The sequence below is a fragment of the Janthinobacterium sp. FT14W genome (assembly GCF_009208755.1).
GTDB classification, from domain to species: Bacteria; Pseudomonadota; Gammaproteobacteria; order Burkholderiales; family Burkholderiaceae_D; genus Janthinobacterium; species Janthinobacterium violaceinigrum.
Genome location: NZ_WFLL01000012.1, coordinates 1 through 56,138, shown reverse-complemented (window position 1 = coordinate 56,138; position 56,138 = coordinate 1). Strand labels below are relative to the sequence as shown.

General features: G+C 66.1%; 51 protein-coding genes (1 of these 51 running past the window's edge). 16 read left to right on the top strand and 35 right to left on the bottom strand.

Features of this window, described 5'->3' with window-relative positions:
• On the top strand, positions 1-938 hold the 3' portion of the coding sequence (locus GCN74_RS10735; protein ID WP_099666639.1) for a 3-deoxy-7-phosphoheptulonate synthase. It extends 124 nt beyond the left edge of the window; only the last 938 of its 1,062 coding nucleotides appear in the window; its start codon lies beyond the left edge, outside the window; its stop codon occupies positions 936-938.
• 46 nt (positions 939-984) lie between these two features.
• Here GCN74_RS10735 and GCN74_RS10730 read toward each other — a convergent pair whose 3' ends face one another.
• Positions 985-1,395 carry a nitrite reductase (NAD(P)H) small subunit gene (locus GCN74_RS10730; RefSeq protein WP_152256674.1) on the bottom strand — a complete coding sequence of 137 codons (411 nt, stop codon included), beginning with the start codon at positions 1,393-1,395 and terminating at the stop codon, positions 985-987.
• Positions 1,396-1,616: 221 nt separating this feature from the next.
• On the opposite strand from GCN74_RS10730, the gene tsaD reads away from it, so the two are divergent.
• A complete protein-coding gene (gene tsaD, locus GCN74_RS10725) occupies positions 1,617-2,657 on the top strand; it encodes a tRNA (adenosine(37)-N6)-threonylcarbamoyltransferase complex transferase subunit TsaD (RefSeq protein WP_152256673.1) in 1,041 nt (346 codons plus the stop codon).
• 10 nt (positions 2,658-2,667) lie between these two features.
• On the opposite strand, the gene eutC is transcribed toward tsaD, so the two are convergent.
• The 21 genes from eutC to ybaK form a co-directional block, all read right to left on the bottom strand.
• Positions 2,668-3,441, bottom strand: a complete 774-nt coding sequence (gene eutC, locus GCN74_RS10720) for an ethanolamine ammonia-lyase subunit EutC (protein WP_152256672.1) — start codon at positions 3,439-3,441, stop codon at positions 2,668-2,670.
• 9 nt (positions 3,442-3,450) lie between these two features.
• Positions 3,451-4,839 (bottom strand): ethanolamine ammonia-lyase subunit EutB, encoded by a 1,389-nt coding sequence (locus GCN74_RS10715; RefSeq protein ID WP_152256671.1) that lies wholly within the window; start codon positions 4,837-4,839, stop codon positions 3,451-3,453.
• A gap of 44 nt (positions 4,840-4,883) precedes the next feature.
• Positions 4,884-6,350: a TIGR01777 family oxidoreductase gene (locus GCN74_RS10710; protein WP_152256670.1), complete on the bottom strand. Its 1,467-nt coding sequence runs from the start codon at positions 6,348-6,350 to the stop codon at positions 4,884-4,886.
• Positions 6,347-6,991: a DUF4166 domain-containing protein gene (locus GCN74_RS10705; RefSeq protein WP_193317035.1), complete on the bottom strand. Its 645-nt coding sequence runs from the start codon at positions 6,989-6,991 to the stop codon at positions 6,347-6,349. The genes GCN74_RS10710 and GCN74_RS10705 overlap by 4 nt, the downstream gene beginning before the upstream one ends.
• A complete protein-coding gene (locus GCN74_RS10700) occupies positions 6,988-7,551 on the bottom strand; it encodes a GbsR/MarR family transcriptional regulator (protein ID WP_152256669.1) in 564 nt (187 codons plus the stop codon). Before GCN74_RS10700 ends, GCN74_RS10705 begins: the two co-directional genes overlap by 4 nt.
• A 67-nt stretch (positions 7,552-7,618) precedes the next feature.
• On the bottom strand, positions 7,619-8,737 hold the full coding sequence (locus tag GCN74_RS10695) for a fatty acid desaturase family protein (protein ID WP_226938983.1): 1,119 nt from the start codon (positions 8,735-8,737) through the stop codon (positions 7,619-7,621).
• Complete coding sequence (locus GCN74_RS10690) at positions 8,734-9,849, bottom strand: sterol desaturase family protein (protein ID WP_152256667.1); 1,116 nt, start codon at positions 9,847-9,849, stop codon at positions 8,734-8,736. The genes GCN74_RS10695 and GCN74_RS10690 overlap by 4 nt, the downstream gene beginning before the upstream one ends.
• Positions 9,846-10,484: a phosphatase PAP2 family protein gene (locus tag GCN74_RS10685; protein ID WP_152256666.1), complete on the bottom strand. Its 639-nt coding sequence runs from the start codon at positions 10,482-10,484 to the stop codon at positions 9,846-9,848. Before GCN74_RS10685 ends, GCN74_RS10690 begins: the two co-directional genes overlap by 4 nt.
• Entirely contained in the window at positions 10,481-11,785 is a 1,305-nt protein-coding gene (locus tag GCN74_RS10680) for a F390 synthetase-related protein (RefSeq protein ID WP_152256665.1), read from the bottom strand. Before GCN74_RS10680 ends, GCN74_RS10685 begins: the two co-directional genes overlap by 4 nt.
• Complete coding sequence (locus GCN74_RS10675; RefSeq protein ID WP_152256664.1) at positions 11,782-12,612, bottom strand: MBL fold metallo-hydrolase; 831 nt, start codon at positions 12,610-12,612, stop codon at positions 11,782-11,784. The genes GCN74_RS10680 and GCN74_RS10675 overlap by 4 nt, the downstream gene beginning before the upstream one ends.
• Positions 12,605-13,642, bottom strand: a complete 1,038-nt coding sequence (locus GCN74_RS10670) for an NAD-dependent epimerase/dehydratase family protein (protein WP_152256663.1) — start codon at positions 13,640-13,642, stop codon at positions 12,605-12,607. The genes GCN74_RS10675 and GCN74_RS10670 overlap by 8 nt, the downstream gene beginning before the upstream one ends.
• A 10-nt stretch (positions 13,643-13,652) precedes the next feature.
• A complete protein-coding gene (locus tag GCN74_RS10665) occupies positions 13,653-14,633 on the bottom strand; it encodes a 3-oxoacyl-[acyl-carrier-protein] synthase III C-terminal domain-containing protein (protein WP_152256662.1) in 981 nt (326 codons plus the stop codon).
• 49 nt (positions 14,634-14,682) lie between these two features.
• The gene (locus GCN74_RS10660; RefSeq protein WP_152256661.1) at positions 14,683-15,591 is read right to left on the bottom strand and encodes an ion transporter; all 909 of its coding nucleotides are present in this window, start codon (positions 15,589-15,591) and stop codon (positions 14,683-14,685) included.
• 81 nt (positions 15,592-15,672) lie between these two features.
• Positions 15,673-17,424, bottom strand: coding sequence for a cation:proton antiporter (locus GCN74_RS10655; RefSeq protein ID WP_152256660.1), 1,752 nt, complete (start codon positions 17,422-17,424; stop codon positions 15,673-15,675).
• 105 nt (positions 17,425-17,529) lie between these two features.
• On the bottom strand, positions 17,530-18,774 hold the full coding sequence (locus tag GCN74_RS10650; RefSeq protein ID WP_152256659.1) for a metal-dependent hydrolase: 1,245 nt from the start codon (positions 18,772-18,774) through the stop codon (positions 17,530-17,532).
• 50 nt (positions 18,775-18,824) lie between these two features.
• The gene (locus GCN74_RS10645; protein WP_152256658.1) at positions 18,825-20,486 is read right to left on the bottom strand and encodes a GDYXXLXY domain-containing protein; all 1,662 of its coding nucleotides are present in this window, start codon (positions 20,484-20,486) and stop codon (positions 18,825-18,827) included.
• The gene (locus tag GCN74_RS10640; protein WP_152256657.1) at positions 20,483-21,448 is read right to left on the bottom strand and encodes a DUF2157 domain-containing protein; all 966 of its coding nucleotides are present in this window, start codon (positions 21,446-21,448) and stop codon (positions 20,483-20,485) included. Before GCN74_RS10640 ends, GCN74_RS10645 begins: the two co-directional genes overlap by 4 nt.
• Before the next feature lie 47 nt (positions 21,449-21,495).
• Complete coding sequence (locus GCN74_RS10635) at positions 21,496-21,786, bottom strand: DUF427 domain-containing protein (protein ID WP_152256656.1); 291 nt, start codon at positions 21,784-21,786, stop codon at positions 21,496-21,498.
• Positions 21,787-21,856: 70 nt separating this feature from the next.
• Positions 21,857-22,522, bottom strand: coding sequence for a DsbA family oxidoreductase (locus GCN74_RS10630; protein ID WP_152256655.1), 666 nt, complete (start codon positions 22,520-22,522; stop codon positions 21,857-21,859).
• Between the two features lie 90 nt (positions 22,523-22,612).
• Complete coding sequence (gene plsY / locus GCN74_RS10625; protein WP_226938982.1) at positions 22,613-23,257, bottom strand: glycerol-3-phosphate 1-O-acyltransferase PlsY; 645 nt, start codon at positions 23,255-23,257, stop codon at positions 22,613-22,615.
• Between the two features lie 104 nt (positions 23,258-23,361).
• Entirely contained in the window at positions 23,362-23,853 is a 492-nt protein-coding gene (gene ybaK, locus GCN74_RS10620; protein WP_152256654.1) for a Cys-tRNA(Pro) deacylase, read from the bottom strand.
• 37 nt (positions 23,854-23,890) lie between these two features.
• Here ybaK and GCN74_RS10615 point away from each other — a divergent pair, with 37 nt between their 5' ends.
• Positions 23,891-24,868 carry an endonuclease/exonuclease/phosphatase family protein gene (locus GCN74_RS10615; RefSeq protein WP_152256653.1) on the top strand — a complete coding sequence of 326 codons (978 nt, stop codon included), beginning with the start codon at positions 23,891-23,893 and terminating at the stop codon, positions 24,866-24,868.
• Positions 24,869-24,873: 5 nt separating this feature from the next.
• Here the strand turns inward: GCN74_RS10615 and GCN74_RS10610 are convergent, their stop codons facing one another.
• On the bottom strand, positions 24,874-27,411 hold the full coding sequence (locus tag GCN74_RS10610) for an EAL domain-containing protein (protein ID WP_152256652.1): 2,538 nt from the start codon (positions 27,409-27,411) through the stop codon (positions 24,874-24,876).
• 391 nt (positions 27,412-27,802) lie between these two features.
• Here GCN74_RS10610 and GCN74_RS10605 point away from each other — a divergent pair, with 391 nt between their 5' ends.
• The 4 genes from GCN74_RS10605 (at position 27,803) to GCN74_RS10590 (ending at position 33,559) form a co-directional block, all read left to right on the top strand.
• Entirely contained in the window at positions 27,803-29,035 is a 1,233-nt protein-coding gene (locus tag GCN74_RS10605; protein WP_152256651.1) for an efflux RND transporter periplasmic adaptor subunit, read from the top strand.
• A 3-nt stretch (positions 29,036-29,038) separates the two neighbouring features.
• Positions 29,039-32,164, top strand: a complete 3,126-nt coding sequence (locus tag GCN74_RS10600; protein WP_152256650.1) for an efflux RND transporter permease subunit — start codon at positions 29,039-29,041, stop codon at positions 32,162-32,164.
• A gap of 361 nt (positions 32,165-32,525) precedes the next feature.
• Positions 32,526-33,248: an MgtC/SapB family protein gene (locus GCN74_RS10595; RefSeq protein ID WP_152256649.1), complete on the top strand. Its 723-nt coding sequence runs from the start codon at positions 32,526-32,528 to the stop codon at positions 33,246-33,248.
• Between the two features lie 2 nt (positions 33,249-33,250).
• On the top strand, positions 33,251-33,559 hold the full coding sequence (locus GCN74_RS10590; RefSeq protein ID WP_193317034.1) for a hypothetical protein: 309 nt from the start codon (positions 33,251-33,253) through the stop codon (positions 33,557-33,559).
• Here GCN74_RS10590 and GCN74_RS10585 read toward each other — a convergent pair.
• Positions 33,551-34,948 (bottom strand): sensor histidine kinase, encoded by a 1,398-nt coding sequence (locus GCN74_RS10585; RefSeq protein ID WP_193317043.1) that lies wholly within the window; start codon positions 34,946-34,948, stop codon positions 33,551-33,553. The genes GCN74_RS10590 and GCN74_RS10585 overlap by 9 nt on opposite strands.
• Positions 34,941-35,621, bottom strand: a complete 681-nt coding sequence (locus GCN74_RS10580; protein ID WP_152256646.1) for a response regulator transcription factor — start codon at positions 35,619-35,621, stop codon at positions 34,941-34,943. Before GCN74_RS10580 ends, GCN74_RS10585 begins: the two co-directional genes overlap by 8 nt.
• A 236-nt stretch (positions 35,622-35,857) precedes the next feature.
• On the opposite strand from GCN74_RS10580, the gene GCN74_RS10575 reads away from it, so the two are divergent.
• Genes GCN74_RS10575 through GCN74_RS10565 form a run of 3 tightly spaced genes read left to right on the top strand, consistent with a single transcriptional unit; the run spans position 35,858 to position 41,361 of the window.
• Positions 35,858-37,000 carry an efflux RND transporter periplasmic adaptor subunit gene (locus GCN74_RS10575; RefSeq protein WP_152256645.1) on the top strand — a complete coding sequence of 381 codons (1,143 nt, stop codon included), beginning with the start codon at positions 35,858-35,860 and terminating at the stop codon, positions 36,998-37,000.
• On the top strand, positions 36,993-40,097 hold the full coding sequence (locus GCN74_RS10570; protein WP_152256644.1) for an efflux RND transporter permease subunit: 3,105 nt from the start codon (positions 36,993-36,995) through the stop codon (positions 40,095-40,097). Before GCN74_RS10575 ends, GCN74_RS10570 begins: the two co-directional genes overlap by 8 nt.
• The gene (locus tag GCN74_RS10565) at positions 40,084-41,361 is read left to right on the top strand and encodes a TolC family protein (RefSeq protein ID WP_152256643.1); all 1,278 of its coding nucleotides are present in this window, start codon (positions 40,084-40,086) and stop codon (positions 41,359-41,361) included. Before GCN74_RS10570 ends, GCN74_RS10565 begins: the two co-directional genes overlap by 14 nt.
• A gap of 67 nt (positions 41,362-41,428) precedes the next feature.
• Here GCN74_RS10565 and GCN74_RS10560 read toward each other — a convergent pair whose 3' ends face one another.
• The 6 genes from GCN74_RS10560 to GCN74_RS10535 form a co-directional block, all read right to left on the bottom strand.
• Positions 41,429-41,623 carry a hypothetical protein gene (locus GCN74_RS10560; protein ID WP_152256642.1) on the bottom strand — a complete coding sequence of 65 codons (195 nt, stop codon included), beginning with the start codon at positions 41,621-41,623 and terminating at the stop codon, positions 41,429-41,431.
• A gap of 80 nt (positions 41,624-41,703) precedes the next feature.
• The gene (xerD, locus tag GCN74_RS10555; protein ID WP_226938981.1) at positions 41,704-42,621 is read right to left on the bottom strand and encodes a site-specific tyrosine recombinase XerD; all 918 of its coding nucleotides are present in this window, start codon (positions 42,619-42,621) and stop codon (positions 41,704-41,706) included.
• The gene (locus GCN74_RS10550) at positions 42,618-43,130 is read right to left on the bottom strand and encodes a methylated-DNA--[protein]-cysteine S-methyltransferase (protein ID WP_152256641.1); all 513 of its coding nucleotides are present in this window, start codon (positions 43,128-43,130) and stop codon (positions 42,618-42,620) included. The genes xerD and GCN74_RS10550 overlap by 4 nt, the downstream gene beginning before the upstream one ends.
• Before the next feature lie 425 nt (positions 43,131-43,555).
• The gene (locus GCN74_RS10545) at positions 43,556-44,836 is read right to left on the bottom strand and encodes a TRAP transporter large permease (RefSeq protein ID WP_152256640.1); all 1,281 of its coding nucleotides are present in this window, start codon (positions 44,834-44,836) and stop codon (positions 43,556-43,558) included.
• Positions 44,833-45,405 (bottom strand): TRAP transporter small permease, encoded by a 573-nt coding sequence (locus tag GCN74_RS10540; protein ID WP_152256639.1) that lies wholly within the window; start codon positions 45,403-45,405, stop codon positions 44,833-44,835. The genes GCN74_RS10545 and GCN74_RS10540 overlap by 4 nt, the downstream gene beginning before the upstream one ends.
• A gap of 124 nt (positions 45,406-45,529) precedes the next feature.
• On the bottom strand, positions 45,530-46,522 hold the full coding sequence (locus GCN74_RS10535) for a TRAP transporter substrate-binding protein (RefSeq protein WP_152256735.1): 993 nt from the start codon (positions 46,520-46,522) through the stop codon (positions 45,530-45,532).
• A gap of 146 nt (positions 46,523-46,668) precedes the next feature.
• Here GCN74_RS10535 and GCN74_RS10530 point away from each other — a divergent pair, with 146 nt between their 5' ends.
• Both GCN74_RS10530 and GCN74_RS10525 read left to right on the top strand, forming a co-directional pair.
• Positions 46,669-48,681, top strand: coding sequence for a PAS domain S-box protein (locus tag GCN74_RS10530; protein WP_226938980.1), 2,013 nt, complete (start codon positions 46,669-46,671; stop codon positions 48,679-48,681).
• Between the two features lie 28 nt (positions 48,682-48,709).
• Positions 48,710-49,294: a response regulator transcription factor gene (locus tag GCN74_RS10525; protein ID WP_034780029.1), complete on the top strand. Its 585-nt coding sequence runs from the start codon at positions 48,710-48,712 to the stop codon at positions 49,292-49,294.
• Positions 49,295-49,376: 82 nt separating this feature from the next.
• Here GCN74_RS10525 and GCN74_RS10520 read toward each other — a convergent pair whose 3' ends face one another.
• Positions 49,377-50,213, bottom strand: coding sequence for a siderophore-interacting protein (locus tag GCN74_RS10520; protein ID WP_152256638.1), 837 nt, complete (start codon positions 50,211-50,213; stop codon positions 49,377-49,379).
• A gap of 22 nt (positions 50,214-50,235) precedes the next feature.
• Complete coding sequence (locus GCN74_RS10515) at positions 50,236-50,916, bottom strand: PadR family transcriptional regulator (protein WP_152256637.1); 681 nt, start codon at positions 50,914-50,916, stop codon at positions 50,236-50,238.
• 146 nt (positions 50,917-51,062) lie between these two features.
• Between GCN74_RS10515 and GCN74_RS10510 the strand changes: the two genes are divergently transcribed.
• Complete coding sequence (locus GCN74_RS10510) at positions 51,063-51,407, top strand: DUF3052 family protein (protein ID WP_193317033.1); 345 nt, start codon at positions 51,063-51,065, stop codon at positions 51,405-51,407.
• A 7-nt stretch (positions 51,408-51,414) separates the two neighbouring features.
• Here the strand turns inward: GCN74_RS10510 and queG are convergent, their stop codons facing one another.
• Positions 51,415-52,506: a tRNA epoxyqueuosine(34) reductase QueG gene (gene queG / locus GCN74_RS10505; RefSeq protein ID WP_152256635.1), complete on the bottom strand. Its 1,092-nt coding sequence runs from the start codon at positions 52,504-52,506 to the stop codon at positions 51,415-51,417.
• A gap of 88 nt (positions 52,507-52,594) precedes the next feature.
• On the opposite strand from queG, the gene tsaE reads away from it, so the two are divergent.
• The 3 genes from tsaE to GCN74_RS10490 are packed head-to-tail and all read left to right on the top strand — an operon-like array spanning position 52,595 to position 55,297.
• On the top strand, positions 52,595-53,083 hold the full coding sequence (tsaE, locus tag GCN74_RS10500) for a tRNA (adenosine(37)-N6)-threonylcarbamoyltransferase complex ATPase subunit type 1 TsaE (protein WP_152256634.1): 489 nt from the start codon (positions 52,595-52,597) through the stop codon (positions 53,081-53,083).
• Positions 53,047-54,447, top strand: a complete 1,401-nt coding sequence (locus GCN74_RS10495; RefSeq protein ID WP_152256633.1) for an N-acetylmuramoyl-L-alanine amidase — start codon at positions 53,047-53,049, stop codon at positions 54,445-54,447. Before tsaE ends, GCN74_RS10495 begins: the two co-directional genes overlap by 37 nt.
• A gap of 13 nt (positions 54,448-54,460) precedes the next feature.
• Complete coding sequence (locus tag GCN74_RS10490; protein ID WP_152256632.1) at positions 54,461-55,297, top strand: D-hexose-6-phosphate mutarotase; 837 nt, start codon at positions 54,461-54,463, stop codon at positions 55,295-55,297.
• 98 nt (positions 55,298-55,395) lie between these two features.
• Here the strand turns inward: GCN74_RS10490 and GCN74_RS10485 are convergent.
• A partial coding sequence (locus GCN74_RS10485) for a carbonic anhydrase (RefSeq protein ID WP_152256631.1) occupies positions 55,396-56,138 on the bottom strand: 743 nt, incomplete at its 5' end.

Here is a 56,138-nt window from a genome sequence, read left to right as displayed (position 1 = left end):
AAGCGCTGCGCAACATCATCGACCGCAAGGACCAGCGCCTGTTCGTCGTCGTCGGTCCCTGCTCCATCCACGACCCCGTCGCCGGCCTCGATTACGCGCGCCGCCTGAAAGCGCTGCAAGAGGAAGTCAAGGACACGATGCTGCTGGTGATGCGCGTGTATTTCGAAAAACCGCGTACCACCACGGGCTGGAAAGGCTATATCAACGACCCGTACATGGACGACTCGTTCAAGGTCAACGAAGGCATGGAAAAGGCGCGCCAGTTCCTGCTCGATGTGTGCGAACTGGGCCTGCCCACCGCCACCGAGGCGCTGGACCCCATCTCGCCGCAATACCTGGGCGACCTGATCGCCTGGACGGCCATCGGCGCGCGCACCACGGAATCGCAGACGCACCGCGAAATGTCGTCCGGCCTGTCGACGCCCGTCGGCTTCAAGAACGGCACCGATGGCGACATCAGCATCGCCGTCAACGCCATCCTGTCGTCGGCGCACCCGCACTCCTTCCTGGGCATTAACGGCGAAGGCAATGTGGCCATCGTGCGCACGCGCGGAAACGCGTACGGCCACGTGGTGCTGCGCGGCGGCGACGGCCGCCCGAACTACGACTCCGTCTCGATCGCCATCGCCGAACAGGCGCTGGCCAAGGCCAAGCTGCCGGCCAACCTGGTGGTCGACTGCTCGCACGCGAACAGCTACAAGAAGCCGGAACTGCAGCCGCTGGTGATGGCCGACGTGGTCAACCAGATCCGCCAGGGCAACCGTTCGCTGGTGGGCGTGATGATCGAATCGAACATCGTCGGCGGCAACCAGAAGATCCCGCAAGACCTGTCGCAACTGACCTACGGCTGCTCCGTCACCGACGGCTGCATCGACTGGGACACGACGGCCACCATGCTGCGCGATGCGCATGCGCATTTGTTAAACCGCCCGGCATAAGCCGGCTGCGGATACGAAAAACGGTGCCTTGTGCGCCGTTTTTTTCTCACCCTGCCATCTGCACATGCGGCAGCACGGCAAACGATCCCGCCAGCGCCTGTTCGGCCTTGCTGGCCGGGATATTGAGTTCATTGACGTCCAGGTAGATGCGCCCATCGAGGATGCGCACGGCGTACAGGCGCGCCATGCCCTGCACGGGCGCCACCAGGCGGCCCGAATCGAGCTCGATGATCCAGCTGTTCTTGGGGCCCATCAGGTTTTTCTCCATCAGCACCCCGTGCGCCAGCGGGCCGCCCAGGCAAGGCACCGTGTCGAGCAAGGCGTACACCGTGTCATCCAGCGCGCGGAACAGCGCCACGCCCGGCAAGTCCTGCCACGCCAGGCCCCGCTGCACCATGCGCGCGCCGGCCAGCGGCATGTCCTTCAGGCGGCATATCATTTTCCATTGTTCTGGCATCGCGGACTCCTGTGAAAAAGGCACATGCCTGTCTAAGCAAGAGCGGTGCCAGTGCCGCTGCGGGCGGGGAAAGGGCGAAATCAGCGAAAAAACCCGGGCAAAACGGCAGCGTGGCGCACTGCGCGAGTGCACACTGCCGCCGAAATGGTGCGCCCGCCGCACGGTGGACTGCCCGGCTTTCCTTTACAATGGCGGATTACTCCTCCCTATTTAGCACCTTCATGATTGTTCTTGGCGTCGAATCCTCCTGTGACGAAACCGGCCTGGCCTTGTACGACACGCAACGCGGCCTGCTGTCGCACGCCCTCTATTCGCAAGTCGCCATGCACGAGCAATATGGCGGCGTGGTGCCGGAACTGGCGTCGCGCGACCATATCCGCCGCGCCATCCCGCTGCTCGATGAAACCCTGGCCAAGGCCAGCATCACCCTGCCCGAGATCGACGCCATCGCCTACACGCAGGGTCCGGGACTGGCCGGCGCGCTGCTGGTGGGGTCGTCCGTCGCCTGCAGCCTGGGCCTGGCCATCAACAAGCCCGTGCTGGGCATCCACCACCTGGAAGGCCATCTGCTGTCGCCGCTGCTGGCGTCCGAGCCGCCGGAATTCCCCTTCATCGCGCTGCTGGTATCGGGCGGCCACACGCAGCTGATGCGCGTCGATGGCGTGGGCCAGTACACGATGCTGGGCGAAACCCTGGACGATGCGGCCGGCGAGGCATTCGACAAGTCGGCCAAGCTGCTGGGACTGGGCTATCCGGGCGGCCCCGCCATTTCGCGCCTGGCCGAATTCGGCGATCCGCTCGCCTACAAGCTGCCGCGCCCCATGCTGCACTCGAAGGATTTCAACTTCAGCTTTTCGGGGCTGAAGACGGCCGTGCTGACGGTGGTGAAGAACCATGAAGAAAAAGTCATCGCCAATATCTGCGAGCAGGACAAGGCGAACATCGCGCGCGGCTTCGTCGACGCCATCGTCGACGTGCTGACGGCCAAATGCGTGTCGGCCCTCAAGCACACGGGCTTGAAACGCCTGGTGATCGCCGGCGGCGTGGGCGCCAACGCGCAATTGCGCGCCTCGCTCAACGCGGCGGCCGCCAAGAAGCGCTTCAAAGTGTATTACCCGGAGCTGGAATTCTGTACCGATAACGGCGCCATGATCGCCTTTGCCGGCGCCATGCGCCTGCAGATCAACCCGCAGGCGGCCAAGCACGATTACTCGTTCAATGTGCGCCCGCGCTGGCCGCTGGACGACATCCGCGAAGTCTGATCCCCGCCGCTCACGCCAGCAGGAAATTGCGCGTGCCCGCCAGGGCCGCGCCCTCTTCCACCGTTTCATCCTTCAAGTCCACGCCCGACAACTGCCGCCGGAACGCCTGCGCCAGCAGGTAGTGCAGCCGGTACGCGGCCGGCGCATACGCCAGGCCTTGCGGGCGCACGTTCGAGATGCAGTTGCGGCGCTCGTCCAGCAAGCCCACTGTCGGCGCCCACGTCAGGTACAGGCCCAGGCTGTCGGGGGAACTCAGGCCCGGCCGCTCGCCGATCAGCACCAGCACGGCGCGCGCCTTCAGCAACGCCCCCACCTCGTCGCCCACCGCCACCCGCCCCTGCGCCACGATGTGCAGCGGCGACAGCGTCCACGCTTCCAGCGCCAGCCGTGCGCGCAAGGCGGCCAGGAAGGGCGCCGCGTGGCGCTGCACGGCCAGCGCCGACAGGCCGTCGGCCGCCACCAGCGCCAGATCCACGCCCGTTACACCAACGGCCAGCCGCGCACGCGAAGCGTCGTCGAGGCGGCGCCCCAGGTCGGGCCGCTGCAGGTAGACGGCGCGCGTGGCGGCGGCGCTGTGCAGCTGCACGCTGGCCAGCCCCTGTTCCGCCAGCGCCCGCGCCAGGGCCTCGCCATCGAGCGCCAGGTGCACGGCGTCGCGCGCCTGCGCGTGGGCCAGCTGGAAGGCCAGCTGTGCGCGGGTGGGCACGCTCACGCCACGGCGCCCGAGCGCGATGCGCGCCGCCGTATGCGCGCGCAGCGCCTGCCACGGCTTGTTCTCGTCCATGCATCCTCCCTAGTCGTCCAGGCGCAGCAGGGCCGCCTGGAAGGCGGGCGCCAGCGCCGTGCGCAACAGGCCCTGCGCATCCGTGATCTGCATGCGCGCCAGCCAGGCCTCGAATTCGGGCGCAGGACGCAGGCCCAGCACGCGGCGCGCATACAGGGCGTCGTGGAACGAGGTGCTCTGGTAGCCGAGCATGATGTCGTCCGCGCCCGGCACGCCCATGATGAAATTGCAGCCGGCCACGCCCAGCATGGTCAGCAAGGCGTCCATGTCGTCCTGGTCCGCTTCCGCGTGGTTGGTGTAGCACACGTCGCAGCCCATGGGCAGTCCCAGCAGCTTGGCGCAGAAATGGTCTTCCAGCCCCGCGCGCAGGATCTGCTTGCCGTCGTACAGGTACTCGGGGCCAATGAAACCCACCACGGAATTGACCAGCAGCGGCTGGAATGCGCGCGCCACCGCATACGCGCGCGCCTCGCACGTCTGCTGGTCCATGCCGTGGTGGGCGCCCGCCGACAGCGCGCTGCCCTGGCCCGTCTCGAAATACATGACATTGCGGCCCACCGTGCCGCGCCCCAGCGACAGGGCCGCCGCCCGCCCCTCGGCCAGCAGGGACAAATCGATGCCGAAGCTGCGGTTGGCCGCCTGCGTGCCCGCCACCGACTGGAACACCAGGTCGACGGGCGCGCCGCGGCGTATCGCTTCGAGCGTATTGCTGATGTGCGTGAGCACGCACGACTGCGTGGGAATCTGATATTGATCAATGACGGCGTCGAGCAGCTGCAGCAGCGCCACCACCTGCGCCACATTGTCGGTGGCGGGATTGATGCCGATCACGGCGTCGCCGCTGCCCAGCAGCAGGCCATCGAGCACGGACGCGGCAATGCCCGTGGCGTCATCGGTGGGATGGTTCGGCTGCAGCCGCGTGGACAAGCGCCCCGCCAGGCCCAGGGTGTTGCGGAAGGCCGTGACAACCTGGCACTTGCGGGCCACCAGCACCAGGTCCTGCAAGCGCATGATTTTTGAGACGGCCGCCGCCATCTCGGGCGTGATGCCGGCGGCCACCCGCGACAGCGTTTGCGTATCCGCCGCGTCGTCGAGCAGCCAGTCCCGGAAATCGCCCACGCACAGGTGGGAAAGGGGCGCAAACGCGGCACGGTCATGCGAATCGATGATCAGGCGCGTGACTTCATCGTCTTCATACGGCACCAGCGCCTCATTGAGGAAGGCCGGCAGCGGCACGTCCGCCAGCGCCAGCTGCGCCGCCACCCGCTCCCGCGCGCCGGCGGCCGCCACGCCTGCCAGCACATCGCCCGAACGCAGCGGCGCGGCTTTCGCCAGCAGTTCCTTCAGGCTGGCGAAAGCATAGGTATGGCTGTCTATCGTATGGCTGAAGCGGGGCATAGATTGAACTCCGGTGCATCTCCAATGCCCCATTCTACGCCAGGCTACAGGCTGCGCAACGCGCCTTCCACGGTGGGATAGCGGAAGACAAAGCCGTCTTCCACCAGCCGGCGCGGGGCGACCCGCTGGCCTTCCACCAGCAAGTCGGCCTGCTCGCCCAGCAAGGCGCGCATCAGCCACGCCGGCGTGGGCATGAAGGCGGGCCGGTGCAGCACGGCGCCCGCCACCTGGGCGAAGCGGCGCTGCTCGATGGCGTCCGGGGCGCAGAAGTTATATGCGCCGCTCACCGCGTGGTCTTCGCTGCGGCGCGCCAGGTGGGCAATGCCGCGGATGACGTCGCGCACATGCACCCACGTGACCCACTGCCTGCCGCTGCCCAGCGGGCCGCCCACGCCGAAGCGTATCGGCAGCAGCATCTGCGGCAGCGAACCCTGGTGGCCGAAGACGAGGCCAAAGCGCATACAGCCCACCTGCACGCCGTGCTGCAGCGCCTGGCGCGCGGCCGCTTCCCATTCCTGGCACAGCTGCGACATGAAGATGGCTTGCGGCGCGCTGTCCTCATCGAGCTGCGTGGCGTCGCCCTGCGGCTGCACGCCGTAGTAGCCGATGGCCGACGCCGACAGCAGCACCCTCGGCTTGTGCTGCGCGCGGGCGATCCACGCCACCAGGTCCTGCGTCAGCGCCACCCGGCTGCGGCGCAGGGCCGCCCTGCGCGCTGGCGTCCAGCGGCGTCCGACGATGCGCGCGCCGGCCAGGTTGACCACCATGTCGATGCGCTGCGCGTCCGACAACTCGTCCAGCGCCGCGATGCAGCGCACCTGGCCGTCGAAGGTCCAAGCGGCCTGTTTCGGCTGGCGCGTCAGCACCGTCACCGCGTGGCCGTCGGCCAGCAAGGCGGCCACCAGTTGCTGGCCGATGAAACCCGTGGCGCCCGTCACCAGCACGGACTGCGGCGTGCCGGCAAACTGCAGGTGTTCTGCCGCTTTTTCTTCCGTCTCCTGCACCGAGCGCCGTCCCAGCTGCCACACGGCATACGCGTCGCGCAGGCCGGACAGGCCCACGCCCACGCCGCACAGGGCGAGAAAGACGCTGAGCCAGCCATACGGCTGCCACACGAGGGCCGTCGGCAGGCTGGCCCACTCGCTGCTGTTCAGGGCCAAGAGCGCGATGAAGGCGCCCGCGTTAATCGCCAGCACCGTGTGCGTGACCCGCTCCGTGGCGGGCAGCAGGCGGGTCTGGTCTTCCACCACGAAATCCCACAAGGTCAGCACGATTTCCACGCCAAACACGATGACCAGCACCCAGGCCCAGGCGCCATGCCACTCCCAGGCGGCCAGGCCCACGAACAGCAGGCTGTAGATCAGGGCGCGCGTCGCATGGATCGTCAATTCGAGGCGCGCCGACGCCTTTTGCGGCAGCGCCTCCGTGATTTCATGGTGGTAGATGGTGTCGAAGGCGCCCAGGCAGCCTTGCGCCGCCATCAGTTGCAGGGCCAGCAGATGCGTATTCATGGTGTCTCCTTGTGACTTGCCGGCGCCGCGCTTTCGCGGAACACGCCGACTTGCGTAAACGTGGTGCCGAACAGCGCATGGCGGATCTCGATGCGGATGTTGAACTGCTGCGGCGTGTCATTGCGGTGGCACAGATAGGTCTTGCCGGGCGTGAGCACGCCGGGCAGCGGCATCCGCCAGCCGAAAATATCCCAGAAATAGCCGTCGCTGGTGAAGTGCAGGTTGCCCTCTTCGACATGCAGTAGCAGCTTCATGCCCAGGCCCATGCCCACGTATTCGAGCACTTCGCCTTTTGCGCTTTCCGCCATGTAGGAGGTGAAGCGGATCGGCGCGCGACCGTGCAGGCGGTAGGTGCGCTGCTTGTAGATGAAGGGACAATCGGGGCGCGAATAGACTTCGATATCGACGGGGAAATCGTGATCGTCATGCGGAATCAGGGCGCCATCGATGAAGGGGCGCGTGAGCCAGCCCAGCACCTTGCCCAGGCGCGAGCTGGAAAGTTCGGTGAGTTCGCCCCGGTAGTACAGGGGCTGGCCCGGCGCGGGATTTTTCTCGAAGCGGCGGCGGATGTCCGGGTGCAGGGTGAGCCACTGCGCCCCCATCACCTTCCGGAACAGCTCTCCTTCGGACGGCCCGTTCATGACTTGCCCGGCTTTTTCGGTTTGCCCGGCTTGTCGTCCGGGCTGAGGAACTTGGCCACCTTGCCGCCCATCGACAGCATGCGCTGCAGGGTCGCCGGCGGCAGGTTTTTATAGTCGCTGTAGGTGCTGCTCAGCATTTCCAGGAAGGCCAGCACTTCGCCCATGCGCGCCAGCGTTTCTGGCGGTATGGCCGCATCCTGTTCGCCCTCGATCGCGCACTCGCGCAGCACCGTCAGGGTCGGATCGATCTCGCGCCGCTTGCGCTCTTCCATGATGACCCTGAAGATTTCCCACACATCCTGCAAGGCGACGAAGTGGTCGCGCCGGTCCTTCAACACGTGCGTGATGCGGACCAGGCCCCAGCTTTGCAACTCTTTCAGGCTGTTGCTGACATTCGAGCGGGCCACGTTCAGGCTGGCCGCGATGTCTTCCGCCGTCAAGGGTTCGTTGGCCAGAAACAGCAGCGCGTGGATCTGCGCCACCGTGCGGTTGACGCCCCAGCGGGTGCCCATTTCGCCCCAGTGGAGGATGTATTTTTGCGTGGTCGGACTCAGTTCCATGGCTTTCTCTTATTTCTGTCGTTACAGAAATGTAAGACGGAACGGAAACCGAGTCAAGCGCGATTCGTCAGGACTTTGCGGGCGGCCGCCCCATGGCGCGCAGGAACTTCTGCTGCGAAGCGTGCAGCTGGCAGTAACCGAGTTCGCGGTAGGCGAGCCCGTGGCGGGGCGCCAGTTCGGCCAGGATGCGCGCCAGCGCCGGGTAGTGGCGGTGGTTCCAGGTGGGGAACAGATGATGCGTGAGGTGCAGATTCAAGCCGCCGAGCCAGTAGCCGAGCCAGCGCAGCGCGCGCGGCTGCGGCGTCCAGTCGCAAGATGTGTAAAACGTGTGCTGGTACCAGTCGTGCGGCAAGGTGCCGTCCGGCCCCGGCTGGAAAAACTCCACCTCGGCCCAGTGCGTGCCCAGGATCAGCGCCACCAGCGCGCACGAGGCGATCATCTGGCCCACGAAATATGCGCCCAGCACCACGTTCCAGGCGATGCCGTGCTGCTGCAGCACCCACATGGGCAGCGCCAGCACCAGCGCCACGTGGCCCAGCTTCCAGCCCAGGAAGGACAGCCAGCCGCGCCAGCCCTGCAGGCGGCTGTGCGCGGCCACGGGCGTCTTGCCGAAGCGGTCCAGCCAGTCGCCATACCAGTTCAGGTAAGGCAGCGACAGGGCCGCCACCACGGGCCAGTACAGGTATTGGTAGCGGTACTGGGGCGACCAGCGCTGGTACGGCGTCTGGCGCAGGAACGGGTTCGGTTCCGTGTCGAGGTCATAGCCCTCCACGTTCGCATACGTATGGTGAAAATGCACGTGGCGGATGGTCCAGAAATCCGTGTCCACGCCCACGGGCAAGCCCACCAGGCGGATCAGCACGCGGTTCCATCCGCCCTGGCGGAAGACGGCGCTGTGGGCCGCATCGTGCAGGGTATTCATTGCCAACGCCATGGCCGTGACCAGGCAGGCCACATAGCTGGCGACAAACGGCCAGGTGCTTTCGGCGTTCAGCGCCAGCGCATACAACCCCACCGTCAGCGCGGCGAGGAACACCGCCTTGCAATGCATGCGCAAGTCGCCGAAACGGTGCTTTCCTTCGTCCGCCAGGTAGGCGTCGGCGCGCGCGCGCAATTCGCGGCGGAAGGCGGAATCGCGGGCGGGCTGGAAGCGCAGTGGCGGCAGCGAAGGTACAGGCTGCGTCACGCGCGCGTCCCCGCCGCTGCCGGCCACCACAGGCGGCGCGCGCCATCGAGGCCATGCGCCAGCAGCGCGGCCAGGAAGACCATGCCCCACGCGTCGCGCGCGCCATACCAGCCCAGAAACAGCAGCGGCATGGCCACGGCGATGGCCACCCAGGCGATGGCGCCCCAGCGGCGCGCATCGGACAGGCCGCCCAGCGCCAGGGTGCCGCCGAAGATCAGCGCGAACAGGATGGCCTGCTGCGCGCCGGCCAGCGCCGCCTCGTGGTTGACGTAATAGATCACCAGTCCAAACAGGATCACGCCGCCGGTGCCGATGAACAGCTCGGGCACGTGGAAGGTGCCGCGCGACTGCCAGTGGGGAAAGCGCGCGCGCAGCCAGCCAAACAGCTTGCCGTTGCTGGCCAGCAGCGGGTTGTGCGTGGGTGTCATGCCCTTTACGCCATAGCGCATTTCCACGCCCTCGAGTTCGGGCTGGAAGCTGCCGAACAGCCTGTCCCACAGCAGCAGGGTGCCGCCGAAATTGCGGTTGATGTAGCGTTTATCGGTGCCGTGATGCACGCGGTGGTGCGAGGGCGTGACCATGAAGCTATCGAGGATGCCGGACTTGTTCACCAGCGCATTGTGGTTGTAGAACTGCACCGTGTAATGCAGGGACGAGACGACGAGGAAGATTTCCAGCGGCACGCCCAGCACGGCCAGGATGGCGACAAACGGGAAATTCGTCAGGGACGAATACCAGGAATTGCGCACGCCCAGCGACAGGTTGAAATGCTCGCCCTGGTGGTGCACCACGTGCACGGCCCACAGCAGGGGGATTTTGTGGTGCAGCCGGTGCATCCAGTAAAAGCACAGATCCCAGGCAAAGAAGGCAAAGATCCACTGCGCCGCCACGGGCCACTGGTCGACGATGTGCAGGTTCACATGGCGCAGCAGCAGGGCGAAAGCCGCCACTTCCACGCCGCGGAACACCCACATCAGGATATGCCCCGAATTGAGGTTGAAGATGACGTCCTTCCACGGCACGGGCGTCTTGCGCACCCATTTGAGGATCAGCAGTTCGGCCAGCACGAAGGCCAGCATGACAAGAAAAGAGAGGGCGAAGGGATTCATCATGATGCGGTTTCAGTAGAAATGGCGCGGCGCGCTGCCCAGAATACCTGCATTTTCGCCAGCATGCCGCCCGCCACGCCCACGGCCAGGCCGGCGGCCAGGTCGATGCTCACGTGCCGGCGCAGCGCGATGATGGCGTAGCAGATGCTGATCCCCAGCAGCGCGGCCAGCGCGGAGCGGAGCAGGTGGCGCCTGTCGCACAAGGCCCACACGCACAGCAATGTCAGGGCGCCGTGCAGCGACGGCAGGCAATTTTGCGTGGAATCCGCCGCCTGCAGCATGCGCAGCGCCTGCGTGCTCCAGGCGCTGCCCTCGCCCACGGGCGGATACGCGAGGGTGGTCGGGTACAGCAGGAAGACCGCGCCGCAAGCCAGCGCGGAAAGCGCCATGGCGCGCGCCAGCCAGCGCACGCGGGCCGCATCGGCCGCCAGGTAGGCGTACGGGATCAGGATGAAGAAGGACAGGTACAGCCAGATGGCGCCGTCGTTGTAGGCGATGGCGCGGTCGATGGCCGTTTCGGGCAGCAGCGCGCCCTGCCCTTGCAGCAGGTCGCTGGAAAAATACACGAGGCCGACGCTGCCCCAGCCGGCCAGCAGATGCAGCAGGCGGCTGCGTACGGTCATGGAAGTATCGTTCATGCGGTCGCCAGGCGCCGGATGCGGCGCCGTTTCATGGTGGGGTCAAAGGGAGGCAGTTCGCCGCTTACCGTCCAGGCCAGGCCGTCGACGGCCACGCCCAGCTCCCGCAGCACCGTTTCCAGATGCGCGCGCAGGGCGGTCAGGCCGGCGTCGTCCACGGCCGCATGCAGCTGCAAGGCGTCGTCGCCCGACTGCACCAGGCGGTAATCTGCGTCCGGCGGCAAGGCTTGCGCGAACGCGCGCGTCAAGACGTCGGCAAACACGGCGACGGGGGCGCCGCCGTTCGCCGATGGCAAGGACGGCAGGAACAGCATGTCGTCGCAGCGCCCTTCGATGCCGGCGATGGCGCGCGTGGCGCGGCCGCACGGGCATGGCGTGTCACGCGCGATCAGGATGTCGTCCAGGCGGTAGCGCACGATGGGCTGCGTGATGCGCGTGAAGTCCGTGATCACGGGCACGAAGCGGCGCTGCTCTGCATCGAGCCACTGCGGCTCGATGTGCACGTATTCCTCGTTCAGGTGCAGCACGCCATGCTCGCAGCTGCTGGCAAGGAACCCTTCGGTGGCCTGGTAGATCTCATGCACGGCGCCAAACGCCTGCACGATCAGCGCGCGGTCCTGCGCTTCCAGCACTTCGGCCACCGAGATGACCTTTTTCGGCGCCAGCGCCAGGCTGCCGCCGATCACGCGCAAGGCCAGCTGGCGCAGCACCTGGGCCGGGGCGACGATGACGGAGGGTTGATAGTGCGCCAGCCGCGCGCACAGGCTGTCGAACGGTTCGAACAGGTCGTAGAAGGCAAACGTCAGCCACGGCGAGCGCACGGCCGTGTACAGATTGCTGTTTGCGCGCAGGAACAGCGCCACCTTTTCGCCGGAAAACAGGCCGTCGGGCAGCGCTTTGGCCAGCATCACGCCCGCCCATTGGGCTTTTTCGCGGGGGCTGACGGTAAACACGGCGCGCCGCGACGACGTGCCCGACGACAGTCCCACGGTGATGTCGCCCACGGCCGGCGTGAAGTCGCGGCTCTGCTCGGCCGCCATAGCCGCGTCCATCGCCTGCGCCAGCGTGATGCCTTCGGTGTTCATGGCGTCGAAATGCTCGAGCATCAGCGCCTTGTTCATCGTCGGCCACTGCGCCAGCGGCAAGCCGCGGTATTGGGCAAAGTAGCTGCTGCGCGCGCACAGCACCTCAAGGAAGCGCGCCAGTTGCACCTGCTGGTAGGCGTCCAGCCGCGCGCGGCTTGTGAACCGCAGGCGGCGCGTGCGCCAGTACGACAGCAACAGCCAGACGATACGCTTCACGGGCGGCCCGCCACAGGAACATAGTCCGCCGTGTCTTCATGCGTGATGCGGATGTGCGCATTGCCCGAGCGGTGCAACTGGTGCAGGCGGTTCAGGGTCGCATAGTACGGCGCGCGCTTGTGCTGGATGAGGAACGACAGTTCGGACGGCCCGCGCAGCTGCTGGAAGCTTTCCGGCACCCAGGCCGCGTCCGACGCCAGCAAGGTCCAGCCGCCCTCCTGCAGCACGAAGGCGCCCAGGTGCCCGATGGCGTGGCCGGGCAGGTCGACGATATAGATTTCACCCGTGCCGCTGACGTCGCGCCCGTGCGTGAATGGCAGCAGGGCGGCCGGCAAGGCCGTCTCGGGCACGCTTTCCACGAAAGCCAGGCGGTCGGCGATGTCGTTGGGCAGCAGCTCGGGCACGAAGGCCTGGCGCACGGCGGCCACGCCGGACAGGCCGCGCACGGCGTCCCAGCCCGTCTTGGAAGCCATCAGCCGCGCGCCGGGGAAGTCGCGCAGGCCGGCGATATGGTCGGCGTGGAAATGCGACAGCAGCAAGGTGTGGATGTCGCCGGGCGCCACGCCATGCGCGCGCAGCTGGCCCTGCAAAGACTCGCTCTCGTCGAAGGAAATCGGCGTCACCCACGCATACATGCGGTACACGCCCTTCGACGTGGCGGCGCGGAAGTGCTCGGCGTAGCCCGTGTCCCACAGGTACAGGCCCGCGCGCGTTTCGATCAGGTAGGCGCGCGACGGGAAGCAGCGGCTGGCCAGCCCGCTGCCTTTCAGGACCATGCAGGACGGGTGGGTGCAGTGGCCGACGCGAAACGCGGTAATGCTAGCCATTGCGCTCCTTGCCCACCTTGTGCGCCGCCGCTTCCTGGCGCATCCACTGCGCCGTCAGCGCAATGCCTTCCTGCAGGCTGACGACGGGACGGTAGCCCAGCACCTTGCGCGCCTTGGCGTTATCGAGCGTCATGTCGAAACTGAGCGCGCCGATGCTGTAGGGCGTCAGCGAGGGTTCGCGGCGGGTAAAGCGCGAGGCGAACTGCATCAGGCGCGCGGCCAGCGCCAGCACGCGGTAAGGCACGCTGACGATCTCGAACGGCTGCTGCAGGTGCTCGCAAAACAGCGCGCGCAAGATGTCGCACAGGCGCGCCGGCTCGCCGTTCGTGATGTTGAAGGCGGCGCCCGAAGCGATGGTCTTGTGCACGGTGGCCAGCCACATCGCATGCACGACATTGTCGACATAGGTGACGTCGATGGTGACCGCGCCGCCCCTGGGCAGGGGCAGCTTACCGCCGCGCTCCTGCAGCACGCGCGCCAGGCGCGGGATCAGGACCTGGTCGTGCGGGCCGAAGATGGCGCGCGGACGCAGGATCACGCAGGTCATGCCGCGATGACGGTCCACCGCCTCCTGCACCAGCTTTTCCGCCATCGCCTTGGAACGCGCATACGCGTTGACGAAAGCGTCGGGACGGAAGGTTTCCGGCACTTCGTAGCGGTTGCGGTAATCGAAATACATGGCCGGCGTGGAGATGTGCACGAAGCGCGCCACGTGCTGGCTGGCGGCCGCGCGCAGCAGCTGGCCCGTGGCCGTGACGTTGGCGGCGATGAAGTCGCGCTCGGGGCCCCACGGCGAGGACAGCGCGGCGCAGTGCCAGACGGTGTCCATGCCGCGCACCAGCTCATCGACCTGGCGCGGCGTCGCTTGCGCAAGATCAAGCGCGACGAATTGCGCGCCCATGCGTTCCAGTTCGCGGCCCACGGCGGCGTTGCGGCCCGAGGCGCGCACTTCCACGCCCTGCGCCAGCAGGGTGCGCACGGCATTGCGCCCCAAGCCCCCCGTCGCTCCCGTGACCAGTATCCGCCTCATCGCACTGCCCTCACAAATCGACGATCATGCCGCCGATGGTCAGGCCTGCGGCCGTGCCCATCATCAGCAAACGCTGGCCTGCCACGGCCCGCCCCGTCATCACCGCCTCATGCAGGGCGGTGGGCAGGGAGGCAGCCACCTGGTTGCCGTGCGTTTCAAAGATCTTGATGATTTTAGCATCGGGGACGTCGAGGATGCGCGCCGCATGCGCGAGGCCCAGCGGGCTGGCCTGGTGCGGCACGACCACGTCGACTTTTTCCAGCCCCGCCCCCGACTCCTGCATTAGTTCTGCGAGGAAATCCGGCATCACCTTGACGGCCAGGCGGAACACGGCCTTGCCATCCATGCGGAACAGGTAGTCGCCCGGTTCGCAGCCGTTGCGCGGGTTGCGCTCGGTGCCGCCGCCGCGGATTTCGCAGTAGCGCCGCCCTTCCGGATACGTGCCCATCTTGTAGGCGCGGATGCCGGCGCTGCCGTCGCCCCGCTCGACGATGACGGCGGCGGCGCCGTCGCCAAAGATCATCGACGCTTCCGGCTCGCTCCAGTCGACCCCGCGCGAAGCGAGGTCGGACGAGACGATGGCGATGCGCCGGTAGGCGCCGCCCGCCAGCATGGACGCGGCCACGCGGAAGGCGGCCATGAAACTGAGGCAGCTGGCGTTGACGTCGAAGCTTTGCGTGCCCGGCGGCAAGCCGGCGTGTTCCGCCACGAAGCAGGCCGTGTTCGGCAACGCTTGCTCGGGCACGCCGCAGGCGCAGATCAGCAAGTCGATGTCGGCCGGACGCAGGCTGGCATTCTTCAGCGCGTCGAGCAGGGCGGCGGCACCCAGCTGGCTTTGCGACTCATCGGGCGCGGCGACAAAACGCGACAGCACGCCGCTCTTGCGCAAGGTATAGCCGGCCGGGTGGCCCAATGTCAGGTCCAGGCTCTCGGAGGTAACGCTGTGCGACGGCACGGCTTTGCCCGTCGCGATCAGGCGAACTGGAATCATGTCAGCCTTAAAAAAGTAAAGTAAATACGGTTGATGTATGGTCTATGCGCTAATCGCGTGCCAGCGGCGGCAAATCGACGCCGCAGTTCTTGCAGAAATTGGCATCGTCATCGAGCCCTTCTTTCAGACACGTGGGGCAGGTGCGCGTGGTGACCAGCTTGGAACTGCGCTGTACCGTCATTTCCGCGCTGATAATGCCGGTAGGCACTGCCAGGATGCCCCAGCCCAGCAGCATCATCAGGGAAGCGATGGTACGCCCGATGTCCGTGCGCGGCGTGATATCGCCAAAACCCACGGTGGTCATGGTGCTGATGGCCCAGTATATCGACGTGGGGATGCTGCTGTAGCCGTTTTCCGGCCCTTCCACGACATACATCACAGTACCCAACAGAAAGACCACCATCATGACGAAAGACAAGAAAATGAGAATCTTGCGCCGGCTGGCCAGCAAAGCCCGTCCCAGCACCGTGTATTCATGCACATAGGACGTGAGCTTGAGGATACGGAACATGCGCAGCAAACGCAGAATACGCACGTCGATCAGCACGTGCGCGCCCGGCAGCAGCAAGCCGATGTAGGTGGGCACGATGGCCAGCAAGTCGATAATGCCGAAAAAACTCTTGGCGTAACGCACCGGATGCTGCAGGCAGGACAGGCGGGCGAAATATTCGATGGTAAATAAAATGGTGAAAAACCATTCCAGCGCCGTCAGCCAGGCGCCGTAGCGCTCGGCCACGGAAGCGACACTGCTGAGCACGACCACCGTCACGCTGATCAGGATGGCGGCGATCAGCAGCAGATCGAAGGCGCGGCCCGTGCGCGTTTCCGCCTCGAAAATGACGGTGTACACCTGCTCGCGCCAGCCCCGTTCGGGCTTGCCAAATTTTTGCTGCGTTTCCTGCGCCGCCAGCTGCTGCGGCGTCAGGGGCGCCGCTCCGCTCTTCGTCGCGGCCTTCATGTCGGTAATGTCCTCATATACTATTATTGTATAGATAATTTACAAAGCACGGCGACACGCACGGTTGCGCTACAGTTTCCACTACGACAGCTTTTTCGCCAGCAGCACGGCATTGCGCCGGTCGCGCTCGGCCTGCACGATGTCCGTCGTGCGCGCTTCGCTCAAACCCACGGTGTGCAGCACGGTGGCCGTCAGCTGCAGCGCCGATTCCAGGGCCTCGGGCACGACCAGGGTGGCGCCCGCCTGTATCAGGGCCACCGCATGCGCCTCGTCGCGCGCCCGCGCATACACGGGCAGCTGCGGATATTCGCGGCGGATCGATTTCACGGCATGCAGCACGGACGCCGCATGGTCCATCGTCAGCACCACGGCGGCAGCCCGGTCCGCATTCACCTTTTGCAGCAGTTCCGCGCGCGAGGCATCGCCGAAATACACGGGGAAGCCGCGCGGATGCAGGGTCGTCACCAGGCGCGCGTCATTTTCTATCGCCACATACGCGATATCCTGTTCCGTCAGCACCTTGGCCAGCAGCTGCCCCACCCGGCCGAAACCGGCGATGATGACGGTGCTGCCCTGCGGCGGCAGCGCGCCGTGCGCCAGGTCGGCCAGCTGCTGGTGGTGGCGCTGCTCCCACCAGTTGCCGAAAGCGCGCGCCGCCTTGGCCAGCGCCGGCGTGGCAAACAGGCTCAGGCCCACCACCAGCATGACGAACTGCGCCACCTGCGGGCCGATCAGTTTCGTTCCCAGCGCATAGGCGACGACGATGAAGGCGAATTCGCCGCCCTGCCCCAGCAGCACGCCCGTTTCCACGGCGCGCCCCCAGTGAAAGCCGCCCAGGCGGAAAATCACGCCGATGACCAGGGTTTTCACCGCAAACAGGCTCAGCACGGCCAAGGGAATCAGGATCGGCGACTTGAGGATTTCGCGCACGTCGATCTGCATGCCGACGGACATGAAGAACAGGCCCATCAGCAAGCCCTTGAACGGCTCGATCGTCACTTCCACTTCATGACGGAATTCCGTTTCCGCCAGCAGCAGGCCGGCCAGCAAGGCGCCCAGCGCCATCGACAGGCCCGCCAGGTACGTCAAGCCCGCGATGCCCAGGGTGCTGAGCAGGGTCAAGGCCATGAACACGTCGGGCTGGCGTTTCTTGACGAAAAACTGGAACAGGGGGCGGATGACCCGGCGTCCCAGCAGGTAGATCAGCAGGATGGCGCCGGCCGATTTCACGGCGGCAAAGCTGAGCAGGTAGGCGAGGTCGTCGCTGCGCCCGCTGGCGAACACGTCGATCAGGATGAACAGCGGCACCACCATCAGATCCTGGAACATCAAAATGGAAAAGCCCGCCTGGCCGGCCGGCGTCTGCAGGGAACGCTGGTCCGTGAGCAGCTGCATCACGACGGCCGTGGACGACAGCGACAGCACCAGGCCCAGCACGATGGACGCTTCCAGCGACAGGCCGAAGTAATACGCAACGCCGCCGATCAGGCAGGCGCTGACGGCCACCTGCCCCACGCCCGCGCCGAATACCCAGCGCCGCAGCGCCCACAGCCGTTCCGTCGACAGCTCCAGGCCGATCATGAACATCAAAAACATCACGCCCAGTTCGGCCAGGCCGCTGACCTGCTCGGCACGCACGAACGAGAAATACGTGAGCCACGTGTAGTCGCCCGCCCAGAGGCCGAAGCCGAACGGGCCGAACAGGGCGCCGACGGCCAGGAAACCGAGGACCTGGTTGACCTTCAGGCGTTGCAATAATGGAATAAAAATCCCGGCCAGGGCGAGAAACAGCAGGGTTTCCCGCAAATACGGTAAGGCGTGTTGCTCTTCCAAAATAATCCTAACTAAATATCATTCATGCTGAATTGGTCGTGTCGCCTGCGCGGCCATGGCGAAGTAAGTGCACACGCGATATTTTGCCACAAGGCAATAAATTCGCTACGGACGCGCCCCTTGCGGCGGCGCCAGCATGTCCGCGCGGGGGCGGTCCCAGCCCGGCACATAGGCGGGGCACGGCCGGCTGCGGAACTGCTGCAGTTCGACGGTCGTGAAATTGGGCAGCATGTCCGGGTTGAAACGCACGTCCGTCAGCCTGTCCGCGTCCAGCCGCGGCATGCGGGCAAAGCGGAACCAGGCATCCACATAGCAATTGTCCGACTGCAGCGCGCGCAAAGCGGCCAGGCTGCCCGCCGCCTGGGCCGACACGGCGATGCCGGGCGCCAGCTGCTGTTCCCGCTTGCCTGTCTCGGCCAAGCCGGCTGGGCAGGCGGCAGGGGCCAGCGCATCCGGCAGCAGGCTCAAGGTGCCGCGCCGCAGGGTGTACACGTCCGTCTTGCTGTCGAGCGAGACATAGATCCAGCACAAGGGGTTGCTGGGGAAGGCCGTCATCGCCACGTCCCACACGCGCGTGCCGGGATCGAGGCGCTGCACCGCCGCCTCGATGCGGGTACGGCCGAGGGCCGACGCCACGCCCTGCGTGCCGATGAACGTGGCGGCCAGCGCAAAGGCCAGCAGCAGCGGTCCGCGCCCCCGCTCGCCAGCCCGTCCCTGCAGCACGGCCAGGATCGCGCCCAGCCCCAGCAGCACGGCCAGCGAAGCGGGCGCCAGATAGGTTTGATAGGTGAAGAAACACAGGGCCGCCGCCAATCCCGCCAGCAGCACGCTTTTGACGATGCCATAGCGCAAGGACATGATCACGGGCACACCCAGCAGCACCCAGAACATGGGTTCGACAATGAAGACCATGTCGCCATACAGCCAGCGGCTGTTGAACGGATAGAACGGATGCAAGCCATAGGAATTGAGGAAATCCATGCCCATGTGCAAGCAGAAGCCCAGCAGCAGACAGGCCGCCAGGCCGATGCGGGCGGGCACGCTCTCCTTCAGCAGCCGGCGCGCGCCGGGCCACAGCAGCCATAGCAGGGCCAGCAGCAACAGCGCCTGCGGCAAGGCCAGCAGCAAGGTATGCGTATGCCCGCGGTGGTGCAGCATGTAGCCGAACGGACGCGGCAGCAGCTTGGTCAGCACCAGGTCCAGGTCGGGCGCATTGCTGGCAAACCAGGCCGTAAAGAGAAACAGCGCGCGCCGGGTGCGCTGGGCGGGGGCCTGCGGCTCGGGCGGCAGGCTGCGGTGTACCAGTTCGCCGACCCCGAGGCCGATGACCGAATGCGTAATATTATCCATCGGGCAATTTTACAGGATGGCCGCCCCCGCGTGCTCGTGCGCTACCGCGGTTACAGCTTCTCCAGCTGTTCGCCGCGCATGCCCACCAGCAAGGCGCGGCCATCGGGCAGGACGCGGAACTCGCCATAGCGGGCCTTTTCCCAGCGCGCCGCCTCGCCTTCCTTGAAGAACCAGGCGTCGCTGACCAGCACCCAGCGCCCATCTTTCGGCGTCAGTTCGAGCAGGAATTCGCCGGGCGCCAGCGCCTCTTTGGTGTACGGGCGCAGCAGTTCCGCCACGCCGCGCGCATCGCGCATGGCCACCACGAGGGGCCGGCCAGGCGCCTGCTCCACGCTGGCCAGGGTGCTGAGAACACCCAGGTTGACGAAATTGAGGCGCATGTAGTCGCCCTGCATCAGCGAGCGGGGATCGACGGGTTCCAGCGCCACGAAGATGGATTCCCCCTTGGCAATCAGCTGCTCTTTTTGCCAGATGCCACCATTGGCGACCAGCAACACCAGCAGCAAGCCGCCCAGCACGCCCAGGCGCACGGCGCGGCTTTCAGCCAGCGCGGTGGCCGGCTTGCTTTCCACCAGGTGCAATACCTTGCCCCGCGTGGCCAGCCACGACAGCACGCACAGCAGCGCGCCGGCCATGGCCAGCAGCAGCGCCTTGCTGGCCAGCGGCCAGGCCAGCTGATAATAAAAGCTGCCGAGTATCCACGCCGCCGCCAGCGCGGCCGCCACGGCCACGCGCGAGCGCCCGCTCGTCAGGCAATACGCGAGGATCAGCAGCACGGGCCCCAGCGCCGGCATGAACCATGCCAGCACGATCAGCACCAGCGCCACGCCGATGGCGGGCAGCTGGCGCAGCGCCGGCCAGCGCCACCCCGTCCAGGCGGCGGCCGCCGTGGCCAGCACGAGCGACACCCCGTTCAGCGCCTGCGCATACCAGGCGCCGCCCTGGTGCCGGGTCGCTTCGCGCGCCAGCTCGCCGGCAATGCCGCCGCCCACGACACCGCCCAGCATGAAGGTCATGCCGGACCAGAAGACCAGCCCCAGCAAGATTGCCACTACCCAGCCCGTCGACAGCGATTCCAGGAAGGCGGCGATGGACGCGCCGCGGCCATCGTTGAAGGCCTGTTTCTGCAGCCAGTGGGCGCCCAGCCACAGCGCCAGGGCCAGCATCCAGGCCAGATACAGTTGCGTGGGATCGTTCTCGAAAATCCAGTCGCGCGTGCTATCGACGATGCCCAGCCCCAGCAAGCCGCAGGCGACCAGCCCCAGCAGCACGCGCAGCCAGTCGCGCGGCAGGGAGGCGGCCACCACCAGACACGCCAGGCACATCAGCAGCGAGGCCGCCTGCGTGGCATAGTCGCGGAACAGGGCATAGCCGAGCAAACCGCCCCCCACCAGCAAACAGGGTACGGCCAGTTGTTCGACGAACAGGGCCACGCCGCGCATGCGGATCACCAGCACGGCCGCCACCAGCACGATGGCCGCCACCACATACGCGCCGGGACCGTGGCGCACCACGCTTTCCAGGCCCACGCCCAGCGCCACGATCAGGGGAATGGCCGCCAGCCAGGCGCCGAAGGCCGTCATCAGCACCAGCGGCCAGGGCCGCACATCCTGCACGGGCCGGGCGGCGCCGGGCGGCAGCAGGCCGGCGAGCGTGGCGTCGTCGATCAGGGTAGCGAGCGCATCATTGCGCTGGGTATTCACGCTGCTCATGCGGCCTCCTTGCGCGAGCGCCACAGGATGCCTTGCACGGTCAGCGCCAGCAGCACGGCAGCAAACAAGCCCAGCATCAACAGTCTGCCCACGCCATCGCCATTGCCGCCGCCATTGAACAGCACGTGCGTCAGCCCCCCCACCAGCAAGGTGTTGAGGCCCAGCGCGACGGCGCTCAGGCCGAACACGTCAAAGAACTGGCGCCTGGCCAGCAGCACGCTGGCGACGGCCAGCAAGCCCAGCCCGGCCCAGTACGGCGATGCGATCTGGCTGCCGAACAGGGCGCTGACGGCCGTGCCCGTGATGAGAATGGTGGCCAGCACCAGGCCCAGGCGCAAGGCCCAGTGGCCCGCGCCCGTCCAGCGCGCCAGCAGGGGCGAGACGAAGGCACAGCCAGCCAGCACGACCAGCCAGCCGCTGACGAAAATGCCGATGTCCTCCGACTCGACGCGCCAGCTGTGGCGCGCCTGCGCCTGCATCCACAGGGCGGCGGCCGTGGCCAGCACCAGCATCCACGGCGTCCACAGCACGTCGCTGCGCGCCGCCAGGCACAGGGGCAGCGCCAGCACGGCCCACAGGGCGAACAGCTGCCACGGGTCGGCGCCCGTCTGGTAAGTCTGGCCGAAATACGCAAACAGGCCGCCGATGGCCAGCAAGGCCAGCAGCAGCAAGGGCACGCGCGCCTTGGGCACGGCGAACGCGCCCACGCAGGCGGCGGCAAACACGCCTTGCAGCAGGGCAAAGCGGCCCACGCGGCCCAGCTCTTCCCAGTTGGCGGCGACCCAGCAAATCAGGCCCATGCCCAGCAGCGCGGCGCCCAGCACGGCCACGCCGCGGGGCAGCCAGTAGGCCAGGCGGGCAGGTTCGCGCTGGAAGCCGGCCACTTCCTGCAACTGCCGGGTTTGTTGGGCATCGAGCGCATAGTCCGAGGCGAGTTGGTACACGGCGAGGCGTAAATCCATCGTCTGCTTTCTGTTGATTTTTAGTTTTTTAGTAGGGAAAGAAAGCGTCAGCGCTCGACGCTCACGCCGCGCCAGAAGGCGACATGGCCGGCAATTTGCTTGGCGGCATCCTTGGGCTGGGGGTAATACCAGGCCGCGTTGGCATTCGTCCGGCCATCGACGACGACGTCGTAATAGCTGGCCGTGCCCTTCCAGGGGCAGACGGTGGTATGGCTGCTGGGACGCAGGTAGTCCTGCGTCACGGCCGCCAAAGGAAAATACACATTGTTTTCAACGACTTGCACCTGCGCATCGGTGGCTTGCGCGATGACGGCGCCATTCCAGCTGGCTGTTGGCATTTGACTATCCTCCTTTTGCGCCGAGTGTAGCGCAAAAAGTCTGCCATGGCGCGCGCCATTGGCGCCCCGTTCAAGCGCCGCTGATGATCTGGCGCAAGGCTTGCTCAAACACTTCGGGCGGCTGGCCGCCGGAAATCAGGTGGCGCTCGTTGATGATGACGGCGGGCACCGAGTTGATGCCGTTCTGCTGGTAGAACTGTTCCTGCGCGCGCACCTCGTCGGCGTAGGCGCCGGACGCCAGCACCTGGGCCGCCTTCGCGCCATCAAGCCCCGCCTTGCCGGCAGCGGCCAGCAGCACCTCATGCGAGGATGGGTCCTGGCCCTGCGTGAAATACGCATCGAACAGGGCCATCTTGAGTGCTTTCTGGCGCCCTTCCAGCCCGGCCCAGTGCAGCAGACGGTGCGCGTCAAACGTGTTGTAGATGCGGCCCCGCTTGTCCATCGCAAAGGTAAAGCCCAGGCCTTCGCCGCGCGCGCGGATGGCTTCGCGCGACTGCGCCATCTGTTCTTCGGTGGAACCATATTTGCGGGCGATGTGTTCGCCGATGTCCTCGCCTTCGGCCGGCATGTTGGCGTTCAGTTCGAAGGGCTGGAAGTGGATGTCGGCCTGGAGGGTGTCTTGCAGCTTGTCCAGCGCCTGCTCCAGCGACTTGAGGCCGATCACGCACCAGGGGCAGGAAACGTCGGAAACGAAATCGATACGGATGGGAGTGGGTGTGGCGGGAGTGGAACTCATGGTGGGCAGCCTTTGCGCGAGTCGGTGGCGGCCGCACCGCGCGGCGCCGCAAGCACAGCATATGCGTGCGGGCCGCCGGAAATCAAGCGCTTACTTCTTCTTGACGGGCGCCTTGGCCCCATCCTTCTTGCCGCCGATCTTGCTTTCCTTGCCAGAGAGCAGGTTGGCGATATTCTGGCTGTGGCGGTAGGCCAGCAGCACGCTCATGACGATCACTGCCAGCAGGATGGGATCGACGCCGAACAGCAAGCCATAGTAGAACGGTGCGAACAGGGCCGCCACCAGCGCCGCCAGCGAGGAATAGCGGAACGCATAGGCGATGATCAGCCAGGTCGCCAGGGTCGCCAGGCCCAGCCATGGATTGATACCGAGCAACACCCCGAGGGCCGTGGCCACGCCCTTGCCGCCCACGAAGCGGAAGAACACGGGCCACAAATGGCCGAGGAAGACGGCGATGGCGACCAGGGCCACGGCCATGTCGCCCACGCCCAGCGCCGCGGCAAAATGGTCGGCCAGGAACACGGCCAGCCAGCCCTTGGCGCCGTCGCCCAGCAGGGTCATGATGGCGGCGCCCTTGTTACCGCTGCGCAGCACGTTGGTGGCGCCCGGGTTTTTCGAGCCATAGGTGCGCGGATCGGCAATGCCGTAGACCTTGCTCATCACCACGGCAAACGATATCGAGCCGAGCAAGTAAGCGGCCACTGTCATTGCCACGGTTGTGATTACTGGATTCATTTCTTCCCTTTATTGTGTTTATTGCAGCAGCATCGAGGCTGGCGCAGCAGAATATACACCAGCGCCCCGTCCACGGACAGGGCAGCCCCGGCTTTCTTGCTCTCTTAATCCTGCAAGGCGCACTGCACCGGCTTGGCGTGCAACAAATCCACAAGCACCTGCGGCGCCAGCGAGACGAGAAAACCGCGCCGTCCGCCATTGATATAGATACGTGGCAATTCCAGGATCGACGCTTCCACGTACACGGGCATGGCCTTCTTCGTGCCGAAGGGCGAGGTGCCGCCGATCAGGTAGCCGGAATGGCGCTGCGCCACCTCGGGCTTGCACGGCTCGACGGACTTGCAGCCGATCGAGCGCGCCAGGTTCTTGGTCGACACCTTGCAATCGCCATGCATGAGCACGATCATCGGCTTGGCCGCCTCGTCCTGCATCACCAGGGTCTTGACCACAGAATGTTCGGGCACGTTCAATTCGCGCGCCGAGACGCTGGTGCCGCCATGCTCCTCGTATGGATATGGGTGCTCTTCAAAGGAAACTTGATGCTTGCGCAGCAACTGCGTCGCCTGGGTTTCGGAAATATGCTCTTTTTTAGCCATGCGTGATACGCTGATCGTTCAGTGAGGAGTGCTAATTATGCAGCAAGAAATCCGCTTTGCCACATTCAATGTCTGCAACCTGGCCCCGGCCGGGGAAAAACTGTATGACAACCTGGAACCGCTGAGCCCCGCGCAATACGAGGCAAAGGCGGAGTGGACGGCGCGGCAGATCGACCTGCTCGACGCCGACGTGATCGGTTTCCAGGAGATTTTCTCGCAGGCAGCCCTGCGCGACGTGCTGTCACGCACGCGCCATTACCGCGAAGCCACCCTGGCCAGCCATGATGCGAGCGATGCAGCCGGACGCATGCTGCCCACGGTGGCGCTGGTGTCGCGGCTGCCGCTGGCCGGCGCCGGTGTTGCCTGGACGAATTTTCCATCCGGCGTGAGCGTGCCCGCCGACCAGCATACTGCCGATGAACAAGCCTGCCGCTTCGCCCGCGCGCCCCTGCACGTGCAAGTGCTCCTGCCTGGAGGACAACTCACGGACGTGGTGGTGGTGCACCTGAAATCGCGCCGGCCCGACTACCGCCATGGCGACGGCAGCGATGCGGCCGCCTATGCGCTGGCCAACCTGCGTTCGCTGCAGCGGCGCGGCGCGGAAGCCGTGGCCCTGCGCGTGCTGGCAAGCGAACTGGGCCGCAGCGGCCGTCCCCGCATCGTGCTGGGCGACTTCAACGACATCGCCAATGCCGTCACCACGTCCATCGTCATGGGGGCGGGCGCGCCGTGCGAGTTGGGCATGGAAATGCGCGAACGCCTGTACGACGCCAACGCCATCCAGCTGCGCCAGGATGCGGCGCGCCACGGGGGCTACACGAATATCCACGACAGCAACTACATGACGATCGACCACATCCTCGTGTCCGAACATTTCCACGCCGCCTCCCCGCGCGCCATCGGCGTAGTGCAGGAAGTCAATTGCCTGAACGACCATTTGCTGCTGGGCCTGCCGCATGCGTCCGACCATGGCCAGGTGCTGGCGCGCATCAAGCTACTGGGAAATATGGATTGATGTAATCACTCATGCAACAGCATCGCCAGCGCGCTGCCTTCGACTTGCGCGCTGGCATAACGTCCCTGGTATTGCTGGCAACCCTGCGCCCGCAGATAGGCCAGCTGCTGCGCCGTTTCCACCCCTTCGGCAATCACCAGCAGTTGCAGCTCGCGCCCCATGGCGATGATGGTGGCGGCGACCGCCGTGTCGGCCCCGCCTGCCCCGCCATCGGCCGCAGCGGGCAGGAACGAAGGATCGATCTTGAGTTTATCCACCGGGTAATGGCGCAGATTGGCCAGGCGCGAATAGCCCGTGCCGAAGTCGTCGATGGCCAGCCTGGCGCCCAGCGCGCGCAGCTGCGCCAGCACGCCGGCCAGGCGCGCGCCGCCCTTCATCAGCAAGGACTCCGTCACTTCCAGTTCCAGGCAGGCGGCAGGCAAACCCGACACAGCCAAGGCTTCTTGCACGCTTTGCAATAAATTATTGTGCAGGCATTGCACCGGCGACAGATTCACAGACACGCGCCAGGCCTGGCCCGCATCGCGCCAGGCGCGCGCACGCAGGCAGGCGCGGCGCAGCACCCAGTTGCCTATCGATACCATCAAGCCGCACTCCTCGGCCACGGCGATGAAGCGCTCGGGCGGCAGCACGCCCAGTTGCGGGTGGCGCCAGCGCAACAGCGCTTCGGCGCCCACGATCTGCCCGCTGGCGACGTCGAGCGCGGGCTCGAATTCCAGCACGAATTCATCCCTGCCCAGCGCCGCGCGCAAGCCCTGCTCCAGGCTGGCCCGCTCGACGATTTGCGCATTCATCTCGGCATTGAAAAACTGGAAATTATTGCGCCCGCTTTCCTTGGCGTGGTACATGGCGATGTCGGCGTTGTGCACGAGGGTGTCGATGCTGTCGCCGTCGCTGGGAAAGATGGCCACGCCGATCGAGGTGGACACATGCAATTCGTATTCACCCAGCTGGTACACCTGCGTCACGGCATGCAGCAGGCTGGACGCCACATGCGCCACCTGGTCGATGCCGCCCACCTCGGCCAGGATGATGACGAACTCGTCGCCGCCATGCCGGCTGACGGTGTCGACGCCGCGCACGCAGCGCACGAGGCGTCGCGCCACTTCCTTGAGCAGCAGGTCGCCCACGTGGTGGCCCATGCTGTCATTGATGTACTTGAAATGGTCGAGATCGAGATACAGGATGGCCAGCATGCTCAGCTTGCGCCGCGCGGCCGCCAGCGCCAGCGACAAGCGGTCCAGCAGCAGCACCCGGTTCGGCAAGTCGGTGAGGAAATCGTGCTCGGCCAGGTGGCGCGTGTGCTCCTCGTTTTTCTTGCGCTCGCTGATATCGCTGAGGATGGCCAGGTAATTGCTCAATTGCCCCTGCGGGTCGCGGATGGCCGTCAGCGACAGCCAGGCCGGATAGCGCCCGCCCGCCTTGCGCTGGCCCACGATATCGCCTTGCCAGTAGCCGTTGGCATCGACTTCGTCCCACACGTGCTCGAAGAACGCCGGCGCATCGGGCTCCACGCCGTGCAGCACGAAGGCCTTGCCCAGCATGTCGTCCGGGCTGTAGCCGCTGATCTCGCTGTACGCGGGGTTCATGCTGACCACCATTTGCTGGGGGTCCAGCACGACGATGGCCTCGCGCGCATGTTCGACCACCTGCGCCGACAGGTACAGCGCTTGCTCGGCCAGTTTGCGCGAGGAAATATCACGGATCACCGCGTAAAACAGATAGGTGTGGTCGAGCGTGACGGAAGTGAGCAGCACTTCGCCCCAGAACAGCTGGCCCGCGCACGTCTGATAGCGCCAGTCGTGGCGCCAGTTGCCGTGGGCGTGGGCCTGGGCCGCCAACTGCGTGCCGCGCAACGAGGACAATTCGCCATCGGGCTGGCGCAGGGGCGAAAAATCGCTGAGGCGGCGCCCCAGCAGGCGTTGCCGGTCTTCACATTGAAACAGGGCAATAGCGGCCGGGTTGGCGTCGGCGATATGCTCGTCGCGCAGCAGCACGATGGCGTCGGCGGACTTGTCGTACAACTGGCGGAAATTATCGCCCATCAACAGCAAGGCGCCCTGCGCGGCGCCCTCCTGGCCGCTGGCCGTGATGTCGGCATCGATGCAGACCACTTGCCGCACGCGGCCGGACTGGATGACGGGAAACACGGTGGAGCAGATGCAGCGCGGCGCGGCGCCATCGGCGTCCAGCTTCCACAGGCGCGCGCTGCGCGCCTTGCCGCTTTCCCACACGGCCGCCAGTTCGCTGGAAAAATCCACCTCCAGGACGGCGGCGTCGGGCAGCGAGGCGGCCACCCTGGCCCACGGCTGGCCCAGCGCCAGCTCGGCCGCCACGCCGTACAGGCGCGCCGCGCCCAAGCTCCAGTAGCGCACGATGCCATCGCGGTCGATGCTGCGCACGGCCAGGCCCGGCGCCTGCTCGACGGCGGCGACGACAATGGACAGCAGGTCCAGCGCCGTGCCGGCCGCCCCTGCCTGCGGTTCGGCGGCGGCCAGCAGGCGGCCCGGCGACGGGGCGGCTCCGACAATCCGATCAGACATCAGCCCCCCGTGGCGCGGCCGCACGGCAACCGGCGAGCGAATGGCCTGGCCGGTAGCGCAACCATCCCGCCCATTCTTGCGCGCCGGCGAATCGGCTTCTTGAGCATGCGCAAGCATCGTGATGCGCGCGGCGGCCAGGCCGGCAGTGTCTCCCGTCGCCGTTTTTTGCATTCCAGCCCCGATTTTATGCAATCTGTCGCACGGCGATGGCAGCCGGGGTTGAATCTTCCTAAAGTGCCAACATGCGCATCGCCGTGAACGGCCGCAGCGGCAGGCGTGCTGCCTGCGGCCGCCACGGTGATGCGCTACCCGAATTCCCCCGGCCCGCCACAGGCCGGCCCCATCGAGACCTGGCGCCGAACCCCTGCGCCGCTCCTGACCCAAAATACCTATGAAAAACGAGACCCTGCCCCCCGCCTCCCCCCTTGCAGCCACGCGCCGCCGGCGCTGGCGCGCCCCCGTGCTGATCCTGGTCGTGCTGGGCCTGGCCGGCGGCGGCTGGACCGTGATGCAATCGAAGCAACAGGCCGCCAAGGCGGCCGAACAGCAGGCCAGCAAGAAGAAGGAACAGGCAAAGACGCCCGTGCACGAACTGGCGCAGGGCGACGTGGCCGCCATCGATGCGCGCGCGCTCAGCATCAGCTTGCCCCTGTCCGGTTCGCTGGCGCCCGTGACCCAGGCCACCATCAAGGCCAAGGTTTCCGGCGTCATCCACGAGACGACCTTGCAGGAAGGCCAGCAGGTAGCCAATGGCCAGATCCTCGTGCGCCTGGACGCGGCCGACCAGCGCGCCCGCCTGACGCAGCAGCAAGCCATGCTGGACGAAGCGCAGGCGCGATTGTCGATGGCCAGCAAGAATGAAGCCAACAGCCAGGCCCTGCTCAAGCAAAAATACATTTCGCAGACGGCTTACGACACCACGCAAAACTCGGTCGACCTGGCGCGCGCCAACGTCAAGTCCGCCGCCGCCCAGCTCGATATCGCCCGCATCGCGCTGGCCGACACGGTGATCCGCGCGCCGATGGCCGGCATCGTCAGCAAGCGCCATCTGCAGGCCGGCGAGAAAGTCTCGCCCGACATGCCCGTCTACACCATCGTCAACCTGGCCCAGCTGACCCTGGAAGCGCCCGTGCCCAGCGCGGAAATTCCCCGCATCAAGCTGGGCCAGGACGTGCACTTCAAGGTCGACGGCTTCGGCGCGCGCGACTTTGCCGGCAAGGTGGCGCGCATCAACCCCACCACCGAAAGCGGCTCGCGCGCCATGCTCGTCTACATCGCCGTCGACAATGGCGATGGCGCGCTGCGCGGCGGCATGTTCGCCAAGGGCAGCATCGTCACCGAACGTTCGCCCGTGGCGCCGCTGGTGCCCCTGACGGCCGTGCGCAATGAAAAGCAGGGTCCCGTCGTGTATGCGCTGGTGAACAACAAGGTGGTCGCGCAGCCCGTCACCCTGGGCTTGCGCAACGAAGACGAAGGCTATGCGGAAGTGACGTCCGGTCTCGTGCCGGGCGCGAAAGTCATCGTCGCCAGGCTCGATGGCGTCAAGCCGGGCCACGGCGTGACCTTTGCCGGGACGCCCGCCGCGCCCGCCGCACAGCCGGCCGTGCTGGCGCGGAAGGATTAAGCCATGTGGATGACCAAAGTCAGCATACAGAATCCCGTCTTTGCCACCATGGTCATGGTGGCGCTGGTGGTGCTGGGCATCTTCTCGTACCGGGGCCTGGGCGTGGAAAGCATGCCCAGCGTGCAGTTTCCGTTCGCCGCCATTGAAGTGAACTATCCGGGCGCCTCGCCCGAGGCCGTGGAAAACGACATCACGCGCCCCATCGAGGACGCCGTCAACACCGTCAGCGGCATCAAGACCATCCGCGCCAACTCGTGGGAAGGACGCGCCGGCGTCTACCTGGAATTCGAGCTGTCGACGAACATGGACAAGGCCATGCAGGACTTGCGCGACAAGGTGGCCCTGGTGCGCCCCCGCTTCCCCAAGGAAGCCAAGGACCCGTTCATCGCCCGCGCCGAAGGCGACAACGAACGTCCCATCGCCACCATCGTGCTGACGTCGACCGGGCATGACCTGCGCTCGCTGTCGACCATGACGGAACAGATCATCAGCAAGCGCTTCCAGGGCGTGGCCGGCGTGGGCCAGGTCAAGCTGCGCGGCCTGCGCGCGCGCCAGATCCTCATCAGCATGAAGCCGATCGAACTCAATGCCCAGGGCATCGGCGTCGATGAAGTGATCCGCGCCATCCAGGCCACGAATACCAACCTGCCGGCCGGCTCCATCAGCCATGGCGCGGCCGAACAGCTGGTGCGCGTGGAAGGCAAGATCAAGGATGCGCGCGAATTCGGCAAGATCATCGTGGCGCGCCGCGCCGTCGGTCCCGTCTACCTGGACCAGGTGGCCACCGTGGTCGACGGCGAGCAGGAAGAGCTGTCGATCTCGCGCATGAACGGCCAGCAGGCCGTGACCATGGAAATCACCAAGGTGCAGGATGCCAACGTGGTCGAAGTGGGCACCGGCATCCTGAAGGTGGCGGCGGACCTGCAAAAGACGCTGCCGCCCGATATCACCCTGCGCGTGCTGGACGACGAATCGGAGCGCGTGCAAAGCCAGCTCAATAACGTCAAGCGCACCATCATCGAAGGCGCCGTGCTGACCATGGTGATCGTCTTCCTGTTCCTGCACTCGTGGCGCTCGACCATCATCACGGGCTTGACCTTGCCGATCTCCGTGCTGGCCAGCTTCATCGCCATGAAGGCCTTCGGCTTCACCCTGAACTTCCTGACCCTGATGGCGCTGTCATTGTGCATCGGCCTGTTGATCGATGACGCCATCGTGGTGCGCGAAAACATCGTGCGCCACCTGGGCATGGGCAAGAACCACTACAAGGCGGCCAACGACGGCACCAATGAAATCGGCTTGGCCGTGATGGCCACCACGTTCGCCATCGTCGCCGTGTTCGTGCCCGTGGCCTTCATGGACGGCATCATCGGCCGCTTCTTCCTGCAGTTCGGCATCACCGTGGCCGTCGCCGTGCTGGTATCGCTGTTCGTCAGCTTCACCCTCGACCCCATGCTGTCGTCCGTCTGGCGCGACCCCGTCAAGGACCGCTTCAAGTACGCGCCATGGCTGGGCCGCTTCATGGCCTGGATCGAGACGGGCATCGACCGCCTGCACGTCTGGTATGGCAAGGTACTGAAAGTGGCCCTGCGCTGGCGCAAGACCACCCTGGCCACGGCCGTGGCGCTGTTCGCGGGCAGCCTGATGCTCGTGCCCATGATCGGCGGCGAGATGTTCCCGGAAACGGACCAGGGCTGGGTCAACCTGCGCTTCAAGACGCCCGTCGGTTCCAGCCTCGAATACACGGATTCCAAGGTGCGCCAGATCGAAACGGCGCTGAAGGAATTCCCCGAAATCGACAGCCTGGTGGCCAACATCGGCACGCCCGATGGCCGCAACGCGGCCGAGGTGAACCTGAAGCTGACGGACATCAAGCAGCACAAGCGCCGGTCGCAGCAGGAACTGGAAAAGCTGATCCGCGAACGCCTGGCGCCGATTGCCGGCATCACCCTGTCCGTAGGCCAGCGCCCCATCTTCATCGCCATCCTGGGCACGGATGAAGGCAAGCTCGATGCGGTGGCGCATACCCTGATGGACAAGATGCGCAACATCAAGGGCCTGACCGACATGGAATACAGCCAGGAAGGCGCCAATCCGTCGACCACCGTGAAGATCAACAACGAGCTGGCCAGCGACCTGGGATTGTCGGTGCAGCAGATCGGCAATGCCCTGCGCCCGTTCGTGGCAGGCGACACGGTCAGCCACTGGCTGGCATCCGACGGGCAAAACTACGACGTCAACGTGCAGCTGCCCAAGTCGGGCCGGCAAAAGGTGGCCGACCTGGCCGACCTGTCGCTGGCGTCCAGCAAGCTCGATGCAAACGGCAAGCCCGTCATGATTCCGCTGCGCCAGGTGGTCGAATTCGTGCCGTCGTCCAGCCCGCAAGTGCTGAAACGCCAGGCCTTGCAGCGCAGGGTCGCCATCTATGCGGGCGTGCAGGGCCGCCCTGCCGGCGACGTCGACGCCGACGTGCAGAAAGCCATCAAGTCCATCGACCTGCCGCCCGGCGTGCGTTTCGACGTGGCCGGCAACGCGCAGCAGATGGCCGAAACCATGGGCGGCGCGGTGATGGCGCTGGGCATCGCCGTGATCTTCATCTACCTGGTGCTCGCGTCGCAGTTCGGCAGCTTCCTGCAGCCCGTCGCCATCATGGTGTCCCTGCCGCTGTCCCTGATCGGCGTGCTGGCCGCGCTGCTGATTACGGGCAGCACCCTGAACATCTTCTCCGTGATCGGCTTCATCATGCTGATGGGCCTGGTCACCAAGAATGCGATCCTGCTGGTGGACTTCACCAACCAGCGCCAGCGCGAAGGCCTGGGGCAGTTCGAGGCGCTGATGGAAGCGGGCCAGGTGCGCTTGCGCCCCATCCTGATGACGACACTGGCGATGGTCTTCGGCATGCTGCCGATGGCCATCGGCATGGGCGACGGCGGCGAATCGCAGGCGCCGATGGGCCGCGCCGTCATCGGCGGCGTGATCACCTCGACGCTCTTGACGCTGGTGGTGGTGCCCGTCGCCTACACCTACCTCGACAGCCTGGGCAAGCGCGCCGCGCGCTTCTTCGGCGGCGGCGACGAGCACGCCCACGCCGATGCGCACGCGGACGATGGCAAGGCACACGCCCACTGATCTGCCGGTCGCCTTCACCGTCCCCGCATTGGCGGGGACGACGCGGCGGCTTCCTGAAGAGAGCTTCAGTTGACCAAAGCGGCCCCGCTGGCTAGACTGTCCCCCGTTATCAATGATATGGAGTGACTCGTGGGTGCTTGTTCCAGTGACAGTAGTCGATTGACCATCGGCGATCGGCCTTAGGCAAGACGCGCGCATTCCGCCCGCCTTGCCTCCGGCAAGGTGCGGTTTTACCGGCGGCAGTACAGACTCGCCGCCACTTCCCTCCTCATCGTTCCCCCGTTATCGCCTGCTGACCCAATCCGGGCGGATAGTCTTCGCCCTGTGCACTCGCCTGTTCCTCCCCAGCCGGGAGAAACTGATGGTGGTATTTGACTTTGCGCTGCGCGTTGCCGCGGCATTGACCCTGGGCGCCATGATCGGCGCCGAACGCCAGCTGCGCCAGCGCATGGCGGGCCTGCGCACGAACGCGCTGGTGTCCGTCGGCGCCTCGCTGTTCGTGATGGTTTCCGTGCTCGAAGGCGATCCCGATGGCCACCTGCGCATCGCCGCGCAGGTGGTGTCGGGCATCGGCTTCCTGGGTGCCGGCGTCATCATGCGCGAAGGCATGACGGTGCGCGGCCTGAACACGGCGGCCACCCTGTGGTGCTCGGCCGCCATCGGCGTGCTGTGCGGCCTCGGTTTTGCGCTGGAAGCGGCCATCGGAACGGGCTTCGTGCTGGTCGCCAACCTGGTGCTGCGCCACCTGGCGCAGCGCATCAATGCCCACGGCAGCGAGGCGGGCATCGAGACGGAAAGCATCTACCGCGTCACGGCCGTGTGCGAGGCGGAGCAGGAAGTCCAGGTGCGCAACCTGATGCTGCGCATGATCAGCGGCATGCCGGCGCTGATGCTGCAATCGCTGCACAGCGAGGACGCGGCGCAGGCGGGACGCATCGAAGTGCGCGCCGACCTGCTCACGCCCTTGTCCAGCCTGGGATTGCTGGAACAGATCGTCAGCCAGGTCAGCCTGGAAGGCAGCGTCTCGGCCGTGCGCTGGGCGCTGGTGAACAACGCGGAATTTGTCGCCGAACGGGGAGTGTGATGATGAAAAAATTCTTCCATTGGATTGCCCGGCGCGGTCCCGCCGTCGCCACCTACCGCCTGACCGTCACCTGCCCGGCCGCGCAGGCCGACCACGTGGTGCGCCTGCTGCTGGCCGAACTCAAGGGCGCGGGCCTGGCGCCGGCGCAGATGCAGCGCAGCTGGGACGAGGCCAGGCAGGTGGTGCGGCTGATCGCCACGGTGCTGTGCCAGGCCGTGCAGCGCGCCGTGCTGGTGCGCTTCGTCAACCGCGCGGGCGCCTGGCCGCAGGTGCGGCAAGTGCGCTGGGAAGGCGTCGCGCCTTCAGCCTGAAGCGGGCAGGCGCATGATGAACAGCGCGCCGCCTTGCGGGCGGTTCTGCGCCTCGATGCTGCCGCCGTATGCGTGCACGATGGCTTGCGACAGGGCCAGGCCCAGGCCGAAGCCGGGCGCCTCGCCCGCGCGCGCCTGGGCGCCCCGGTAAAAACGCTCGAACAGGTGCGGCAAGTCTTCCACGCCGATGCCCGGTCCGGCATCGCTCACGCCAACGAGCGCGTCGCCGCCGTCGCGCGCCACGTGCACGCTGATGACGCTGCCGGACGGCGAAAACTTCACGGCGTTGTCGAGCAGGTTGGCCAGCACCAGGTCCACGGGACCGGCCGCCACGCGCGCGTGCACGGGCGCGCCTGCATCGACGACGATGCGGATGCCGCGCTGCGCTGCCGGCTTTTCCAGTCGCTGGGCCGCCGCCCGCACGAGCGGATTGAGCGCGACCGTTTCCACGGCATTGCGCTCCTGGCCCACGTCCAGGCGCGTGAGCATCAGCAGTTCTTCCACCAGGGTCGTCAGCCGCTGCACTTCATCGAGGCAGGAGGCCAGCGCGTCGACGTATTCGGGCGACTCGCGCGGGCGGCGCAGGGTGATCTCGATTTCCGTGCGCAGGCGCGACAGGGGCGAGCGCAATTCATGCGACGCGTCTGCCGTGAAGCGCCGCTGCGCGTCGTAGCCGTGTTCCAGGCGGTCCAGCATGGCGTTCAGGGTATCGACCAGGCGGCCGATCTCGTCCCGCGTGCCGGGATGGGGCAGGCGCTGGTGCAGGCTGGCCTCGCCGATCGAATGCGCCTGCCGCACCACGTCGTCGATGGCGCCCAGCACGCGGCGCGTGAGCATTTCGCCGGCCAGCCCCACGGCCGCCAGCAGGGCCAGCGCCATGGCGCCAAACAGCACCGTGGCCGCGGCCAGCACGTGGTTGACGTCGTCGAGCGAGCCGGCCACCTGCACCGCCAGGCGTGCGCCGGAGGTAGGCACGGGAACGGAGACCATGCGCAGCGGCTCCTCGCCGAACTTGGGCAGGGTTTCGAAGACGGTGTCGCCGGCCGCCAGGCGCGCCAGCAGGGCCGCTGAGGCCGGCAGCTGCGCCGCCTCCAGGTTGCGGCTGCGCGCCAGCACGCGGCCATCGCCATCGATGATCTGCACCAGGCGGTCGAGCCGCGTCAACGACGGCGGCGCCAGGCCGGACGCCACCTCGTGCACCTGCACGGGCTGGCGCGGCGCGGCCGGCAGCATGGCCATTTCCGTCTCGGCCAGCGCCAGCAGGGCCGCATCGAGCTGGCCATGCACGGCGCGCGACAGGCCCCAGTAGCCGGCCAGCGCGGTGCAGACGACGATGGCGAGGATGACGGCCAGGTGCACCAGCAGCAATCGCTTGCGAAAGCTAGCCACCATTGTTTTCCGCCAGGCGGAAGCCGCGTCCGCGCACCGTGTGGATCAAGGCCGGCAAGCCCGGCGCATCGACTTTTCCCCGCAGGTTGCGCACGTGGACATCGATCAGGTTGTCGATGCCGATCAGGTCCGCCTGCCAGATCTGCTCGGCCAGGCGCGCGCGGCTGACCACTTCGCCCGCCTGGCGCAGCAGGATCAGCAGGATTGCGTATTCCTTGGGCGTGAGCACCAGCGGCACGCCGGCGCGCGTGGCCTGGTGGCTGACGGGATCGAGCGTCAGGTCGGCCAGCGCCAGCACCAGCGGACGGCTGATGTCGGAGCGGCGCAGCAGCGCGCGGATGCGCGCCAGCAGTTCCTCGAATTCGAACGGCTTGGTCAGGTAATCGTCGGCACCCGTGTTCAGGCCCGCCACCCGGTCGGCCGTGGCGTCGCGCGCGGTCAGCATCAGCACGGGCGTCTGGATGGCGCGCGCGCGCAGGTCGCGGCAAAAATCGATGCCCTGCTTGCCCGGCAACATCCAGTCCAGCACGATCAGGTCGTAGTCGACGGCGTAGCTTTCCTCTTCGCCTTCCTCGGCGCTGTGGGCCACGTCGACGACGAAGCCTTCTTCCTGCAAGCCCCGCGCCAGCAGGCGCGCCGCCTTGCGGTCGTCTTCCACCAGGAGGATTCTCATGCCTGCCTTTCCCATTGCGCCGTGTTTTCCATGCCTGCATTTTACCGCGCCGCACTGCGCGCGCGCGCAACCTGAAGAATGATTCAGGCGTTCTTGGGCGCTTCTTCAGGACGGCCTTGCTATGCTTTTCCGGCGCTGTAGTGACGCTGTCCGCGCCACCTGCGCCCCTTCTGACCGCCCGCCTGGGCATGGCATCCACGCATGCCCCATCACCACCAACAACAAGGAAACACGGGATGAACACGACCACCCGCAACACCCTGGGCGCCTGCTGCGCGCTCGCCGTGGCCCTCAGCTGCTCGGCCCTTGCCGGCTGCGCCAGACCGACGGCGGCGGCCACGCCGCCCGCCGAATCGCCAGCCCAGGCGCGCCATCTGGACGACGGCAGCATCGCCGTCGACAAGCTGTCGCCGCTGCGCCAGCGCCTGCAGGTCGCCGCCGTGCTGGAACAGGATATCGCCACGCAGACGGATGCGCCGGGCAGCATCGAAGCCATGCCCGAAAAACTGGTGAAGATCACGCCGCCCCTGGCCGGGCGCATCACCCGATTGCAGCGGGCACTGGGCGACAGCGTGAAGGCGGGCGAGCCCCTGTTCACGCTGGACTCGGCGGAACTGAGCGCCGCCTACGCGGACGACAGCAAAGCCAGGTCTGCCCTGCTGCAGGCGCGCCAGGAACTGGAGCGCCAGAAAACCCTGTTCGAGGCGGAAATCGCCGCGCGCAAGGAATACGAATCGGCGCAGGCCGCGTTCGCGCAAGCCAACAGCGACGCCCAGGCCAGCGCCGACAAGCTGGCCCAGTACGGCGCCAGCGCGCGCGCTTCGCGCCGCGACTACGTGCTGCGCTCGCCCATTGCCGGCACCGTGATCGCCATGGACGGCGCCCAGGGCGGCTACTGGAACGATATCAACGCGCCCGTCATGACGGTGGCCGACCTGTCCACCGTCTGGCTGTCGGCCAACGTGGCCGAGAAAGACCTGGCGCAGGTGGCCGTGGGCCAGACGGCGCGCATCAGTGTCGACGCCTGGCCCGGCAAGCATTTCGAGGGCAAGGTCGCGTACGTGGGCGCCGTGCTCGATGCGGAAACGCGCACGGTGAAGGTGCGCGTGGCCATCGACAACCGCGCCGGCACCTTCAAGCCGGGCATGTTCGCCCACGCGGGTTTTGCCGGCGCCAGCCGGCGCGCCATCGTGGTGCCGGCATCGGCCGTGCTGCAAAGCGGCCTGTCGACGCGCGTGATGGTGGAGCGCAGCGCGCTGCTGTTCACGCCGCGCACGGTGGAAGTGGGCGCCAGCCATGGCGGGCAGGTGGAAATCGTCTCGGGCCTGAAGGCGGGCGAGCGCATCGTCGTCAAGGAAGGAGTGCTGCTCAATGATTGACCGTTTCATCGCCACCTGCTGCCAGCGGCGCGGCATCGTCTGGCTGGTACTGCTGTTCGTCGCCGCCTACGGCGTGTACAGCTGGAAGCAGCTGCCCATCGAGGCCTATCCCGACATCGCCGACGTCACCTCGCAGATCGTCACGCAGGTGCCGGGCCTGGGCGCCGAGGAAATCGAACAGCAGATCACCATTCCGCTGGAGCGCGCGCTGCTGGGCACGCCCGGCATGCATGTGCTGCGCACGCGCAGCCTGTTCGCGCTGTCGCTGATCACGGTGGTGTTCGAGGATGGCAGCGACGGCTACTTCACGCGCGAGCGGCTGCAGGAACGGCTCGCCAGCGTCAACCTGCCGTACGAGGCCAAGCCGGGGCTCGATCCCTACACCTCGCCCACGGGCGAAATCTACCGCTACACGCTGGAATCGAAAAGCCGCAGCCTGCGCGAATTGTCCGAGCTGCAGTTCTGGACCGTGATCCCGCGCCTGCAGCAGGTGCGCGGCGTGGCCGATGTGAGCAATTTCGGCGGACTCACCACGCAGTTCATGCTGGAACTCGACCCCGCAAAACTGGACAGCTACGGCTTCTCGCTGGCGCAGGTCAAGGACGCCATCAACGCCAACAATATCAGCGGCGGCGGCAGCGTCATCGACCGCGGCCAGCAATCGTACGTGGTGCGCGGCGTGGGCTTGCTGCACTCGCTCGACGACATGGGCAACGTCGTCGTCAGCAGCAAGAACGGCGTGCCCGTGCTGGTGAAGGACCTGGGCAAGCTCGCCTACGGCAACGTGGAGCGGCGCGGCATCCTCGGCAAGGACGACAACCCCGACACCATCGAAGGCATCACCCTGCTGCTGAAGGATTTCAACCCGTCCGAGGCGCTGGCGGGCATCCATGCGGCCGTCGACGACCTGAATGCCAATCTGCTGCCGAAGGACGTCAAGGTCGTACCCTATCTGGACCGCAGCTCGCTGATCGACGCCACCCTGCACACGGTGGGATTTACCCTGGGCGAAGGCATGCTGCTGGTCGCCCTGGTGCTGCTGCTGTTCCTGGGCAGCCCGCGCGCGGCCGCCATCGTCGCGCTGACGATCCCGCTGGCCCTGCTGATCGCCTTCATCTTCATGCACCACTTTAAAATTCCCGCCAACCTGCTGTCGCTGGGGGCGATCGACTTCGGCATCCTCGTCGACGGTTCCGTGGTGGTGCTGGAAAACATGCTGCGCCGCCGCGAACGGGAACAGGAACGGCCCCTGACACTGCAGGACGCCATCGAGGCCACCCTGCAGGTGGCGCGCCCCATCATGTTCGGCATGGCCGTCATCATCGCCGCCTACCTGCCCCTGTTCGCCTTTCAGCGCATCGAATACAAGCTGTTCTCGCCCATGGCGTATGCGGTGGGCGCGGCACTGGTGGGCGCGCTGGTGGTGGCGCTGGTGCTGATACCGGGCCTGGCCTGGCTGGCCTTGCGCAAGCCGCGCCGCACCTTCCATAACCGCGTGCTGGAAAGGCTGGCGGCCGCCTATGGCCGCTTCCTCGAGCGCGCCGTGGGCAGGCGGCGCTGGGTGGCCGCCGTCTGCGCCGCCTCGCTGGCGGGGCTGGCCCTTCTGGGCGGCACCATCGGGCGCGACTTCCTGCCCTATCTCGACGAAGGATCGTTATGGCTGCAGGTGCAGATGCCGCCCGGGATCACCCTGGAAAAGGCTTCCGAGATGGCCAGCGAACTGCGCCGCGCCGCGCTGGAATTTCCCGAAGTGTCGACCATCGTCACGCAGACGGGGCGCAACGACGACGGCACCGATTACTGGACGCCGTCGCACATCGAGGCAAGCGTGGGGCTGCATCCGTACAGAAGCTGGAAGTCCGGCATCAGCAAGCAGCAGCTGATCGCCAGAATGAACGAGCGCTTCGCCCGCATGCCCGGCTACACGGTGGCCTTCATGCAGCCGATGATCGACGGCGTGCAGGATAAATTGTCGGGCGCGCACAGCGACCTGACGGTAAAAATCTTCGGCAACGACCTCGATGAAGTGCGCCGCATCGCCGGCAAGGTGGCCAGCGTACTGAAAGGCGTCCCTGGCGCTTCCGACGTGGCCGTGGACGTGGAACCGCCGCTGCCCAACCTGAAGGTGGAACTGGACAGGGCGAAGGCGGCCCGCTACGGCATCAACGCGGCCGACGTGGCCGACCTGATTTCCACCGGCATCGGCGGCGCGCCCATCGGCCAGGTCTACGTGGGCGAGAAAAGCTACGACATCTCCGTGCGCTTTCCCCCCGCACTGCGCTCCAGCCCCGACGCCGTCGCCAACCTGATGCTGACGGCCGCCAACGGCGCCAAGGTGCCGCTGGCGCAGGTGGCCAGCATCGGCACCACCTCGGGCGAAAGCGTGATCGTGCGCGAAATGGGACGGCGCCACATCATCGTGCGCCTGAATGCCCGCGGGCGCGACCTGGCCGGCTTCCTGGCCGAAGCGCGCCCGCTGGTGGCGCAGGCCGTGGCCAACGAGCACCAGCGCATCAGCGTCGAATGGGGCGGCCAGTTCGAGAACCTGCAGCGCGCGCAAAGCCGGCTGGCCCTGATCCTGCCGATGACCCTGGGCGCCATGTTCCTGCTGCTGTTCGGCCAGTTCCGCAACCTGCGCCAGCCCGCGCTGGTCTTGCTGGCCGTGCCGCTGGCCATGCTGGGCGGCCTGGCCGCGCTGCACCTGCGCGGCATGACCCTGAACGTGTCGAGCGCCGTGGGCTTCATCGCCCTGTTCGGCGTGGCGGTCTTGAATGCCGTGCTGATGCTGGCGCAGATCAACCGCCTGCGCGGCGAAGAGGGAAAAAGCCTGCGCGACGCCGTGCTCGAAGGCGCGCGCGACCGCATGCGCCCCGTGCTGATGACGGCCACGGTGGCCGCCCTGGGCCTGACGCCGGCCATGCTGGCCACGGGCCTGGGCAGCGACGTGCAGCGCCCGCTGGCCACCGTGGTGGTGGGCGGCCTGGTGACGGCCACGGCGCTCACCCTGCTGCTGCTGCCGGCCCTGTATTACCTGATCGAGGCGTATGTAGCAAAGCGCCAGACGCAAACGGAAGGAACGACCCATGACACGATTTAATTGCATCCTGGCGGCCTGCCTGCTGGCGCCCTGTGCCGCCGCCGCCCCCCTGACCTTCGAGACCTACCTGTCCGCCGTGGAGAGCAACAGCCTGGAACTGCAGGCGCAGCAGCAGGGCATCGTCTCGGCCAAGGCGGGCATCGGCATCGCCGGCCTGCGTCCCGATCCCGAGTTCACCCTGGGCGCCACGCGCGAGACGGTGCGCAGCGTCGAGCACCGTCCCGTCACGTGGAACCCGGCCATCAGCATGGCCATCGAGACAGGCGGCAAGCGCGCCGCGCGCCTGAAAGCGGCACACAGCAATGTCGCGCTGGCCGAGGAAACGGTGGCCGGCTTCAGGAGCGAACTGTATGGCACGGCCGCGGCGGCGTTCACGGAAGCGTGCCGCACGCGCGAAGTGGCCGCGCGCAAGCAGCAGACCATGGCGGCCCTGTCGAAAGTGGTGGAAGCGAATACGGTGCGGCGCAAGGCGGGCGACGTGGGCGGCATCGAGCTGCTGCAGTCGCGCGTGGAACGCGACCAGTTCCAGGCCGAACTGGCGCAGGCGCGCAGCGAGGCCGACAGCGCCATGCTGAACCTGTCGCCGCCGCTGGGACGCCCGTTCGACGCCCTGTTCCCGCAGGCGCAGCTGGCCTGCGATTTCAGCGTGGTGGACGGCGGCGATGCCAGCACCCTCGTGCCGCTGGCGCTCGACGCCCGCAGCGACGTGCGCATCGCCCGCGCCACGCTGGACAATCTGCGCGACGGCGCGGCGCTCGTGCGCGCCAACCGCTCCGTCGACCCCACCGTCACGCTGGGCCTCGCCGCCGCGCGCGGCTACCATGACGGTATCGACGGCAGCGGCAATCCCGTCGATGGCGCGTCCCGCTCGCGCGTGCTGTCCGTCTCGCTGGCCATCCCCATCCCCCTGTCGCGGCGCGACAAGGGCGACGTGGTGCAGGCCGAAGCCGGCGTCACGCAGGCGATGCTGGCCTTGCGCCAGGCGGAACTGCAAGCGGAAACGCAAGTGCGCACGGCGCAGCAGCTGCTGCGCGCGGCGCAGGAGCGGCTGGCGCGCTACCACGACGGCGTGCTGGTCGATGCACAAAAGGTGGTCGATGGCATGCGCCTGTCCTACTTCAGCGGCAATGCCTCGCTGCTGGAATGGCTGGCGGCGCAGCGTTCGGCCGATGAGGCCTACCAGGGCTATGTGCAGGCGCGCGCCGATGCGGCCATCGCCAGCACGCAGCTGCAACTGGCCATCGGCCGGCGGCCGACGTTATAGCAAGGGGAAGGAAAATGCGAGGCGGGGCCGGCGCGGCCATGCCGCACCGGTCAGGAAGAACGGGGAATTACTGCGGCTGCACGGGAGCGTCGCCGTCGGCGGCGGTGTCAACGTCGTCCGCTTCCGGCTCATCGCCCTCGGCACCGTCGGCCGGCTTGGGATTGTTTTTCGCTTCCAGCTTGCGCCTGGCTTTTTCCTCGGCTTTCTTCTTCTTTTCCAGCTCTTTTTGCCGTTTTTCGTATTGGAAATTTGTCTTGGCCATTTACTACCTCTTTAGTTTTTAGATGTTACAGATAAGCACATAAGGCACATTATGACGTAGTTGGGCCAAACACCAAATGTTTAGCCTCGCGGATGATGCTGCGCATGCAGCAGTTTCAGCCGTTCGCGGGCCACATGCGTGTAAATCTGCGTGGTGGAAATATCGGAGTGCCCCAGTAACAATTGCACAACACGCAAGTCCGCGCCATGGTTCAGCAAATGGGTGGCGAACGCGTGGCGCAGGGTGTGCGGCGACAGCGGCGCCGTGATGCCGGCGCTCAGCGCATGCTTCTTGATCACGACCCAGAACATTTGCCGCGTCATGGCGCCGCCGCGCCGCGTGACGAACAGCGCATCGTCCATCTGCCCGTCGAGGATGACGCCGCGCGCTTCCTTCAGGTAGCGCTCGATCCACAGGCGCGCCTGTTCGCCGAACGGCACCAGGCGCGTCTTGCTGCCCTTGCCCGTGATGCGCAGCACGCCGTCGTTCAGGCTCAGCTCCACGGATTTCAAGTCCACCAGTTCCGACACGCGCAAGCCGCTCGCATACATGAGTTCGAGCATGGTGCGCTCGCGCAGGCCCAGCGGCGTGTTCACATCGGGCGCCGCCAGCAGCGCTTCCACCTGCGCTTCGCTCAAGGTATGCACGAAGCGCGCGGGCTGCTTGGCCGACACCATCTTCAGGCAGGGGTCGGCGGCGATATGCCTGTGCCGCAAGGCCAGCTGGTAAAAACGCTTGAGCACGGACAGGCGCCGGTTCGACGAGGTCGCCTTGCTCTCGTCGTGGCGGGCCGCGAAATACGCTTCGATATCGGCCGTGGACACGTCGTACAGGCCCGCGCGCCCGGGCCGGTTCACTTCCAGCCAGCGCGCAAACAGGCGCATGTCGCGCCGGTAGGCGTCCAGCGAGTTTTTCGACAAGCCGTCTTCCAGCCACAGGCTGTCGCAGAATTCGTCGATCAGGGTGGCGTTATCGGGCGCCAGCAGGCTGTTCATCATCGTGCCGACCACCGCATCCCCTCGACGCCTTCGTGCGCCAGCAGCCAGCGCTTGACGCCCAGGTGAAAACCGTCGGCGTCGTCGTGGTGGGAAAAGCCGCCCAGGCCGCCGGCAGCCGTGACCCGGTGGCACGGGATCACCAGCGGGTACCAGTTGGCGCCGCATGCCTGGCCGACGGCGCGCGGCGCCGAACCGATGAAGCGCGCCACGTCGCCATACGTGCGCACCTTGCCGCGCGGAATCTGCGCGATGGCGGCCCAGACCTTGTGCTGGAAGGCGCTGCCCTGCGCGGCCAGGGGCAGGTCGAACGGCGCATCGGGGTCGCGGAAATAGCGCGCCAGCTGCGCGCACGCGAGTGCGGAGACGGCATCCTGCGCGTCTTTTTCCGCAAAGTGCGGCGGCAGGTAGACCAGTTCGCGCAACTGGCCATCCAGCGTGCGCACGCCCATGGCGCCGAACGGCGCGGCCACGATGGCGCTGAACAGTTCACTGCCCTGTTGTTTTTTCATCTGCTGATCATTATTCAAGTGTGGCATATATGCAACCTGCCGGCGCCGGAGACGGCGCCACGGCGATTATGCACCGACTTTGGGGGTGCCGGCGGACGTTTCCGGGGCACGAAAAAAAAGCGCACCAGCCGGTGCGCTTCAAATATTGCTTCACGTTCCCGGTCGTTTGGGTCCGCCGGTGCCGGCTTGTGGCCGCAGACAGCTATGACTCAACAACTTCTGTGAAACGTGTGTCTCCTCAATATATCCCCGGTATCAATACCGTTTTTATAGACCACTCCCCCACCAACCTTGTTACCAATTCTGTATGTCAGCCTTGCTACCAGGGCGTATATGCTTATACGTGTTTCCCCGTAAGGCCGCCCATCATAGCGCATTTATTCGGCAGGATCGACTTTTTTTGCACCATGACGGGGACAGTTATTTTAGTTGTAAATTAAATTTGGCAGCCACAGCGAGATTTGTGGTACGTAGGTGATCAGCACGAGGAAGCCCAGCATCGTCAGCAGCCACGGCATCACGGCCACGGTCAGTTCGGAAATGCCCATCTTCGTGATGCCGGAAGCCACGTACAGGTTCAAGCCCACGGGCGGATGGCACATGCCCACTTCCATGTTGACCACGATCAAGATACCAAAGTGCACGGGATCGATGCCCAGCTTCATGGCGACGGGGAACAGGATGGGCGCCATGATCAGCACGATCGACGACGGCTCCATGACGTTTCCCGCCAACAGCAGCAGGACGTTGACCACCAGCAGGAAGCTGACCACGCCCAGGCCCTTGCCCGTGATCCATTCGGCCATCGCCTGCGGGATGTTTTCGCTGGTCATCAGGAACGAGAACAGCACGGCATTCGTGATGATGTACAACAGCATCGCCGACATGGCGGCCGAGTCGAGCAAGACCTTGCCCACTTGCTTGATCTTCAAGTCCTTGTAGACGAAGACGGCGATGATGAAGGCGTACACGGCAGCCATGGCGGCCGCTTCCGTGGGCGTGAACGCGCCCGAATAGATGCCGCCCATGACGATGACGATCAGCAGCAGGCCCCAGGCGCTCTTCTTGAACGTGACGAAGCGCTCGCCCCAGCTGGCCTTCTGCATGCGGGGATAGTTATGCTTGCGCGCCAAAAACCACGTGGTCAGGCCCAGCAGCATGGCCAGCATCATGCCGGGAATCACGCCCGCCATGAACAGCTTGCCCACGGAGGTGTTGGTGCTGACGGAATACATCACCATCACGATCGATGGCGGTATCAGGATGCCCAAGGCGCCCGAGGTGGTGATGACGCCGGCGCCGAAACCGCGCGGATAGCCCTGCTTGACCATGGCCGGCAGGATGATGGAGCCGATCGCCACCACGGTGGCGGGGCTGGAACCGGAGACGGCGGCAAACAGCGCGCACGCCATCACGCCGGCCAGCGCCAGGCCGCCGTGCCAGTGGCCCACCATGGAGCTGGCGAAGTTGATCATGCGCCGCGCCACCCCGCCATGCGTGAGGAAGTTGCCCGCCAGGATGAAGAACGGGATGGCCATGATTTCGAATTTCTCGATGCCCGTGAAAATCTTCAGGGCCACCGATTCGATGGGCACGCTGGTCATGGTGAACAGGAACGTGAGTACCGTCAGGCCCAGCGAAATGGAAATCGGCATGCCGGTCAGCATCAGCGCCAGCAGCAATACAAAAATAATCAGCGCGTTCATGCCTTGGCTCCTTTTTCTTCCGCCGTCAATTCATCGTCCAGGCCCTCGACGTGCGAGTGGTCGTGCTTGGGCAAGGCGCCCGTCTTGATGAAATGCACCATCACCTGCAGGAAGCGGAAGCACATCAGGTAGGAACCCAGCGGCACGGCCAGGTAGACCAGCCACATGGGGATTTCCATGTCGGCCGAGGTCTGGTCCGTGTGGCCGATCGACCACACGAAACTGGCGCCCAGCGTCCCCACGATGCCCGTAAACAGGGCGCCGGCGGCCAGGCCGAAGACGATGAAGCGGTCGCGCCAGCGGGGGTTCATGCGGTTGATCAGGACGTCGACACCCACGTGGATGCCCGTGCGCACGCCGTAGGCGGCGCCGAACTTGGCCATCCAGACGAACATGTAGATGCACAGTTCCTGGGCCCAGCTGGTATTGATTTGAATCAGGAAGTCCTGCACGACGGGGATCGGCAAGCCGGCCAGGTAGCGGTGCACGACCGCGACGAAGATGATGAAGGTGGCGGCGCCCATCAGGGACGCGATCAGCCACTCTTCCAGGTGATCCAGAAATTTCATGGTGGACTTTCAAAGAATGCGGGTGCACGCACTCCCGCGCAGGACGCGCAGGAGCCGTTCGAACGGACTGGCAGGGATGGCCTGCCTGCCGCGCCAGGCGGCGCGGCGCGCTACAGCCTGCGGCTTACTTCGCGCTTTCCTTGTTGATGGCCGAGATCAGGTCCTTGCCGATGCGCCCTTCCATGGCTTTCTGCACGGGCGCCAGCGCCTTGCGCCATTCGGCCTGCTCCTGCACCGTCAGGGTATAGATCTGCGTCCTGCCCGCTTTCTTGATGGCGTCGAGCGCTTGGTCATTGTCGCGCTGGGCGATGGCTTTTTCAAACGTGGTCGCTTCGCGCATGGCTTTTTCCAGCTGGGCGCGGATTTCGGGCGGCAAGCCATCCCAGAATTTCTTGTTGACGATGACGGCATAGCCCAGGTAGCCGTGGTTCGACACGGTCACGTGCTTTTGCACCTCATGCATCTTTTGCGTGTACATATTCGATGGCGGATTTTCCGTGCCGTCGACCACGCCCGTCTGCAGCGCCTGATACACTTCCGAGAAGGCCAGCACCTGCGGGTTGGCGCCCAGCGCGCGCATCTGCGCGTCGAGCACCTTCGAGGACTGGATGCGCATCTTCAGGCCCTTGAAGTCGGCCGGCGTATGCAGCGGCTTGTTGGCCGACATCACCTTGAAGCCGTTGTCCCAGTAGGCCAGGCCCGTGATACCCTTGGGTTCCAGTTTCTTCAGCAGGCTCTTGCCGATTTCGCCTTCGGTGACGTTGTACAGCGCCGTCTTGGTGGGGAAGATGTAGGGCAGGTCGAACGCTTCGAATTCCTTCACGCCCAGGGGGCCGAACTTGGCCAGCGACGGCGCCAGCATCTGCACGGCGCCCAGCTGCAGGGCTTCGAGTTCTTCCTTGTCCTTGTACAGCTGGCTGTTCGGGTAGAGTTCGACCTTCACCTTGCCGTTCGTGGCTTTTTCGGCCAGTTGCTTGAAGCGTTCGGCGGCCTGGCCTTTCGGCGTGTCGGTGGCCACGACGTGGCTGAATTTGATGACGATGGGCGCTTGCGCGTAGGCGTGGACGCCGGCGGTGGCGCCGATGGCGGCGCACAGCGCGACGAACAGGGTTTTCATAGGCGGCAGTTGCATTTTTTGTCTCCTGAGTGGTTTTTTTAAAAACTTTATTTTTTGTCTATTTGGATATTGTGCCAAAGAAACTACTGCGGCTATTGTGGTTAACCACAATAGCCGGCTCCCGATAAGCCGCTACCCTGCCAGCCATGCCGACTTCCCCCACTTTTGCGCGCCGCTTCAAGCTATCGAGCCCGATGCGCTGGCTGCTGCCCGTGATCCTGCTGCTGCTGTTCCTGTCCATCCTGTTCTGGCTGCCCTGGCAGGCGCGCCAGATGGAGAGCAACGAGCGCCAGGAGCAGCTGATCGCCGACACCCTGTGGGTGGAGCAGACCATCCGCTTTCAGCTGGCGCGCAACGAGGAAAGCCTGTTCAACCTGGGGGTGGACATCGCCAGCGCCTCGCTGGGCGCGGAAAAAGTGCACGAACGGCTGCAGCAGATGCTGCGCAACGGCCGCGAACTGCAGCGCGTGCTGTGGCTCGACACCAGCGGCAAGGTGCTGGCGACCAGCGACAACAGCCTGCCGCATGCGCTGTCGTTCTCGCCGGCCTCGCTGACGGCCGCCGACAATGCGCGCCGCCTGCACCGGGGCCAGTACGCCCAGCCTTCGCAGCAGAGCGGCTTTCCCGACGCGCCGCCCGGCGCCATGCTGATGGATTACCACCAGCCCCTGTTCGACGGCCAGCGCTATGTGGGCAGCCTGGTGGCCACCTACCAGATCAGCAGCCTGCTCGATGAAATGGTGCCGTGGTGGTTCGCCCAGGATAACCAGATTTCGCTGATCGACCGCGACGACAAGGTGCTGGCGCGGCGCGCCGCGGCCGGCCCCGGCCATGGCGTGTACACGCACAAGCGCGCGCTCGACGTGCCCGGCGCCACCATCACCCTGTTTACCGACAGCGTGAAAAGCCAGCCCAAGCTGCTGCCCAACCTGCTGGTCGGCTCCGTCATCGCCCTGTCGCTGGGACTGCTGTGGAGCTTGCTGGCCCTGTGGCGGCATATTTCGCGCCGCCTGGTGGCCGAAGGCGCGCTGCGCCAGCAGATGCTGTTTCGCACGGCGATGGAAAACTCGCTGGTGACGGGCATGCGCGCGCGCGACCTGGAAGGCCGCGTCACCTATGTCAATCCCGCGTTCTGCCAGATCGTCGGCTATCCGCCCGAGGAAATCCTGGGGCGTCTGCCGCCCATGCCCTACTGGGTGCCCGAGGCGCTGGAAGAATACCAGCAGCGCTTCGTCAAGGCGCTGGCCGGCAATCCCACGCCGCAGTTCGAGACCTATTTCCAGCGTCCGGACGGCACGCGCGTGCCCGTGCTGATCTTCGAGGCGCCGCTGGTGGACAAGAACGGCCAGCAGACGGGCTGGATGGGTTCCGTGCTCGACATCTCGGACCGCAAGCGGGTCGAGGAACTGAACCGCCAGCAGCAGGAAAAGCTGCAAACGAGTTCGCGCCTGGCCACCATGGGCGAGCTGGCGTCGATGCTGGCGCATGAATTGAATCAGCCGCTGGCGGCCATTTCCAGCTACACGACGGGCGCGCTGAACCTGATCCGCCGCGCCATCGACAGCGGCGCGCCCGTCGAGCCGAACACCCTGAAGCCGGCGCTGGAACAGGCCAGCGCGCAGGCGCAGCGGGCCGGCCAGATCATCCGCAGCGTGCATGATTTCGTGCGCAAGAGCGAACCGCAGCGCCAGGATATCGCCATCCGCACCCTGATCGACGGCATCCGCGCGCTGATCGACCTGCAGGCGCGCAAATACTACGTCACCATCCAGGAAGAGCTGCCGGCGGACCTGCCGCTGCTGCGCGCCGATCCCGTGATGATCGAACAAGTGCTGCTGAACCTGACGCGCAACGCCATCGAGGCCATGCAGGATACGGCGCCGGGACGGCGTATCATGCGCCTGCGGGCCAGCCACGACGCGCAGCAGGGCATGGTGACGGTGGCCGTGATCGACCATGGCCATGGCATTCCCCAGGACGTGGCGGAGCGGCTGTTTTCGCCGTTTTTCTCGACCAAGTCCGAAGGCATGGGCATGGGCCTGAACATCTGCCGCACCGCCATCGAATTTCACGGCGGCGCGCTGACCTTCAGCGCCAACCCCGTTGGCGGTACTATCTTTACATTCAGCGTGCCGGCTGCGCCGCGCGCGCCGCACTAAGCGACAACAACGACAAGCCGGAGACACCATGCTACACATCATTGACGACGAAGAGGTCGTGCGCGACTCCCTGTCCTGGCTGGCCGCCTCGCGCAGCATCGAGGCGCGCAACTACGCCAGCGCCCAGCAATTCCTCGACAGCCTGGACGGCAGCTTCGATGCCGCCGGCGACTGCGTGCTGCTCGACGTGCGCATGCCCGACATGAACGGCATCGCCCTGTTCGACCAGCTGGTCAAGCGCGACCTGACGGCGCGCCTGCCCGTGATTTTCCTCACCGGCCACGGCGACGTGCCGATGGCCGTCGACAGCCTGAAACGGGGCGCCTTCGACTTCTTTGAAAAGCCGTTCAACGACAACGACCTGATGGACCGCGTGCAGCAGGGGCTGGCCAACTCGCGCCAGGCAGGCGAACTGGCCGCCGTGCACGCGCGCCTGGCCACCCTGTCGACGCGCGAGCGCGAAGTGCTGGACCTGATTCTGGCGGGGAAGATGAACAAGGTGGTGGCCGACAAGCTGGGCATCAGCATGCGCACCGTGGAAGTCCACCGCGCGCATATCTTCGACAAGATGCAGGTCAAGACGGCGGTGGAGCTGGCGGGGTTGTTGAAGTAAGTTGAAATCTGGGGTCAGACCCTCAAACGCGTCGACGTAATATCATACGTCGACGCATGAGGGGGTCTGACCCCGGCTTTAATCAGTCGTCATGGTGCTCGTGGTGCTCTTCCACGCCATGCTTCCAGTAGCTGGCCACGTGCAAATGCTGTTTCGGCACCCCGGCTTCAATGAAATGCCCGCGCAAGCCCTGTACCTGCGCATGCTCGCACGCCACCCATACGTAGCCGTCGCCGTCCTGCGGCAAGGCGACCTTCGCCAGTTCCTGCAGCAGCAAGGCGCCGCTGCGGCCATTGCGCGCTACCCAGCGCACGTCCAGCTGCGCCGCGCTGTCCAGCGCGACCTGCTCGCCGTCTTCGACGATGTCGATCACGGCAATCGCGCGCGCCGTGGCCGGCAGCTGTTCCAGGCGGCGGGCGATGGCCGGCAAGGCCGTCTGGTCGCCCACCAGCACATACCAGTCGAAATCGAGCGGCACCAGCATCGAGCCGCGCGGGCCGCCCACGCCCAGGGTCTGGCCGGGCGCCGCTTGCGCCGCCCAGCTGGCCGCGGGACCGTCGCCATGCAGCACGAAGTCGATTTCCAGCTCGCGCCGCGCGGCGTCGTAGCGGCGCGGCGTGTAGTTGCGGGCGATGGGGCGCGCCCCTTCCGCGTACTGGATCGGGTTGGCGCCATTGCCCAGCACGGGAAACACGGGGCTGGCCTGGCCCGGAGCGGGGAAGAACAGTTTCACGTGGTCGTCGTGCGCGGGCGAGACAAAGCCTTCAAGGTCGTCGCCGGCCAGGGTGATGCGGCGCATGTGCGGCGTCAGCTGCTCCGTGCGCACGACGGTGAGCACGCGCAGTTTCAAGTCATGGCGCACGCGCTCGATGGCATGCGGACGAGGTGCTGCAGGTGATGCTGGTGAGGCGGTAGTCATTGCTTGTCCTTGTAAAGTGGGCTCAGTGGCTGTCGACGATGGCGTTGGCCGCCTGTTCCAGCACGGCCGATACGCGCTCGGCTTCCGCTTCGCTCCAGTTGCTCTTGTTCAGCAAGAGCGCATGCTTGAGGGTGTGCATGGCCTGGCGCACGCGTTCGGGCAAGGCATTGCGCGCCTGGACGCGGGCGAACATGTCGAGGCGGGCCAGGATGCCGTCCACCTGGGCGCGGTTCTCGTCGAGGTAGGCGCGGCCCAGGTCCGTGATCGTGTAGAGCTTCTTGCCGCTGGCGCTTTCGCCTGACGTGACGTAGTCCTGCTCTTCCAGCAAGGTCAGGGTCGGATACACGGCGCCCGGGCTGGGCGCATACGCGCCGCCGCAACGCTCTTCGATGGCCTTGATGATTTCATAGCCATGACGGGGGCTGATTTCGATCAGCGCCAGCACGATCAGCGGCAGGTCGCCGCGGCCGAAGACGCGCTCGGCCCGTTCGCCGCGCCCGCCCCGCCCACCGGGGCCGCCATGCCCCATGCCGTCGCCGCGCTCGTCGAAGCCGCGCGGGCCGCGGCCGTGCAAATAGTAGTCACTGCGGTGCTCATGGCCGTGTCCGTGGCGCTGCTCGCCGTGATGGTGCTGCTGGCCGCAATGGCCGTGATGGTGGTGGTGGCCGCCGTGGCCGTGTTCTGCGTGATGTGAGTTTCTCATGTTTTCTCTTTAAAGATATATCGTTAGTAGGTATCGTCATTTTATAACGATATATCGATAAGTCAAGGAGAAATTTGTTATGCTCGCGGTTCCCCAATCGACACGCCCCTGCCATGCCTGACAAGACCACCGCTGACAAAATGTATGTGAAAAATGCCCAGGCCCTGGCCGTGCTCAATGACGGCGGCGAGCACGCTGCCCTGCTGGCGCAGCTGCCGGCCGGGCGGCGGGCGGGCGAAGGAGGCAGCGCCGACTGGATATTGCTGTTCGCGCGCAGCCGCGCGGAACTGGAGCAGCACCTGCCGGCGGCGCGGGCGCGCCTGGCGACCGGCGGCGCGCTGTGGGTGGCGTACCGCAAGGGCGGCGTGAAGGCGGGCAGCGACATCCACCGCGACGATATCCGCGGCTTTGCGCAAACCGTGGGGCTCGACAGCGTGGCGATGGTCGCCATCGACGCGGAATGGTCGGCGCTGCGCCTGAAACAGGCTTGAGAGGAGGTTAAGCGATGCCGTGCAGGGCCAGCGCCCATTCGACGTGTTCGCGCACGATGGCCGACGGGTGCGCGCGGCGCGACAGCAGGGCCGCGACGATGTCCGCCTGCCCCCTGGCCTTGGCGGCCGCATTGCCCATGCCGACGGCCAGGTTGCGCAGCCAGCGTTCGTGGCCGATGCGGCGGATCGCGCTGCCTTCCATGCGGCGGTTGAATTCCTCTTCCGTCCAGGCGAACAGTTCCACCATGCCGGCGCTGCCCAGGCGATGGCGCTCGTCGAAATCGGGCACCACGGCGCGCTGGGCGAACTTGTTCCACGGGCAGACGGTCTGGCAATCGTCGCAGCCGTACACCTTGTTGCCGATCAGAGGGCGCATTTCGACGGGAATGGCGCCCTTCAATTCGATGGTCAGGTAGGAGATGCAGCGGCGCGCATCGAGCTGGTACGGCCCCAGGATCGCCTGCGTGGGGCACACCGTGATGCATGCCGAGCACTGGCCGCAGCGCGGCGTTTCCGGCGCATCGACGGGCAGCGGCACGTCGACCAGGATCTCGCCGAGGAAGAAGAAGGAGCCGCCCTGGCGGTTGATCAGCAAGGTGTGCTTGCCGCGCCAGCCCAGCCCTCCCTTTTGCGCCAGCTCGACTTCCATCACGGGCGCCGAATCGCTGAACACGCGGTAGCCGAAGTCGCCGATCTCGCCGCGGATAAGCTCGGCCAGCTGCTGCAGGCGCGAACGCATCACCTTGTGATAGTCGCGGCCCCGCGCATACACGGAGATCACGGCCGCCGCGGGGTCGGCGTCGCGCGCCGCCTCATGCGCGCGCCAGTCGGGACCCAGCGCCGGCGGCAGGTAGTTCATGCGCGCGCTGATGGCGCGCACCGTGCCCGGCACCAGTTCGGCGGGGCGCGCACGCTTCATGCCGTGGCTGGCCATGTAGTCCATTTCGCCGTGGTACCCTGCATCGAGCCAGGCCTGCAAGGGCGCTTCCATGTGCGACAGGTCGACATCGGCGATGCGCACCTCGGCAAAACCCAGCTCGCGCCCCCATTGCTTGATGGAGCGCGCCAGGGAGGCAAGATCGGTGGCGGTGGCGGACATAGGGGGCTTTACGGAGAACGGCGGGGGCGCGGGCGGTTACAATGGCATGAGCCTCTATTTTATGCGATATCACTCACACCAAGCGACAATGACCGAACACTTCACCGCCCACCTCCACGACGAAGCCGGCACGGCCGCGCTGGGCGCCGCGCTGGCGCGCGCACTGGCGCCCGGCCTGGCGATCTACCTGCACGGCGACCTGGGCGCCGGCAAGACGGCCCTCACGCGCGCCCTGCTGCACGCGGCCGGCCATGCGGGCCACGTCAAGAGCCCCACGTATACCCTGTCCGAACCGTACACGGTGCAACTCGATGGCCACAGCGTCAACGTCATCCACTTCGACCTGTACCGCATGGGCAGCGCCGAGGAATTTCTCGACGCGGGTTTTCGCGAAGACTTCAACGGCCACAATATCTGCATCGTCGAATGGCCGGAGAAAGCCGAACCGGTGCTGCCGCCGGCCGACCTGAATGTTTATTTGAACGTTGCGGGTACAGGACGTGATGTAGAATTGCAAGCGTCTTCTGAATTGGGTCTGTCATGCCTTCACCGTCTCAAATTCGCCCCGAACCTTTGATCTCCTCGCCCATCACCCGGCGCACGGTACTCAAGGCCGGCGGCACCCTGCTGTTGTCCGTGTTCGCGCCCATGTCGGCGATGGCGGCGCAAATCCTCGCCGTGCGCGTCTGGCCGGCCGAGGACTACACCCGCGTCACCCTGGAAAACGACAGCATCCTGAAGGCGACCCACTTCATCGTCAAGGACCCGGAACGCCTGGTGGTCGACATCGAAGGGCTGGAGCTCAATCCCACCTTGAAGGGCCTGGTGGCGAAGATCCAGTCGAACGACCCGTACATCAAGCAGGTGCGCGTGGGCCAGAACCGGCCCAACGTGGTGCGCCTGGTGTTCGACCTGAAAGAGGAAGTCACGCCGCAGCTGTTTACCCTGCCGCCGGCCGGCTCCTACAACCACCGCCTGATCTTCGACCTGTACCCCGTGCACGAGCCGGACCTGATCGCGCAGATGATCGAGAAGGGCGACTGGTCGAGCGATCCGGCCAAGCCGCCCATGGCCGGCACGCATACGCCGCCGCCCGCGCTGCCCCTGCCCGACAGCGGCAAGCCGCCCGTGGCCGCCGTGGCGCCGCCGGTAGCGCCCATCGTGCCGCCCGTGCCCGACATCCGTCCGGAACAGCGCCCCGAGGCGCGCCCGCTGCCGGGCCAGAAAGTGGTGCGCATGATTACCATCGCGCTCGACCCCGGCCACGGCGGCGAAGACCCGGGCGCCATGGGCAGCCGGGGCAGCCGCGAAAAAGACGTGGTGCTGGCCATCGCCAAGCGCCTCAAGACCAAGCTGGAACTGCAGAGTAACATGCGCGTCATGCTTACGCGCGACGCCGATTTCTTCGTCCCGCTGGGCATGCGCGTGGAAAAGGCGCGCAAGGTCCAGGCCGACCTGTTCGTCTCGATCCACGCCGACGCGTTCATCCAGCCGACGGCGCGCGGCTCGTCCGTTTTCGTGCTGTCCGAAAAGGGCGCCACCTCGACGGCGGCGCGCTGGCTGGCCAACAAGGAAAACCAGGCCGACCTGATCGGCGGCGTCAACGTGAAGAACCACGACAAGCAGCTGGCCAGCGTGCTGCTCGACCTGTCGACGACGGCGCAGATCAATGACAGCATGAAGCTGGGCAAGGCCGTGCTGCGCGAAATCGGCGGCATCAACCGCCTGCACAAGGGCTCCGTCGAGCAGGCCGGCTTCGCCGTGCTGAAAGCGCCCGACATCCCCTCCATCCTGATCGAGACGGCCTTCATCTCGAATCCGGAAGAAGAAGCCAAGCTGACCGACAACGGCTACCAGGACCAGATGGCCGACGCCATCGTCACAGGCATCAAGAATTACTTTGCCAAGAATCCGCCGCTGGCGAAAAGCCGTTTGACCTGACAGGGACACCCGCATGAGCAAGAGCACTTTTGGCCAGCTGCCGGCCGTGACCATCCGTGCCGCCGATGGTGCGCAGGCCACCGTCACCCTGTACGGCGGCCACCTGGTGTCGTGGCAGACCAGCGATGGGCGGGAACGCCTGTTCTGCAGCCGGGAATCAAGCCTCGACGGCAGCCGCGCCATCCGCGGCGGCGTGCCCGTGATCTTCCCCCAGTTCGGCGCGCGCGGCACGGGCATGCGCCATGGCTTTGCGCGCGTGGCCACCTGGCAGCTGGAATCGACGGGCGACGCCGATGGCGCCGCATGGGCGCAATTTGCGCTGACCCAGGCCGACTTGCCGGAAGCGATCGCCGCCACCTGGCCCTGGGCCTTCACCCTGCGCCTGCGCGTGGCCGTCAAGGCACAGACGCTGGAATTGCGCCTGTCCGTGCACAACACGGGCGAGCAGGCGTTTCCGTTCTCGGCCGCCCTGCACAGCTATTTTGCGATCGATCAATTGAGCGAGGCGCGCGTGGGGGGCTTGCAGCGCGTGCGCTATTCGGACGAGACGCCGCAGGATGCCCTGCAGGCGGAAGAATTCCTGCAATTTGACGACAAGCTGGACCGCATCTACTACCAGCTGCCGGGCGCCCTGAGCCTGCAGTCCGGCGGCCACGCGCTGCGCCTGGAGCAGCAGGGCTTTACGGATGCCGTCGTGTGGAACCCGGGCGCGCAGGATGCGGCCGCCCTGCCCGACCTGGCCGGTGACGAACAGCCGCGCTTCATCTGCATCGAGCCGGCGCTGATCCAGCCCGATACGCTGGCTGCCGGCGCCGAGTGGAGCGGGCGCCAGCACCTTGAATTTACCTAGGAGTGACTGAACAAGTCCGGGGCCAGGCGCCTCGCCGAAGGCAGTACGCATGTACGACGAGGCGGAGTAACAACGCCATGGGCTTTTCTCAGGCGCGCTTAATTCGATTCCTTGATGATGCGGCCATTCGCAGGCTGGATCGGACGCGCATTCAAGGGATACAGGCGGCTGAACAGCGCCATCTGCGCGGGCGATGCCTGCACCGGCTGCTTCATCACCATCCACAGCACGCCTTCGCTGCAAGGCGGCTCCGTCATCGATCCCATGTAGGTGTAGTAATCGCGCCGTGTCGGCAGCATTTCGGCCGGGTCGAGCAGGATGGTGGGATGCATGGTCTCGAATTTTTCCAGCGGCAGGTTGTTCCACACGGTCTGGATGGTCGCTTGCGGCGCGCCCCGCTCCAGCAACAGCGCCAGCACGGCTTGCCGGCCTTCCGCGTCGCGGTGCACCAGGTGCACCACCATCTCGAACGCCTTGCCATTGATGCGCTCTTCGGACGGCCGGTGGAAATGGAATTGCTGCAGCTCGAACATGCGGTTCTGCACCGTGATGTAATTGCCGCCGCTGACCCCCACCTGCACCGTGTGGCCATTGTCGACCACGTTGAACGAGGACGGATGGTAGTCAAAGCTGATCTGCTCCAGTTCCACCTTCATGCCGTCGCGGATATCGATGGGCGACTGGCGGCTGCCATTGCCGCACTTGGCCCAGTCCACATTGATCCTGCTCCAGTTGGCGGGACCGCTGTCGCCTTCGTACGACCAGTGCGTACCGCGCGGCACGGGTGGCGGCGGCGGAGGCGCGGCCTTCGCCACGGCGGCGCGCTTGGCGCGGGCGGCGG

What these genes read in the sequence shown, in the direction of transcription:
- GCN74_RS10570 (WP_152256644.1), top strand. Translation starts at nt 36,993, where the DNA reads ATGATTGACCGTTTCATCGCCACCTGCTGCCAGCGGCGCGGCATCGTC.
- GCN74_RS10660 (WP_152256661.1), bottom strand. Translation starts at nt 15,591, where the DNA reads ATGAAGGCCGCGACGAAGAGCGGAGCGGCGCCCCTGACGCCGCAGCAG.
- GCN74_RS10615 (WP_152256653.1), top strand. Translation starts at nt 23,891, where the DNA reads ATGCAGCAAGAAATCCGCTTTGCCACATTCAATGTCTGCAACCTGGCC.
- GCN74_RS10580 (WP_152256646.1), bottom strand. Translation starts at nt 35,621, where the DNA reads ATGAGAATCCTCCTGGTGGAAGACGACCGCAAGGCGGCGCGCCTGCTG.
- GCN74_RS10565 (WP_152256643.1), top strand. Translation starts at nt 40,084, where the DNA reads ATGACACGATTTAATTGCATCCTGGCGGCCTGCCTGCTGGCGCCCTGT.
- plsY (WP_226938982.1), bottom strand. Translation starts at nt 23,257, where the DNA reads ATGAATCCAGTAATCACAACCGTGGCAATGACAGTGGCCGCTTACTTG.
- GCN74_RS10590 (WP_193317034.1), top strand. Translation starts at nt 33,251, where the DNA reads ATGAAAAAATTCTTCCATTGGATTGCCCGGCGCGGTCCCGCCGTCGCC.
- GCN74_RS10665 (WP_152256662.1), bottom strand. Translation starts at nt 14,633, where the DNA reads ATGATTCCAGTTCGCCTGATCGCGACGGGCAAAGCCGTGCCGTCGCAC.
- GCN74_RS10520 (WP_152256638.1), bottom strand. Translation starts at nt 50,213, where the DNA reads ATGACTACCGCCTCACCAGCATCACCTGCAGCACCTCGTCCGCATGCC.
- GCN74_RS10595 (WP_152256649.1), top strand. Translation starts at nt 32,526, where the DNA reads ATGGTGGTATTTGACTTTGCGCTGCGCGTTGCCGCGGCATTGACCCTG.
- tsaE (WP_152256634.1), top strand. Translation starts at nt 52,595, where the DNA reads ATGACCGAACACTTCACCGCCCACCTCCACGACGAAGCCGGCACGGCC.
- xerD (WP_226938981.1), bottom strand. Translation starts at nt 42,621, where the DNA reads ATGATGAACAGCCTGCTGGCGCCCGATAACGCCACCCTGATCGACGAA.
- GCN74_RS10545 (WP_152256640.1), bottom strand. Translation starts at nt 44,836, where the DNA reads ATGAACGCGCTGATTATTTTTGTATTGCTGCTGGCGCTGATGCTGACC.
- GCN74_RS10530 (WP_226938980.1), top strand. Translation starts at nt 46,669, where the DNA reads ATGCCGACTTCCCCCACTTTTGCGCGCCGCTTCAAGCTATCGAGCCCG.
- GCN74_RS10535 (WP_152256735.1), bottom strand. Translation starts at nt 46,522, where the DNA reads ATGAAAACCCTGTTCGTCGCGCTGTGCGCCGCCATCGGCGCCACCGCC.
- GCN74_RS10515 (WP_152256637.1), bottom strand. Translation starts at nt 50,916, where the DNA reads ATGAGAAACTCACATCACGCAGAACACGGCCACGGCGGCCACCACCAC.
- GCN74_RS10640 (WP_152256657.1), bottom strand. Translation starts at nt 21,448, where the DNA reads ATGGATTTACGCCTCGCCGTGTACCAACTCGCCTCGGACTATGCGCTC.
- GCN74_RS10575 (WP_152256645.1), top strand. Translation starts at nt 35,858, where the DNA reads ATGAACACGACCACCCGCAACACCCTGGGCGCCTGCTGCGCGCTCGCC.
- GCN74_RS10490 (WP_152256632.1), top strand. Translation starts at nt 54,461, where the DNA reads ATGAGCAAGAGCACTTTTGGCCAGCTGCCGGCCGTGACCATCCGTGCC.
- GCN74_RS10700 (WP_152256669.1), bottom strand. Translation starts at nt 7,551, where the DNA reads ATGGAACTGAGTCCGACCACGCAAAAATACATCCTCCACTGGGGCGAA.
- GCN74_RS10705 (WP_193317035.1), bottom strand. Translation starts at nt 6,991, where the DNA reads ATGAACGGGCCGTCCGAAGGAGAGCTGTTCCGGAAGGTGATGGGGGCG.
- GCN74_RS10630 (WP_152256655.1), bottom strand. Translation starts at nt 22,522, where the DNA reads ATGAGTTCCACTCCCGCCACACCCACTCCCATCCGTATCGATTTCGTT.
- queG (WP_152256635.1), bottom strand. Translation starts at nt 52,506, where the DNA reads ATGTCCGCCACCGCCACCGATCTTGCCTCCCTGGCGCGCTCCATCAAG.
- GCN74_RS10675 (WP_152256664.1), bottom strand. Translation starts at nt 12,612, where the DNA reads ATGGCTAGCATTACCGCGTTTCGCGTCGGCCACTGCACCCACCCGTCC.
- GCN74_RS10605 (WP_152256651.1), top strand. Translation starts at nt 27,803, where the DNA reads ATGAAAAACGAGACCCTGCCCCCCGCCTCCCCCCTTGCAGCCACGCGC.
- GCN74_RS10610 (WP_152256652.1), bottom strand. Translation starts at nt 27,411, where the DNA reads ATGTCTGATCGGATTGTCGGAGCCGCCCCGTCGCCGGGCCGCCTGCTG.
- tsaD (WP_152256673.1), top strand. Translation starts at nt 1,617, where the DNA reads ATGATTGTTCTTGGCGTCGAATCCTCCTGTGACGAAACCGGCCTGGCC.
- GCN74_RS10730 (WP_152256674.1), bottom strand. Translation starts at nt 1,395, where the DNA reads ATGCCAGAACAATGGAAAATGATATGCCGCCTGAAGGACATGCCGCTG.
- GCN74_RS10635 (WP_152256656.1), bottom strand. Translation starts at nt 21,786, where the DNA reads ATGCCAACAGCCAGCTGGAATGGCGCCGTCATCGCGCAAGCCACCGAT.
- GCN74_RS10495 (WP_152256633.1), top strand. Translation starts at nt 53,047, where the DNA reads ATGCCTTCACCGTCTCAAATTCGCCCCGAACCTTTGATCTCCTCGCCC.
- GCN74_RS10670 (WP_152256663.1), bottom strand. Translation starts at nt 13,642, where the DNA reads ATGAGGCGGATACTGGTCACGGGAGCGACGGGGGGCTTGGGGCGCAAT.
- GCN74_RS10525 (WP_034780029.1), top strand. Translation starts at nt 48,710, where the DNA reads ATGCTACACATCATTGACGACGAAGAGGTCGTGCGCGACTCCCTGTCC.
- GCN74_RS10550 (WP_152256641.1), bottom strand. Translation starts at nt 43,130, where the DNA reads ATGAAAAAACAACAGGGCAGTGAACTGTTCAGCGCCATCGTGGCCGCG.
- GCN74_RS10690 (WP_152256667.1), bottom strand. Translation starts at nt 9,849, where the DNA reads ATGATGAATCCCTTCGCCCTCTCTTTTCTTGTCATGCTGGCCTTCGTG.
- GCN74_RS10710 (WP_152256670.1), bottom strand. Translation starts at nt 6,350, where the DNA reads ATGAATACGCATCTGCTGGCCCTGCAACTGATGGCGGCGCAAGGCTGC.
- GCN74_RS10685 (WP_152256666.1), bottom strand. Translation starts at nt 10,484, where the DNA reads ATGAACGATACTTCCATGACCGTACGCAGCCGCCTGCTGCATCTGCTG.
- ybaK (WP_152256654.1), bottom strand. Translation starts at nt 23,853, where the DNA reads ATGGCTAAAAAAGAGCATATTTCCGAAACCCAGGCGACGCAGTTGCTG.
- GCN74_RS10540 (WP_152256639.1), bottom strand. Translation starts at nt 45,405, where the DNA reads ATGAAATTTCTGGATCACCTGGAAGAGTGGCTGATCGCGTCCCTGATG.
- GCN74_RS10560 (WP_152256642.1), bottom strand. Translation starts at nt 41,623, where the DNA reads ATGGCCAAGACAAATTTCCAATACGAAAAACGGCAAAAAGAGCTGGAA.
- GCN74_RS10715 (WP_152256671.1), bottom strand. Translation starts at nt 4,839, where the DNA reads ATGCCCCGCTTCAGCCATACGATAGACAGCCATACCTATGCTTTCGCC.
- eutC (WP_152256672.1), bottom strand. Translation starts at nt 3,441, where the DNA reads ATGGACGAGAACAAGCCGTGGCAGGCGCTGCGCGCGCATACGGCGGCG.
- GCN74_RS10600 (WP_152256650.1), top strand. Translation starts at nt 29,039, where the DNA reads ATGTGGATGACCAAAGTCAGCATACAGAATCCCGTCTTTGCCACCATG.
- GCN74_RS10645 (WP_152256658.1), bottom strand. Translation starts at nt 20,486, where the DNA reads ATGAGCAGCGTGAATACCCAGCGCAATGATGCGCTCGCTACCCTGATC.
- GCN74_RS10650 (WP_152256659.1), bottom strand. Translation starts at nt 18,774, where the DNA reads ATGGATAATATTACGCATTCGGTCATCGGCCTCGGGGTCGGCGAACTG.